The organism is Larkinella sp. VNQ87 (assembly GCF_049445795.1).
Classification (GTDB): Bacteria; Bacteroidota; Bacteroidia; order Cytophagales; family Spirosomataceae; genus Larkinella.
Genome location: NZ_JBMSDT010000014.1, coordinates 1 through 57671, shown reverse-complemented (window position 1 = coordinate 57671; position 57671 = coordinate 1). Strand labels below are relative to the sequence as shown.

Annotated in this window: 50 protein-coding genes and 1 riboswitch (1 of these 51 running past the window's edge); of the genes, 20 read left to right on the top strand and 30 right to left on the bottom strand. The window is 54.4% G+C overall.

The genetic code is table 11. From position 1 onward, the window contains the following. From ACO2Q8_RS22775 to bla, 3 genes are all read right to left on the bottom strand, one after another. On the bottom strand, positions 1–348 hold the 5' portion of the coding sequence (locus ACO2Q8_RS22775) for a type 1 glutamine amidotransferase domain-containing protein (protein ID WP_423347174.1). It extends 222 nt beyond the left edge of the window; the window shows 348 of its 570 coding nt (coding positions 1–348); it begins with the start codon at positions 346–348; the stop codon falls past the left edge of the window. 104 nt (positions 349–452) lie between these two features. Further along, the gene (locus ACO2Q8_RS22770) at positions 453–1130 is read right to left on the bottom strand and encodes an FkbM family methyltransferase (protein WP_423347173.1); all 678 of its coding nucleotides are present in this window, start codon (positions 1128–1130) and stop codon (positions 453–455) included. Positions 1131–1273: 143 nt separating this feature from the next. Continuing rightward, positions 1274–2353 (bottom strand): class A beta-lactamase, encoded by a 1080-nt coding sequence (bla, locus tag ACO2Q8_RS22765; protein ID WP_423347172.1) that lies wholly within the window; start codon positions 2351–2353, stop codon positions 1274–1276. Between the two features lie 249 nt (positions 2354–2602). On the opposite strand from bla, the gene ACO2Q8_RS22760 reads away from it, so the two are divergent. The 7 genes from ACO2Q8_RS22760 to ACO2Q8_RS22730 all read left to right on the top strand — a co-directional run bounded on the left by ACO2Q8_RS22760 (position 2603) and on the right by ACO2Q8_RS22730 (position 11642). Then, on the top strand, positions 2603–5725 hold the full coding sequence (locus ACO2Q8_RS22760) for a SusC/RagA family TonB-linked outer membrane protein (protein ID WP_423347171.1): 3123 nt from the start codon (positions 2603–2605) through the stop codon (positions 5723–5725). Between the two features lie 25 nt (positions 5726–5750). Continuing rightward, positions 5751–7172, top strand: coding sequence for a SusD/RagB family nutrient-binding outer membrane lipoprotein (locus ACO2Q8_RS22755; protein WP_423347170.1), 1422 nt, complete (start codon positions 5751–5753; stop codon positions 7170–7172). A 160-nt stretch (positions 7173–7332) separates the two neighbouring features. Then, positions 7333–8577, top strand: coding sequence for a beta-ketoacyl-ACP synthase II (fabF, locus tag ACO2Q8_RS22750; RefSeq protein WP_423347169.1), 1245 nt, complete (start codon positions 7333–7335; stop codon positions 8575–8577). Positions 8578–8608: 31 nt separating this feature from the next. After that, a riboswitch (TPP riboswitch) is annotated at positions 8609–8710 on the top strand. A 47-nt stretch (positions 8711–8757) separates the two neighbouring features. Beyond that, positions 8758–9564, top strand: coding sequence for a hydroxyethylthiazole kinase (gene thiM / locus ACO2Q8_RS22745; protein WP_423347168.1), 807 nt, complete (start codon positions 8758–8760; stop codon positions 9562–9564). Next, positions 9561–10181, top strand: coding sequence for a thiamine phosphate synthase (gene thiE, locus ACO2Q8_RS22740; RefSeq protein WP_423347167.1), 621 nt, complete (start codon positions 9561–9563; stop codon positions 10179–10181). The genes thiM and thiE overlap by 4 nt, the downstream gene beginning before the upstream one ends. Continuing rightward, entirely contained in the window at positions 10178–10984 is an 807-nt protein-coding gene (gene thiD, locus ACO2Q8_RS22735) for a bifunctional hydroxymethylpyrimidine kinase/phosphomethylpyrimidine kinase (protein WP_423347166.1), read from the top strand. The genes thiE and thiD overlap by 4 nt, the downstream gene beginning before the upstream one ends. Positions 10985–10991: 7 nt before the next feature. Beyond that, positions 10992–11642: a TenA family protein gene (locus ACO2Q8_RS22730; RefSeq protein WP_423347165.1), complete on the top strand. Its 651-nt coding sequence runs from the start codon at positions 10992–10994 to the stop codon at positions 11640–11642. 33 nt (positions 11643–11675) lie between these two features. Here ACO2Q8_RS22730 and ACO2Q8_RS22725 read toward each other — a convergent pair whose 3' ends face one another. The 4 genes from ACO2Q8_RS22725 to ACO2Q8_RS22710 form a co-directional block, all read right to left on the bottom strand. Next, the gene (locus ACO2Q8_RS22725; protein ID WP_423347164.1) at positions 11676–12341 is read right to left on the bottom strand and encodes an arginine-tRNA-protein transferase; all 666 of its coding nucleotides are present in this window, start codon (positions 12339–12341) and stop codon (positions 11676–11678) included. Between the two features lie 33 nt (positions 12342–12374). Then, complete coding sequence (locus ACO2Q8_RS22720; protein WP_423347163.1) at positions 12375–13613, bottom strand: sugar MFS transporter; 1239 nt, start codon at positions 13611–13613, stop codon at positions 12375–12377. A gap of 145 nt (positions 13614–13758) precedes the next feature. Further along, complete coding sequence (locus ACO2Q8_RS22715; protein WP_423347162.1) at positions 13759–14901, bottom strand: S1C family serine protease; 1143 nt, start codon at positions 14899–14901, stop codon at positions 13759–13761. Between the two features lie 5 nt (positions 14902–14906). Further along, entirely contained in the window at positions 14907–15482 is a 576-nt protein-coding gene (locus tag ACO2Q8_RS22710) for an RNA polymerase sigma factor (RefSeq protein WP_423347161.1), read from the bottom strand. Between the two features lie 139 nt (positions 15483–15621). On the opposite strand from ACO2Q8_RS22710, the gene ACO2Q8_RS22705 reads away from it, so the two are divergent. From ACO2Q8_RS22705 to ACO2Q8_RS22665, 9 genes are all read left to right on the top strand, one after another. After that, the gene (locus ACO2Q8_RS22705; protein WP_423347160.1) at positions 15622–15810 is read left to right on the top strand and encodes a hypothetical protein; all 189 of its coding nucleotides are present in this window, start codon (positions 15622–15624) and stop codon (positions 15808–15810) included. A gap of 199 nt (positions 15811–16009) precedes the next feature. Further along, entirely contained in the window at positions 16010–16870 is an 861-nt protein-coding gene (locus ACO2Q8_RS22700) for a heme/hemin ABC transporter substrate-binding protein (RefSeq protein ID WP_423347159.1), read from the top strand. A gap of 16 nt (positions 16871–16886) precedes the next feature. Then, on the top strand, positions 16887–17987 hold the full coding sequence (locus tag ACO2Q8_RS22695) for a FecCD family ABC transporter permease (RefSeq protein WP_423347158.1): 1101 nt from the start codon (positions 16887–16889) through the stop codon (positions 17985–17987). A gap of 122 nt (positions 17988–18109) precedes the next feature. Next, the gene (locus ACO2Q8_RS22690; protein ID WP_423347157.1) at positions 18110–18949 is read left to right on the top strand and encodes a heme ABC transporter ATP-binding protein; all 840 of its coding nucleotides are present in this window, start codon (positions 18110–18112) and stop codon (positions 18947–18949) included. An 11-nt stretch (positions 18950–18960) separates the two neighbouring features. Next, positions 18961–19995, top strand: coding sequence for a hemin-degrading factor (locus tag ACO2Q8_RS22685; RefSeq protein ID WP_423347156.1), 1035 nt, complete (start codon positions 18961–18963; stop codon positions 19993–19995). A 35-nt stretch (positions 19996–20030) separates the two neighbouring features. Further along, entirely contained in the window at positions 20031–20258 is a 228-nt protein-coding gene (locus ACO2Q8_RS22680) for a hypothetical protein (RefSeq protein WP_423347155.1), read from the top strand. A 41-nt stretch (positions 20259–20299) separates the two neighbouring features. Beyond that, positions 20300–20902: an HmuY family protein gene (locus tag ACO2Q8_RS22675; protein ID WP_423347154.1), complete on the top strand. Its 603-nt coding sequence runs from the start codon at positions 20300–20302 to the stop codon at positions 20900–20902. Between the two features lie 55 nt (positions 20903–20957). After that, positions 20958–21311: a DUF6686 family protein gene (locus ACO2Q8_RS22670; protein ID WP_423347153.1), complete on the top strand. Its 354-nt coding sequence runs from the start codon at positions 20958–20960 to the stop codon at positions 21309–21311. A 206-nt stretch (positions 21312–21517) separates the two neighbouring features. Then, on the top strand, positions 21518–22669 hold the full coding sequence (locus ACO2Q8_RS22665; RefSeq protein WP_423347152.1) for a hypothetical protein: 1152 nt from the start codon (positions 21518–21520) through the stop codon (positions 22667–22669). A gap of 90 nt (positions 22670–22759) precedes the next feature. Here the strand turns inward: ACO2Q8_RS22665 and ACO2Q8_RS22660 are convergent, their stop codons facing one another. From ACO2Q8_RS22660 to ACO2Q8_RS22595, 14 genes are all read right to left on the bottom strand, one after another. Next, positions 22760–24154 carry an HmuY family protein gene (locus tag ACO2Q8_RS22660; protein WP_423347151.1) on the bottom strand — a complete coding sequence of 465 codons (1395 nt, stop codon included), beginning with the start codon at positions 24152–24154 and terminating at the stop codon, positions 22760–22762. Positions 24155–24186: 32 nt separating this feature from the next. Further along, the gene (locus ACO2Q8_RS22655; RefSeq protein ID WP_423347150.1) at positions 24187–26457 is read right to left on the bottom strand and encodes a TonB-dependent receptor; all 2271 of its coding nucleotides are present in this window, start codon (positions 26455–26457) and stop codon (positions 24187–24189) included. 241 nt (positions 26458–26698) lie between these two features. Then, entirely contained in the window at positions 26699–27907 is a 1209-nt protein-coding gene (locus ACO2Q8_RS22650) for a hypothetical protein (RefSeq protein WP_423347149.1), read from the bottom strand. Positions 27908–27994: 87 nt separating this feature from the next. Next, the gene (locus tag ACO2Q8_RS22645) at positions 27995–29287 is read right to left on the bottom strand and encodes a sensor histidine kinase (RefSeq protein WP_423347148.1); all 1293 of its coding nucleotides are present in this window, start codon (positions 29285–29287) and stop codon (positions 27995–27997) included. A gap of 138 nt (positions 29288–29425) precedes the next feature. Continuing rightward, complete coding sequence (locus ACO2Q8_RS22640) at positions 29426–30802, bottom strand: sigma-54-dependent transcriptional regulator (protein WP_423347147.1); 1377 nt, start codon at positions 30800–30802, stop codon at positions 29426–29428. A gap of 116 nt (positions 30803–30918) precedes the next feature. Continuing rightward, positions 30919–32073, bottom strand: a complete 1155-nt coding sequence (locus ACO2Q8_RS22635; RefSeq protein WP_423347146.1) for an ABC transporter permease — start codon at positions 32071–32073, stop codon at positions 30919–30921. A gap of 98 nt (positions 32074–32171) precedes the next feature. Beyond that, positions 32172–33419, bottom strand: a complete 1248-nt coding sequence (locus tag ACO2Q8_RS22630; protein ID WP_423347145.1) for an ABC transporter permease — start codon at positions 33417–33419, stop codon at positions 32172–32174. A gap of 103 nt (positions 33420–33522) precedes the next feature. After that, positions 33523–34185 carry an ABC transporter ATP-binding protein gene (locus ACO2Q8_RS22625; RefSeq protein ID WP_423347144.1) on the bottom strand — a complete coding sequence of 221 codons (663 nt, stop codon included), beginning with the start codon at positions 34183–34185 and terminating at the stop codon, positions 33523–33525. Between the two features lie 103 nt (positions 34186–34288). After that, positions 34289–35722: a TolC family protein gene (locus tag ACO2Q8_RS22620; RefSeq protein ID WP_423347143.1), complete on the bottom strand. Its 1434-nt coding sequence runs from the start codon at positions 35720–35722 to the stop codon at positions 34289–34291. A gap of 51 nt (positions 35723–35773) precedes the next feature. Then, a complete protein-coding gene (locus tag ACO2Q8_RS22615; RefSeq protein ID WP_423347142.1) occupies positions 35774–37033 on the bottom strand; it encodes an efflux RND transporter periplasmic adaptor subunit in 1260 nt (419 codons plus the stop codon). Between the two features lie 203 nt (positions 37034–37236). Next, positions 37237–38754, bottom strand: coding sequence for a hypothetical protein (locus tag ACO2Q8_RS22610; RefSeq protein WP_423347141.1), 1518 nt, complete (start codon positions 38752–38754; stop codon positions 37237–37239). A 223-nt stretch (positions 38755–38977) separates the two neighbouring features. Beyond that, positions 38978–40978: a S9 family peptidase gene (locus ACO2Q8_RS22605; RefSeq protein ID WP_423347140.1), complete on the bottom strand. Its 2001-nt coding sequence runs from the start codon at positions 40976–40978 to the stop codon at positions 38978–38980. A gap of 113 nt (positions 40979–41091) precedes the next feature. Continuing rightward, positions 41092–41922, bottom strand: coding sequence for a CvfB family protein (locus tag ACO2Q8_RS22600; RefSeq protein WP_423347139.1), 831 nt, complete (start codon positions 41920–41922; stop codon positions 41092–41094). Between the two features lie 20 nt (positions 41923–41942). After that, positions 41943–43721 (bottom strand): DUF885 domain-containing protein, encoded by a 1779-nt coding sequence (locus ACO2Q8_RS22595; RefSeq protein WP_423347138.1) that lies wholly within the window; start codon positions 43719–43721, stop codon positions 41943–41945. Positions 43722–43904: 183 nt separating this feature from the next. On the opposite strand from ACO2Q8_RS22595, the gene ACO2Q8_RS22590 reads away from it, so the two are divergent. The 4 genes from ACO2Q8_RS22590 to ACO2Q8_RS22575 all read left to right on the top strand — a co-directional run bounded on the left by ACO2Q8_RS22590 (position 43905) and on the right by ACO2Q8_RS22575 (position 48318). Continuing rightward, positions 43905–45104 (top strand): hypothetical protein, encoded by a 1200-nt coding sequence (locus tag ACO2Q8_RS22590; protein ID WP_423347137.1) that lies wholly within the window; start codon positions 43905–43907, stop codon positions 45102–45104. A 57-nt stretch (positions 45105–45161) separates the two neighbouring features. Then, complete coding sequence (locus tag ACO2Q8_RS22585; protein WP_423347136.1) at positions 45162–46841, top strand: hypothetical protein; 1680 nt, start codon at positions 45162–45164, stop codon at positions 46839–46841. A 133-nt stretch (positions 46842–46974) separates the two neighbouring features. After that, positions 46975–47382: a c-type cytochrome gene (locus tag ACO2Q8_RS22580; protein WP_423347135.1), complete on the top strand. Its 408-nt coding sequence runs from the start codon at positions 46975–46977 to the stop codon at positions 47380–47382. A gap of 99 nt (positions 47383–47481) precedes the next feature. After that, positions 47482–48318 carry a sugar phosphate isomerase/epimerase family protein gene (locus ACO2Q8_RS22575; RefSeq protein ID WP_423347134.1) on the top strand — a complete coding sequence of 279 codons (837 nt, stop codon included), beginning with the start codon at positions 47482–47484 and terminating at the stop codon, positions 48316–48318. 37 nt (positions 48319–48355) lie between these two features. On the opposite strand, the gene ACO2Q8_RS22570 is transcribed toward ACO2Q8_RS22575, so the two are convergent. From ACO2Q8_RS22570 to ACO2Q8_RS22530, 9 genes are all read right to left on the bottom strand, one after another. Next, positions 48356–48763: a DUF983 domain-containing protein gene (locus tag ACO2Q8_RS22570; RefSeq protein ID WP_423347133.1), complete on the bottom strand. Its 408-nt coding sequence runs from the start codon at positions 48761–48763 to the stop codon at positions 48356–48358. Between the two features lie 211 nt (positions 48764–48974). Continuing rightward, on the bottom strand, positions 48975–49832 hold the full coding sequence (locus ACO2Q8_RS22565) for a helix-turn-helix domain-containing protein (protein WP_423347132.1): 858 nt from the start codon (positions 49830–49832) through the stop codon (positions 48975–48977). A 117-nt stretch (positions 49833–49949) separates the two neighbouring features. Next, complete coding sequence (locus ACO2Q8_RS22560; protein ID WP_423347131.1) at positions 49950–51074, bottom strand: NlpC/P60 family protein; 1125 nt, start codon at positions 51072–51074, stop codon at positions 49950–49952. Positions 51075–51162: 88 nt separating this feature from the next. Then, positions 51163–51624, bottom strand: a complete 462-nt coding sequence (locus ACO2Q8_RS22555) for a hypothetical protein (protein WP_423347130.1) — start codon at positions 51622–51624, stop codon at positions 51163–51165. A gap of 142 nt (positions 51625–51766) precedes the next feature. Further along, positions 51767–52789, bottom strand: a complete 1023-nt coding sequence (locus ACO2Q8_RS22550) for a hypothetical protein (protein ID WP_423347129.1) — start codon at positions 52787–52789, stop codon at positions 51767–51769. Positions 52790–52817: 28 nt separating this feature from the next. Continuing rightward, on the bottom strand, positions 52818–54110 hold the full coding sequence (locus ACO2Q8_RS22545; RefSeq protein ID WP_423347128.1) for a serine hydrolase: 1293 nt from the start codon (positions 54108–54110) through the stop codon (positions 52818–52820). Further along, entirely contained in the window at positions 54085–55158 is a 1074-nt protein-coding gene (locus ACO2Q8_RS22540; protein ID WP_423347127.1) for an aminotransferase class I/II-fold pyridoxal phosphate-dependent enzyme, read from the bottom strand. Before ACO2Q8_RS22540 ends, ACO2Q8_RS22545 begins: the two co-directional genes overlap by 26 nt. After that, positions 55155–56195, bottom strand: coding sequence for a dipeptide epimerase (locus ACO2Q8_RS22535; RefSeq protein WP_423347316.1), 1041 nt, complete (start codon positions 56193–56195; stop codon positions 55155–55157). The genes ACO2Q8_RS22540 and ACO2Q8_RS22535 overlap by 4 nt, the downstream gene beginning before the upstream one ends. Before the next feature lie 322 nt (positions 56196–56517). Beyond that, the coding region (locus ACO2Q8_RS22530; RefSeq protein ID WP_423347126.1) for a DUF922 domain-containing protein at positions 56518–57671 on the bottom strand (1154 nt) is incomplete at its 5' end.

Below are 57671 nucleotides of genomic sequence, written 5' to 3'. Positions count from 1 at the left end.
GGCGTGACAAATCGCGGCTACCGGTTTGTGGTCTTCAAAGAAATGCCGGACAAACTCGACGGCCTTGGGCTCCATCCGCAGCTTGTCGGGGTTCAGAACGCCCCCGGGCAGCAGCAGGGCATCGTAGTCTTCCGGTTTAGCCTCATCCAGCGGCCGGTCGACTGGGAACGACTGGCCCCAGTCTTTCCTGTCCCAGCCTTTCACCTCACCGCTGTTGGGCGCAATCAAATGCGTTTCGGCTCCGGCTTCCTGCAGGGCTTTGCGGGGCTCGGTCATTTCCACCTGTTCAAATCCGTCGGTCAGCAGAATCGCCACTTTCTTTCCACTCAGTTTTTGCTGATTTTCCATGATTTCATTGAGAATTGGTTACGGAATAGTAACCGTGAAAACCGGAGAAGGTTTGCCGAAACCGATAGGACGTTTTTTGAAGATCAATTTTGTTGGCGGATGATTTATTTAAATAGCCTTTTTATCTCAAGCTTTTTTCTTCTAAAATTTATCATAACTTCTCTGAGTAGTAGGTTTATTTTCTCAAACAGATCTATCTTAAATAAGTTGTTTTTTATATAAATACTATCGCTCTTGTCTTTGTACCAGATTGTATAATTGTTTGCCTGTATCCAGCCTTCTATTTCTTTCATAAATGGATTTATATACAACTTTCCATGTGTCTCAATGGATAAAACTTTGGGCCTACTGATCATGTGCTTTAAAACGTACCATTCGCTACCTTCTATGTCGATACTTAACAGGTCAATAGTGCCGTCATCTATATCAGAAAACTTGCAGCATTCGACTTCAAAAAAAGAATTTTGCTCTTTTTTAAAATTGTCATTGATGATTGCCGGACTAGCTTTGAGGTCTGTAACAAAAGTGGAGGAGGCCGCTCTCGATAGCTTTAATTTGCCATGATAATCCCAGGTAGCGACTGGATAAATCGTAACGTTATACCCCTTGAAGTATCCCTTGATTTTCGGGATAATATCCAAATCTGCTTCAACTAGTGAAGCCCGGACACCTTCTTTTATGAAGTCTACGATGTTCGACGTTTCAGGTAAGTAAACACCTACTTCACACACGTGGTTAAACGTGCATAATTTACTTTTAAGCCTCTTGTAAAGTTCTTTCATGGTTAAAGACCTGCCTTTTTAAAATAAATTGAGGAAGAGAGGAGGAAGTGATTTATCCAAAGGCAGGTATTTCAAAAGCGGTTTTCGGTTAGATAACCCCGGGTGCAACCCGGGGCAACGGCTGGCATCCGGGCCACTCGGGCTTACCGGCCCGAGGTCGCCATCACCGGTGGCTGGAACAAAAAGTAGTCGTAAACCGCCCGACTCAAGTGCGCAATGGTCTGCTCCCGTTCGGCCAGCGGCTGGCTTGACGAGGTAATAAAAACCGTAATGGCAATGTGCCCCGCGTTGTCCGGCAAGGTAATGATGCCCACATCGTCAGTGGCGCTGGAGTTGAGCGAGCCGGTCTTGTGTGCCACGACGGTTTCCGGAGGTAAAAAGCCTTTGATCCGGGCCAGGCCACCCCGGCAGCGTTCCATGACGGCCAGCAGCAGATCGCGGCTTTCCGGTTTGAGGGCTTTTGCCTGGTAAATCTGGGTCAGCAGAGTGGTCATCGCTTCCGGGGTCGAGGTGTCGCGCGGGTCCTGTTCGAGTTTCAACGCGGCTGCCCGGCGCGACTCCGGCGTAGTGGCTTCTTCCAGTTTGGCATAAAAACCGGTTGTCCATTGATCTTCGGCGGGGAGCGTAACGCCCTGCAAATCGGCAATGAGCTGGATGATGGTGCGGTCGACCGACATGCCCTCAATGCCCAGCGCCTTCAACCGTTGTCGCACCGGTTCGGGGCCACCGACCAGCCGCAGCAGCAGATCCGTTGCCGAGTTGTCGCTGATGACCATCATCAGTTCCAGCAGGTTTTCGACCGAGAGCGAAACGCCGGGTTTGGCAAACAGGGTTTCCAGGGTGCCGCTGCCCGGATGCAGGTCCGACGGTTTCAGGTCGACCATCGTTCGCAGCGAGAGTTCGCCTTTTTCAATCTTAGAAAATAGCTCCACCGCAATGGCGACCTTGACCGTACTGGCCATTGGAAACCGCTCCTGCGGGTTCAGGCTGATCTGTTTACCCGACTCCAGGTGGACGGCGCACAAACCGACTTTGCCTTTGGCGAGCTTGGCGATGCGCTCCAGTTCCCGATTCAGTCGCTGGTCGACGACATTCGGAGCCGACTGCACCGCGACGGATTCGGGTTTGTTTTTTTTCGATTGACCAAAACCGGGTGTACCGATCAGGAGCGTCAGGCAGAGCAGCGAAGCCGCTGGATGGATGAAGTGGAAAAGGTTTTTCATAAAATCATTAAAGGAGAAGGCTACCCTATTGATAATGGGGTTGTGGTAGCTCCGTTCAAAAATCGAGTCTTTTCTCCCGCCCAGACGGCGGTTGTTCTTTTTTTATGATTAAAAAAATTCATTTGTGGCGACGAAAGAGGCAGAATATCCTTTGTTGACTAGCAAAAATTGCAAAATTTTAGATAAATGCTAAACTTGCTATGAGAATCTTTTCATTCATTTTCAAACCTAACCAATCGTGTACAAGCTATGAAGGAATTAGTACGATTTTACTTCGGAGTGGCCTTGTTTTTCTGTTCGTCCTTGGTCATGGCACAGCAGATTGAAGTCAGTGGCCGGGTTACTTCCGAAGGCGACAATGGAGCTTTGCCGGGCGTGAACGTTTCGGTAAAAGGAACCACAAACGGTACGCTGACCGACCCCGACGGTCGGTACGTCATCCGGGTCAATGGCAGCAATGCTGTCATGGTTTTTAGTTATATCGGTTTTGAAACCCAGGAGATACGGGTTGAAAACCGGCGAAGCATCAACGTTGTGCTGCGGCAGGATACCAAAATGCTGAATGAGGTAGTGGTGACCTCACTGGGCATTAGTCGGGAAAAGAAATCGCTGGGGTACGCGGCTCAGAACGTTAATTCGGAGGAACTGGTGCAAAACCGGCAGCCTAACCTGGTCAATGCTTTGCAGGGAAAAGTAGCCGGGGTGACCATCACGAGCACGGGTGGAGCGCCGGGCCAGGGTGCCCGGATTCTGATCCGGGGTATCAACTCCATCGACGTAACCCGCGACAACCAGCCGCTTTTTGTGGTCGATGGCGTGCTGTTTGATAACAGCACCTCGACCGGAACCACCAATTCGGGGGCCGAACTGCGGGGCATGTCGAACCGGGCGGCCGACATTAACCCGGATGACATTGAAACCATCAACATCCTGAAAGGCGGAGCGGCTACGGCTCTGTACGGGTTGCGCGGGGCCAACGGCGTGGTGGTCATTACAACCAAATCAGGCAAAACCGGCGCGTTGCGGGCCAGTTTCAACAGCACATTTGGGGTCGAAAATGTCAATAAATTCCCGGAAATTCAGGACAAATACACCATCGGATACTCGGGTGTTTATAATCCGCAGGACTTCTTTCCGTCGTGGGGCCCCACCGTCGAAGAAGCCATCAAGATTGACCCGACACATCCGAAAAAACTGTACAATCACTTCAAGGATGCGTACCAGACCGGTAAACAGTACCAGAACAACTTGTCATTTTCGGGTGGAAACGAGAAAATTACGTTTCTGTCATCCATCGGCCACCTGCGGCACGAGGGCGTCATTCCGTTTACGAACTTTAACAAACTGTCGGTTCGGCTGAATACGAACGTGAAATTCAGCGACAAGTTTACGACCAATGCCAACCTGAACTTCATCAATTCGGGCGGGGATCGCTACAATGCCGACCGCTACAACGAGAGCCTGAGTTACTGGTCGCCCCGGTACGATGTGCGCGACTACCTGCATCCGGACGGAACGTACAAAACCTATGGTAACGGCAACCCGATTTACGGAGCCATGACCAACAAACTGCGTGATAATGTAAACCGGCTGGTCGGCGGGTTGAATTTTGTGTATTCTCCCCTGAAATGGCTGACATTTAACTACCGCGCGGGGCTGGATACCTACTCGGACGACCGCAAACGCACGGCCCCCGGCCCGATGGGAATCGCCAACGAACGGCTGTACGAAGACAACGGACGCGGTTTTATCTACCAGTACCACACGAATTTCCGGGCCATTACCTCGACGTTTACGGCCAGTGCCAACACCAAATTTGGAGAGAGCCTGAATGCGACCCTGCGCCTGGGCCACGATCTGTACGATCGCCGTAGCCGCGGTTTTGGCGCGGAAGGTAACGAACTGACCGTGTACAACTACTTCGACCTGCGGAATGCCAAAACCATTACAACGACGCAGTCGGCGGAAGACTATCGGCTGATGGGGATTTTTGGCGAACTGACGATGGATTACAAAGACTTCCTGTTTCTGACGCTGACGGGAAGAAACGATATCACGTCCTCATTGCAGGCTCCCAACAACTCGTTCTTTTACCCGTCGGTAAGCCTGGGGTACGTCTTCTCGCAGCAGATGCAATTACCTTCGGCCATTACGATGGGAAAACTCCGGGCTTCGTACGCCCGCATTGGGAAAGATGCCGCACCGTATTCGACCGTGACGGGCTACTCGCCTTACACCAGCCTGCCGACCGGGACGACGGGCTTTACGCGCGGGGCGCTGCTGGGCGACCCGAATCTGCGTCCGGAATTTACGGACACCTTCGAGGGCGGTCTGGAGATGAGCTTCCTGAATAACCGGCTGGGTGTGGACTTTACCTATTATAACTCAGTCAGCAAGGATCAGATCATTCAGGTAGATGTAACGTCGTCGACCGGTTACGTCAAAGCGGCTATCAATTCCGGCTCGATGCGAAACCGGGGAATCGAGTTGATTCTGAGGGGAACGCCCATCCGCTCCGGCAAACTGAGCTGGGATGTAAACCTGAACTTCTCGGCCAACCGGAACAAAATCCTGAGCCTGCGCGAAGGGTTGACCGAAATCAACTATGCGACGCAGTTTGGTTATTCGAGTTCATCGGCTACGATGCGGCTGGTGCCGGGGTATGCCTACGGGAACCTGTACGGCCGAAGCTACAAGCGGTATTATGCCAACCCGGCCGACGAAGATCCGATGGTGCTCGATCGCGACCGGCCTATCGTGATCGGTGCCAACGGTTTTCCGGTGATCAATACGGCTCAGAAGATTCTGGGTAATTCACAACCCGACTGGATCGGAGGTTTGAACAACACGCTGCGGTACGGGAATCTGTCGTTGTCGGCTCTGTTCGATGCCCGGGTCGGTCAGGAGCGGTACAACCAGTTAGATAACTTCTTCTCGGCCTTCGGGATTGCCAAATACACCGAAGACCGCAACGATACGAAGGTGTTTGAAGGCGTGCTGGCGGACGGAACGCCAAATACCAAAGCCGTGTGGCTGGGTCAGGGTGTTGGACCGGATGGCGTGAATTACACGAACGGTTTTTACCGGAACGTTCACCGGGGCGTGACCGAAAACTTCATCGAAGATGCTTCGTGGGTGCGGTTGCGGTCGGTAAGCCTGGCGTACAACCTGCCTGCTTCCCTGCTGAAAAACACGTTCATCAAAAACGTGCGGGTGAGTGCCACGGGTAACAACCTGGCCCTCTGGACCAAGTATTCCGGCTATGACCCCGAAACGAGTTCGACCAACAGCGGTAGCAACGTCGATGGGTTTACCGGGTTTACGTATCCGGCCGTGCGGAGCTTCCTGTTTACGCTGAACGTTGATTTTTAAGTAACCTTTTTATTCGTAGCGCCTTATGAAATTGATCCATAAACTGATTATTCCGGTATTCACGCTGCTGCTCGTCGGCCTGGGCGGATGCAAGGATTATTTTGACCTGAACGAAAACCCGAACCTGATCGGGAACCCACCGCTGCCGTCGTTGCTGACGACGACGACTCAGAAAACCGCGCTGAACTCGCAGCGGGTTGCTAACTTTACGTCTTACTTCGTGCAGTATCTGGCTAGTCCGGGCGCGGGTGGTTCGACGGACACGTACCAGAATACCGACTATACCGCAACCTGGGACGCGGTGTATTACGGGATGGCCGATTTGTACGACCTGAAGAAAAAAGCCCAGGAGCAGGGCGCTTCCGAATACGTCGGGGTCGCCAACGTGATGCTATCGTACCACCTCAACCTGATCGCTGATGCGTTCGGCGCGGCACCCTATTCCGATGCGTTTACGGGTACCACGCTGACGCCGAAATACGATTCGGAAGAGACGTTATACAACACCGCGCTGACGCTGCTCAACGAGGGCATTGCCGAACTGGCCAAAACTGATTCCAAAGCGAAAATCCTGGATGCCGCCAGCAGCGATTTGATTCATAAGGGGAGCGTAGCCGCCTGGATCAAAACCGCCTACGCCCTGAAAGCCCGGATGCTCAACAAGGTTTCGAAGCAGAGCACCTACAAACCGGCCGATGTGCTGGATGCGGTATCGAAATCGTATACCTCGAACGCCGATGACGCCCAGATGTCGACCTTCCTGCTCCGAAATCCGTGGGCAGCGGTGGCCCGCAACAACGCGGCTTTGGTGCTCGATGGCTGGCTTTCTGATCAATTTGTGAATCACCTGAACGGGACGACCTACGGCCTAGTAGACCCCCGGATCGAAAAGATTACAGATAAAACCGTCAATAACGATTACAAGGGAACCCGCAACGGGCAAGGTAACGTAGGGGGCAACAACACCGTGAAAGACGAAAGCTACATATCACTGAATTCTCCGCTGACCGGTGATGCCTCCCCCTTGCTGATCGTAACCAATGCCGAAATGCGGTTTGTGGAAGCCGAAGCAGCTTTCCGCTCAGGCAACCGGGAACGGGCTTATACGGCGTATCTGGCCGGGATCCGGGCCAACATGGACAAGTACGGGGTGGCCGCAGCCGCCCGCGATGCCTATCTGGCCAATCCGGCGGTGGCAGTCGGCTCGGCGGCCCTGACGCTCGATCTGATTTTCAAGGAGAAATACGTCGCCACGTACCTGAATCCGGAAGCCTGGAATGATGCCCGTCGGTACAATTACCAATACAAAGGATTCCGGTTACCGCTGAATGCCGCACTGCCGACCTTCATCCGCCGGGCTGCGTACCCGAACGGCGAGACGACCAAAAACGGCGCGAACGTTCCGGCCGAAGTGCCGCTGTCTACGCCCCTTTGGTGGGATAAATAGTATCCACGGACCGCCGGGCGGCCCCGTTTAGTCCGTGTGAGTTAGTATCAACTTCCGGACATATTAGCTCACACGGACTAAACGGGGCCGCCCGGCGGTCCGTGGGTACTTTTTTGGACAGAAGTCGTTTTCTTTGCGGTCGCAAATTGAACCATCTGTCATGCTCCACCGTGTTGTTGTTACCGGCCTGGGCGCGTTTACGCCCCTCGGTCCCGATATTCCTACCTTCTGGCAAAATGTGGTCGAAGGGCGATCTCATGTCGCCCCGATCACCCGATTCGACGCTTCGCTGTACCGAACCCGGTTTGCCGCCGAAATTGCCGGGTTTGACCCGGCGCAGTACCTCTCCCGCGCCGATATCAAGCGCACCGATCGCTTTACGCAATACGCCCTGATTGCCGCCGAACAGGCCATCCACGATGCCGGTTTTGACCTGACAACGATGGACCCGTTTGACGTGGGTGTCATCTGGGCGTCGGGCCAGGGTGGAACCGAAACGCTCGAAGAACAGACCACCGAGTTTGCGCAGGGCGACGGCCATCCCCGGTTTAGTCCGTTTCTGGTGCCCAAAGTGCTGGTGAACCTGGCGTCGGGCATGATCTCGATTCGGCACGGGTTTATGGGCATTAACTACACGCCGGTTTCAGCCTGCGCGAGTTCCAATTCGGCGCTCATGGATGCGTTCAATTACATTCGGCTCGGGAAAGCGAAAATCATCGTCAGCGGTGGCTGCGACGCGGCCATCACGCCCTCGTCGTTCGGCGGGTACTGCGCCATGAAAGCCATGTCGACCCGCAACGACGATCCGGCCACGGCTTCCCGGCCGTTCGATGTCGAACGCGACGGTTTTGTGATGGGCGAGGGGGCCGGGGCCCTCATTCTGGAAGAATACGAACACGCCAAAGCGCGCGGAGCGACGATCTACGGCGAAATGGTCGGTGCGGCCATGACCGGCGACGCCTACCACATTACGGCCACACACCCCGAAGGCATCGGCGCGACCCGGGCCATGCAACTGGCCTTGGCCGAAGCCCGGCTGAACATCGAAGAACTTGATTATCTGAATGCCCACGCCACCTCGACGCCGGTGGGCGACTTGTCGGAAATGAAGGCGGTAGCCCAACTGACCGGTCATCGGAAAACCGGCTTGCACATCAGCGCGACCAAATCCATCACGGGGCATTTGATGGGCGGGGCCGGAGCGATTGAAGCAATCATCGGGATTCTGGCGATGCGCGACAACGTAATTCCGCCGACGATCAACACCACCGAGCGGGACCCGGCTATTCCGGAAAGCCTGAGCATTGTGTTCGGAGACGCGTTGCAAAAACCGGTGAATACCGTCATGAGCAACACCTTCGGATTCGGCGGGCATAATGGTATTGTGGTTTTTCGGAAAATCTAGCGGTCGTTTGGCAAAACCGCTTACCTTTGCGGCACAACTTTAGGGGTGTCAGTCCAAAACCGGGCTGACTGAGAGGATACCCTCATCACCTGATGCAGTTCGTACTGCCGTAGGGAAAAGTTACCGCAAGGCTACTCGCCCTCCTCTAAAGTTGCTGTTTATTAACCTGTTAACAGCAACATGATTCCAACACCACACGCCGTCTGGGCCGATATTGAACGCATTCGGGCGCAGGCTCCACTTATCCACAACATCACCAATTTCGTGGTCATGAACAACACGGCCAACGCGCTGCTGGCCCTGGGTGCTTCGCCCGCGATGGTTCATGCCCCGGAGGAAGTCGAAGACTTCGTGTCCATTTCCAGCGCCCTGGTGGTCAACATCGGAACGCTGGATGCCACCTTCGTCGCCGGGATGAAGCTCGCCATGCGCCGGGCGAAAGACCTGGGCAAACCGATTGTGTTTGACCCGGTGGGCGTGGGTGCCACGGCGTTCCGAAACCGGGTGAGCCGGGAACTGCTGACGCTGGCGGCTCCGAATATCATCCGGGGCAATGCCTCCGAAATCATGGCCTTGGCGGGGCTGGATGCCCAAACGAAGGGCGTCGATAGCCTGTTCGGCTCGGAGGCCGCCGTCGAAGCCGCCCGCCGACTGAGCCGGGCGTGGGGTTCTGTAGTCGTCGTCAGCGGAGCCACCGATTACATTATCCGGCACGACCAAACCGCAACCATTGCCAACGGCCATCCGTTGATGACGAAAGTGACCGGCATGGGATGCACCGCTACGGCGTTGACCGGCGCGTTTGCCGCCACCAACCCGGATTATTTTCAGGCAGCTACGCATGCGATGGCGGTTATGGGCATTGCCGGAGAAAGGGCCGTCGGAAAACAGGCGGCACCCGGTAGTTTGCAGCTTAACTTCCTGGATGCCCTCTACCACCTGACCGAAGCAGACATCACCGAACGGCTAAACTCAGCAGGAGCATGAGCAATCTGTATCTGGTGACCGACAGCGAAATTTGTGCACAGGCCGGGCATACGGTTTCGCAGGTCGTTGAGGAAGCCTGCCGGGCCGGGGTGCGGTGGGTGCAGTTGCGGGAGAAAACCGTAACGACCCACGCCTTTATCGAACTTGGCTTTGAAGTTCGGCAAATTACGCAGGCTTATGGGGCCAAACTGATCGTCAACGACCGGGTCGATGTGGCCCTGGCGGTTGATGCCGACGGTGTTCACGTCGGGCAGGACGATATGCCGCCCGCGTTGGTTCGGCAACTGATCGGGCCGGGAAAGGTCATCGGGCTATCGATAAACAGTTTGCTCGAACTACAACTTGCCCGCGAGGTCGAGGTGGATTACCTGGGCGTCGCGACCATCTTTCCGACCGGCACCAAACAAGATACATCCAGCTTATTGGGACTGAGCGGTTTGCGGGAAATTTGCCAGCAGACGAAGCTCCCGACGTTTGCCATCGGAGGGATCAACGCCAGCAACATTCGGGATGTCATCCGGGCCGGAGCCACCGGAGCCGCCGTCGTCTCGGCCATCTGTGGGCATCCGAACCCGTACGAAGCCAGCAAGGAACTGATTCAACTAGCGATAACATGAAAACCTACGCACGGGCGTTGACCATCGCCGGTTCCGACAGCGGGGGCGGGGCCGGAATTCAGGCCGATTTAAAAACGTTTGCGGCCCTGGGCTGTTACGGCATGTCGGTTTTGACGGCCCTGACGGCTCAGAATACGCAGGCCGTTACCGGTATTTTCCCGGTTTCACCCGCCTTTATTGCCGAACAACTCAAGGCGGTTTTGAGCGATATTGGCGTCGATGCCGTGAAAATCGGGATGTTGCATTCACCGGACGTGATTCAGCAAGTCGCCAAAACGGTCACCGAGTTTGGCGTCACGAATATTGTCCTCGATCCGGTAATGGTTGCTAAAAGCGGGGATAAATTGTTGCAGGACGAAGCCATCGAGGCCCTCAAATCCTGTCTGTTACCAATTGCGTCGGTCATTACACCGAACCTGCCCGAAACCGGTGCGCTGCTGGGCCGACCGGTTGAAACCCCGGCCGACATGGAGCAAGCCGCCCGCGAACTGAGCCGGTTTTGCCCGGGCGCGATTCTGGTCAAAGGTGGTCATTTGGCAACGGAAGAAAGCGCCGACCTGCTGCGGCTTCCGACGGGCGAACACCATTGGTTCTCAACAAAACGCATTACAACGGAAAACTCCCACGGCACGGGCTGCACCCTGTCGTCGGCCATTGCAGCCGGTTTAGCAAAAGGCTTGCCGGTGGTCGAAGCGGTTTCGGCGGCCAAAAACTACCTGACGCTGGCGCTTCAGGCCGGGGCGGTTTATCGACTGGGGCAGGGGCACGGCCCGGTTCACCATTTTTTCAATGTTTGGCAGTAGTAATACCATGACCTTCACCGAAACACTCTGGCAGGACATTCGACCGATTTATCAGGCAATTTTGGAACACGGTTTTGTGGAAGAATTGACGGACGGGAGCCTGGCGACGCCTACGTTTCAGTACTACATCCAGCAGGATGCACTCTACCTGGCCGATTTCAGCCGGGCACTGAGTCAACTGGCGGCCCGGTCGGTGGATCCGGATGACATGCTGCAATTCACCGACTTTGCCCGGAACGCTATTCTGGTGGAGCGGGCCTTGCATGAGACCTATTTTTCGCTGTACAAGATTGCGCCCGAAACGGCGAAAATGCCCGCCTGTTTTGCCTACACGAATTACCTGCTGGCGACGACTTCGCTGCAACCGCTCGCGGTGGGGGCCGCTGTTGTGCTGCCCTGTTTCTGGATTTACCGGGAGGTTGGGAAGGTAATCTACCAGCGGGCCGTTCCGGAAAACCCGTACCGGGCCTGGATCGACACCTACGCGGGCGATGCCTTTGATCAGTCCGTCACGGCGATGTTGAACCTGACCAACCGGTTGGCCGCCCAGGCCAGCCCGACCGAACAGGCCGCCATGCGCGAAGCGTTCCGCGTATCGAGCCGGCTGGAGTGGTACTTCTGGAACGACGCCTACACCCAAAACCGCTGGCTGGTGTAAAGAGAAAGCGAAAGAGTCATTTAACCGATTGACTCAAGATTCATCCAGAATGGCTGCGGCCAGGGCGTTGACAGTTTCCCAGGAAAACGGCAACCATTGACCGCTGTTGTCGTCGTAGACTTCCGTGGCGGCTTCGCAGGGAAACAGCTTGTAATCAAATTTGGGGTAATTACTGACCAGATAACCGGGGTAGTAATAGTGCTTTTGATGAAGCCGGGCGTAGTTGATTTTCTGGAGCATCAGGTACTTGCCGAGGCTATGCTTGCGGTAGTCGGGATGGTAAAAGTTCATGATACCGGCCAGTGTGTGTAAACCATTGTCGAAAATACCGACGGCAATCAACCGGTCGCCGTCCCGGACTTCAACGGCGTACGTATCGAAAACGGTGTAAGTGAGGCCATTGAACAGCCAGTTTTCGACGGATTCGGGGGCTTCGAAATCAACGGAACTTTTGTAGATGGCATACAACGCTTCCGCTTCTTCCGTAAGCTGAAACGGTTTTACGGTTACCGAAAAGGCCTCGTTGCGCCGTAACAATGCGCGTTGCTTGCTGCCATAGTCAACGGCTGGCAGCACCACCCGCAGCCAGTGAACGGGGTAAATCCGGTCATCGTACACCAGGTAGCGGCACGTAAACAGATTCTGATGCATCCGAAAATACCCCAGGCTCAGGTACAAATCCAACTGACTTCCTCTCATCGTCGGTGAGTACGTTGTGACGCTTCGCGGACGTTATTGCGGTTTTGAAAACCGGGCCCCGAACAGAAAGATAACGGCATAACAAATAATGGGCAGGTAATAGGCTTTAGCTACGTCATAGTCGGCCACGGCACCCATTGCAAACGGGAAAAAAGCACCCCCGCAGACGCTCATTGAAATAAACGACGAAGCCTGCTGCGTATGGCGCCCCAGATTTTTTAGCCCCAGACTGAAAATCGTCGGGAACATGATGCTAAAAAAGAAATTGAGCATGAGCAAGGCGATGAACGACGGCCAGCCCCAGCTTTGGGCCACGATGAGGCACATCACGATGTTGCTGGCGGCAAAGATAGCCAGCAGGCTACTCGGTGAGATAAACCGCATCAGAAACGTTCCGACAAACCGCCCGGCCAGCATCAGGGCCATAAAAATGACCATGTAATTTCCGGCGGTGGCATCGGAAAATCCCATTTTCTCGTGTCCGTAATTGATAAAAAATGCCCAGGTACCGCCTTGAGCGGCCACGTTGAAAAATTGCGCGATGACTGCCCAGACGAAATGCCGGTGCTGGAAAAGACCTTTACCCGGTTCGCTATCGATGTTGGCCGCATCCGGGTCGGATGAGCTGTGCGGGTCGGTCAGGGCCGGAACTTTAACCAGCGAGAACAAAACCGCAATGCCGGCAATGACGCTGCCGATGGCGATGTACAGCATCTTAACCGAGGTCAGGTCCGTGCTGCCTTCGGTATTGTTTCGGAGCAAAAAGTACGATCCGATGGCGGGGCCCATGATGGCACCGAGGGCATTGAAGGCCTGGGCAAAGTTGATGCGCTGGTCACTGGTGCGCTGGTCGCCGAGCGAAGCCACGAACGGGTGGGCAACGGTTTCGAGTGTCGACAGGCCGCAGCCCAGAATAAACAGCGCCAGTCCAAAATAGGTAAAGGATGCCGCATTAGCTGCGGGTACGAACAGGAAGGCTCCGGTGGCAAAGAGTCCTAAACCGAGCAGAACGCCGTTTTTATAGCCAAACCGCTTCATGAACAAACCGGCCGGAATCCCCATCACGAAATAAGCCCCGAAAATGGCGAATTGCACGAAAGCCGACTGCGTTTTGGTCAGGCTTAAAACATGCTGAAAATGTTTGTTCAGGACATCGCCCATTGTGATGGCAATCCCCCAGAACATAAAGAGAGAAGTAACGAATACCAGCGTAATGAGGTATTTGGATTCAGTGAAAGCCGCTGGCTTTCGGGTACTTACGGTCGATTGCATGGGTAAAGGATTGGTTAATCAATTCATCACGGTTAGCCACGGGCTAAATTGTTCTGACAAGGTAACGCTTAATTTTAATTTGATAAAGTCCCATGAAAAAAGCCAGCCTTTTCGGGGCTGGCTTCGGATGAACCGGGGAACGCTTCTATTTTTCGTGTTTGAACACTTTTACCATGTAGACGCTTTCCTGAATTTTTTTGATCTGCTCTTTCCGGGAGAGTTTGGCAAGGCCGTTCTTGCGGCTCATCCGGATCGAGTTGTTCTTAAGCGAATCCGTCGGGATCGCCGAAATGGCCCGGAACAGGTAGTCGGTTTTGATGGCGAAGGTCGCGCCCTCCGTCGAGGTTTGTTTCCCGCTGATGATCCCGATGACGTTGCCTTTCTCGTCGAGCAGCGGCCCGCCCGAGTTTCCGGGGTTGACGCTGATGGCGACCTGGTAAGCGGTCGAATCGCCCCGGTAGCCGGTTTTCGAACTCAGGTAGCCTTCGCCGTAGACAATCTCTTCGCGCGGGAAGCCCAGCGTAAAGACGCGTTCGCCGAGGTCCGACGGACCGGCTTCGAAGCCGTAGGGCAAGGCGATTTTTACCCGAAAGGCACTGTCGTCGCGCACCTGCAAAATGGCTAGATCGTATTTCTGGTCGGTGTACACGACTTTGGCTTTGTAAATATCGCCCTTCGTGCTCTGGATATAAACCGAGTCGGCATCCTGCACGATGTGGGTATTGGTAACCAGAAACCCATCCGGCGACAGCAAAAATCCGGAACCGGCTACCTGTCCGGGGTTGATCTGCAAGGCGCGTTCGCGGGCGTTCAGATCCTGCAAAATGGCATTTTGTGAGCGTCGGATGGCCTGCAAATCCCGGCGCATCATGCTGTATTGTTCCTGCTGTTTATGGCTCGACTGGTATTGCCGGATCAGCATCAGCGTGCCGAAGGTCGTGATCAGCGCCACCGAAGCGGCCACGGCCAGAATAGGCCGGTACGTTTGCCAGAACTGCCGGATGGGGCCGGTTTTGCGGTGCAACGGCCGGACGCCGGATTCTTGCGTGGCGGCTTCCTGCATGGCATCCATGTCCAGACGAGCATGAATCTGATTCAGCCGCTTGCGGAAATCGGTACGCTGACCGTATTGTTGCATCGCCTGCGCCAACTGCTGCTGTTCGCGGGCGCGCTGGGCCAGGACCGGGTCTGACCGACGAAGGGATTCAAATTCAACCCGCTCGGCTTCCGTCAGCTCGTTGCGCAGCCATTTGTCAATCCAATCGGTGAATTTCTGGTGGTCGATCATGGTACTTACTCTTCTTTATAGACAGAAAAGAACAACCGTTTCAGCCGCATCAGGCATTTGTATTTCTGCGTTTTGGCATTATCGGCGTTCGTATACCCAAACTTTTCGGTAATGTCCTGCATCGACAGGTGGCGGATGTAAAAATCCTCCAGCAATGTCCGGCAGGGTTCTCCCAGGCGGTCGAGCGAATCGGCCATCAGGTCGAACTGGCGGTCGCGGGCTTCGTGTCCGGCCAGATCCTCGTCGACATTGGCAATGTCTTCGGTATCCAGCAAGGTCACTCCGCTACGGCTTCGGGCGGATAGATGCTTAAGCCAGAGCCGCCGACTGACTGAATAGAGATACGTTTTTAACTGGCAATGCAGTTCCAGAGAACCCGTCGTTACTTTTTCGTACAGGACGATCAGCGTTTCCTGGTAAATATCTTTGGCATCGTCGTTGGTGCCGTTGTTATTCAAAATCAGGTGGAGCACCATTGGAAAATACCGTCGGTATAATTCCTCCAAGAGTGTATCCGAACCGTCGGCTAAGCCCGCAAGCAATTGGTCGTCAGATAAATGCGAACGGCTCGATTCTGTCATTGTCTCCTTGCTACTTAATACGATTCCGGGTCAAATGTAACCCAAAAATAATTTTTAATTTTTTCGAAAAAAGATGGGTTACCTAACGGGCTTTCCGGTATTAAGGGTGAAATCAATTAAACATAAACTGACTACTCTCATGAAACGTATTGTTAAATCTGTATTGTTCGTTGCAACGATGGTTTCTTTGGCGGCTGCCTGCCAATCGAAAAAAGCTGAAGATGCAACGTCAACGACTGACTCAACGGCAATGTCTTCAGATTCATCTACGATGATGTCTGACACGACGATGGCATCAGACAGCATGTCTGCTGACTCTGCTCAGTAAGCATCTCTTCGTATAACGAGCGAAAGCCGGCCAGCAATGGCTGGCTTTTGTCTTTTTTACCATTTTGAGAGACTTGCCATTCAAATTTAGTAGGTCTGTTTATTCGTATTTATCTAGACTAAAAAAAAATAATCTTAAGTACCCTTTGTTTATTTAGAAATAGTCTAATTAATTTGTACTTAGATTTTCATCAAGTACTATGAAACGATTTGGCCTGATTCTATTTATCTGTCTGGGTGGTCTCACCGGTTTTGCCCATGGTTCCTCAAAGCCGGAACGGATTGTTGCTCTGAATGGCACGTTGACAGAAATTCTCTGCGAATTGGGGCTGCAGAATCAAATCGTCGGCGTCGATGTAACGAGTACGTACCCAACGGCCATAGCCAGCGTGCCGAAGGTTGGCCACAACCGGAACATCGGAGCTGAAGCGGTTTTGGCGCTGCGCCCCACGGTTATTCTGGCGGTTCGGCAAAACGGTAGCCTGGACCTCAAACCGGAAGTGCTGCAGCAATTCAAAAGCGCCGGGGTCAAGACCTTGATTTTCGATCAGGAGACCAGCGTGGCGGGTACCAAAAAGCTGATTGGCGAGATAGCGCATGCCTTCGGGGCCTCTGCTAAAGCTACTGCGCTTGTCCGTAAACTGGACGCCGACCTGTCCAAAGTCCGGAAACCGGCTAAAGCGTCGAAAGTATTGTTCATCTACGCCCGGGGAACGGGCACCATGATGGTGTCGGGCCGCAATACACCGATTGAAAAAATTGTCCAGTTAGCGGGCGCTCAGAATGCCTTCAACGATTTTGAAAACTTTAAACCGCTGACGCCGGAAGCCCTGGTCGCCGGTAATCCGGATGTGATTCTACTCTTTACGACCGGTCTGGAAAGCCTGGGCGGCATAGACGGACTCCTGAAGGTGCAGGGCGTAGCCCAGACAAACGCCGGACGCAACCGCCGGGTGATTGAAATGGACGGCCAGTTGCTGACCGGTTTTGGCCCCCGGCTGGGGCTGGCCGTTCAGGAACTGAGCCGCAAACTGAATCCGGAAGTAAGTCTCAAAAACTAACTATTATTGATCAACAATGATACCGGCCAACGTCCAGCAACCGCCCATCTCCGTGCGTCCTCCGCACCCGGTCCGGACGGAATCCTACCGTTCGCGGGCCTGGTGGCTTAACAGTCTGCTGGTCGTGCTGTTGCTGGCTGTAATGGTCTGGTCGGTGGGCATCGGGGCGGTTTCGATTCCGGTTCCGGATGTGCTGGCGATTTTATTCGGGCAACTGGGCTGGGAAACCGGCGTCGTGGAACCCCAGCAGGAGACGGTTCTGACCATTATTCGCTTGCCACGGGTGTTGCTGGGCGTACTCGTCGGGGCGGTGTTGGGCATTTCGGGGGCCGCCATTCAAGGGTTGTTTCGGAACCCGCTGGCCGATCCGGGTTTGATTGGTATTTCATCCGGCGCGTCGGTGGTGGCAGTGTTGATGATTGTGCTGCAACTGAAGGTGTTTCAGGAATTATCCTCGCTTTCGGGCCTATATGCCTTATCGTTAGCGGCTTTTGCCGGTGCTGTCGGAACAACCTTGCTGGTGTATTCGCTGGCCCGCCGACACGGTCAAACGGTGGTTTCAACGATGTTGCTGGTCGGAATTGCCATCAACGTGCTGTGTGAAGCCTTGCGCGGACTGATGATGTACCTGGCCGATGAAGCCCAGCTTCGGGCCATTTCATACTGGAGTCTGGGAAGCCTGGGCGGGGCAAGTTGGGACGTGTTGCAGGTTGCTACGCCGTTTCTGCTGGTGCCCATTCTGCTGATGCCGCGCTTGAGCAAATCCATGAACGCCTTTGCGCTGGGCGAAAGCCAGGCCGGGCATCTGGGCGTCGATGTGTCAGCATTAAAACGGAACGTCATCATTCTGGCAACGATGGGTGTGGGGGTGGCAGTGGCTGTTTCGGGGGTGATCGGTTTTATCGGGTTGGTCATTCCGCACCTGATTCGACTAATAGCCGGGGCTAACCACCGGACGGTGTTGCCCGCTTCGGCCCTGCTGGGTGCTATCGTCCTGACCTTGTCCGACCTCGTGGCCCGCACCATCGTCGCCCCGGCTGAACTCCCGCTGGGCATCATTACAGGCATGATCGGCGCACCGACTTTCCTGTTCCTGCTGTTGCGGAGAGTAAGGTAGTACCCACGGAATTTAGTCCGTGTGAGCTTCCATGCTCGAGTAGTTGGTATTAACCCAACGGTATACTGGCTCACACGGACTAAAGTCCGTGGGTACTGCCTTAGACCTCAAACGATAAAAAAATGCTTGAAGCACAACATATTACGTATCAGGTCGGTCGAAAAAGGCTGCTGGATGATGTTTCGCTGAGCGTCAGGCCGGGCGAGCTGGTGGCCGTCGTCGGCGCGAACGGTGCCGGAAAATCGACGCTGCTGAAAACGCTGAGCCGTGATTTGGTGCCGACACAAGGGACGGTTTTGCTCGATCAGAAACCGGTTGGGCGGTTTCCGGCCCCGGAGCTGGCCCGTCGCCGGGCTGTCCTGGCGCAGCAGAATCCGTTGGCTTTCGACTTCAGCGTGTACGAACTGGTGATGATGGGCCGGTATCCGCATTTTGAAGGGCATCCGCGTCCGGACGATCTGGCGGTTGTCGACTACGCTTTGGAGCGCACCGGAATTAGCCACCTGGCCGGACGGGCGGTGCCGACCTTATCGGGCGGGGAACAGCAGCGGGTTCATCTGGCTAAAATCCTGGCGCAATTGATGAGCTACGAGGAAATGGCGCATCCCCAGCTACGTATTCGAATCCCAAAATACTGGCTGCTCGACGAACCCACGACGGGGTTAGACCTGTACTACCAGCATAGCCTGCTCGATGTAGCCAGTGAACTGACCCGGCGGGGCTACGGTGTGTTGGCAATCCTGCACGACCTGAACCTGGTGATGCAATACGCCGATACCGTGCTGTTGCTGAAAGAGGGTCGGACGCTGGCGTTTGGAAAACCGACGGATGTGCTGACAGCGGATTCCATTTTCGACGCTTTTCAATTAACCGTTCAACTCATTCACCAGCCGGAACTCGATTGCCCCCTGATCGTCTACACCCGGCCGACGATTCCTGTTCCCTTAACCACTCCTCTTTAGCTCCCCAAACCATGACAACAACGATGCTTGATTTGAAAAAACAGTACGCGGCCTTTAAAACCGAAAATCCGAAAGTACGCATCCGCGATGCCGCTCAGCAACTCGGTGTCAGCGAGGCCGAACTGGTGGCCACGGGCGTGGGCGAAACCGCTGTGCAACTGGCGGGCGATTTCCGCGAACTGCTGAAAGACATGCCGACGCTGGGCTACGTGATGGCCCTGACCCGGAACGACAGTGTGGTGCATGAGCGCAAGGGCGAGTACAAGGATGTTTCATTCAACGGACACGTGGGCCTGGTGCTGGGCGAGGATATCGACCTGCGGCTGTTTCTGGCTAACTGGAAATTTGGCTTTGCCGTGCATGAAAACGACCGAAGAAGTCTGCAGTTTTTTGCCCCGGATGGCGAAGCGGTTCACAAAATCTACCTGACGGACAAAAGCAATGAGACTGCCTACCATGCGCTCGTTGGTAAGTACCGGGCCGAACAGCAGGATGGTGTGCTGGACATCGAACCCAAACTGGAAGCTGACGCGCCAACACCCGATGCCGACATCGACGTGGCAGCTTTTCAGCAAGCCTGGCTTGATTTGAAGGATACGCACGAGTTTTTCGGAATGCTTCGGAAACACAAGGTAGCGCGGTTGCAGGCCATGCGACTGGCCCCGGAAGGCTACGCTCTGCCGATCACGATGGAAGCCGTCAAAAAAGTTTTCGCCGAAGTATCGAAAATCGGATTGCCGATCATGATTTTCGTTGGAAACCGGGGATGTATTCAGATTCATACGGGCGAGGTGCGGAAACTGGTGCCGATGGGACCGTGGTTCAACGTGCTTGATCCGCAGTTTAATCTCCACCTGCGCGAAGACCATGTGGCTTCCGCCTGGGTAGTGAAAAAACCGACCACCGATGGCGTCGTCACGAGCCTGGAACTGTTCGATGCCAGCGGTAACCAGATCGCCCTAATTTTTGGGAAGCGCAAACCCGGTATTCCGGAAAAAACCGAATGGCGTGAGGTAGTTGCTTCCACCTTGCCAGCGACCGTATAACACCCTGGCACTGACAGGGCCTACTATTCCCTACCATGCATGTTTTGGTTTTCCGAACGAACATCAACACGGCGCAACGGCTCCACAAAGCCGCTTGCCGGTTGTGCAAGCTGCGCGGAATCTGCCGGTGGAGTGTCGATATGGAAGACCGGGATTGTGTGCTGCGGATCGAAGCGCCGGAGGGCGGATCGGCGCAGCAGTACGAACAAACCATTATTCGAATGCTGACCAAAGCCGGTTTGCAATGCGATGTGTTGAATTGACACAAATTGGAATACACCCCTAGTTATTAACCACCGTGAAAATGACTTTTTTAACCCTTTTAGGACTAGGAATCGGCTTAGGGCTGATTGGAAACCAGCCCCTCCGGGCGCAGGCTTCACCGGTTCAGCAGGTCGAGGATTTACCTGCCGATCCGGCCAGCAACGACCCACAGTCGGGCCGACCACTGGGAGCCACCAATCGATTTACGCTGTTCAGCCTGAAAGAGGGTAAACAGGTACCGAACCTCGATTCGGCCAGTGGGAAATGGGATTTGGGCTTTCGGGCCACCACCCTGATCATCAACGGGGGCGCGGACCGGTCGGGGAAGGGGGGAGCCTACATTTACAACGGAACCTTTGAAAGTCTGGACGCCGTACCCGACAATGCGACGTTTGCCGTGGATGAAAGCCCCGGCAAGCTGGCGATTCCGACCGGTTCGGGCAATGGTTGGTATACCTACGGCGGGGGTGTTATCAGACCCACCGAAAACAAGGTGATCGTCATCCGGACCGCCGATGGAAAGTACGCCAAAGTCGAGATTTTGAGTTATTACAAAGGTGGTCCCGACGGCCCGGGCAGCGAAAGCCGGTATTACACCTTTCGGTATGTGTATCAGCCGGATGGGAGTAAAAAGCTGAAGTGACTACGTTGATCATAGATTCGCTCAAAAACCTACTATCCACACCGTTTCCGACATCATGGACCGCAACGCTTGTTTTATTACGCTGGCTCAGGCCGATTACGGCGAAATTCATCTTTGCCGGGGGTGCCACGCCAACCTCAGTTTCCGGTTTAACAACATTTTTCAGGTCATGATGCCGGAGGAATTTCGGCGGTTGGTCCGGCATGTCGAGTCGGTCGATGCCGATGGCTTCTTCGGGTTGCCGCAGACGGCTTCCTGCGGGGAGAACCGGCGGATTTACCTCGGAACTACCATCGAGCCTTTGTATTTCTGTTTTACCCGGCCGGAATTGGACGACCTCCGGCGTCTTTTACAGGAAGCATACGAACGGCTGAAAACCCTCGAAAAAGCCTGGACCGAACTGAACTGACAACGACAATACAGTAAAAGCTATAGTGAGTAGGATAGAAAAAGCAGGGTCTTTGACGCTGCTTTTTTTTTATCCAACAATACATCAGACTTTTGTTCGTACTTTATGAGGTCAGGAGAAGGTAGACGGGGGTAAACAGACGAAGAAAACCGCCCAGGTCAGTGCCACCTGTCAATTCGCTCCTTTGTGTCATCGATTCAAAAAATATGCATAAACTGTATCCAATCTGGCGATCCACGATCCTGCTTGCCACGGGGTTGGCGTTGGCGATCGCTTCGTGTAAAACCGAAAGTGAGGAGGACCTGAAACCGTCGATGGCCATTCCGCTGGTCTACGATAGCGTGGGCTTTGTGTACAACAGTGAACCACTGCAACCGCTGTTGCGCCAATTTACAGCTTTGATTCAGGAGGCTGAACGGGGCACTCAACGGGGTGTTTACGTATCCGAAGAGTCGCTGAATGCGGCATTTTCGCAGGGAAGTTTCAGCTTGCAATCGGTTACCAGCCCGTATTACACCAGCCGATTACAGGCCTGGAACAACGGTTTTTTTGCCGAACTTTCGAAAGCCAGCGGTAATTCGTTTCACCCGTTCGACCGAAGCTGGGAGGGGGGCGTCTACGCGGGTCATCTGTTTGATGAGTACGGCCTGGAAATACAACAGATGATCGAGAAAGGCATGTATGCGGCCACTTTGTATAACTACGCCCTGTCGCTGACCAATACGGAAATGCGACCCGCCACAGCCGATCAGTTGCTGTTTCTGTACGGAGCGAACCCGGTTTTTATCAACAGCGACAACACCGCCGTCTACGCCAATGCCGACCGGTTGATGGCGGCCAATGCCGCCCGGCGCGACGACGCGACCGGAACCGGCCTTTACAGCCAGACCCGGCAGGCGTTTATCACCCTGAAAACCGCCCTCGATTTGGGCGAAGATTACAATGCCTACCGGGATGAAGCGTTGGCGACGATCAAACTGAATTGGGAAAAAACCAGCGCAGCGACTGTGATTCACAACAGTCACGAAGTCGGACTGCGGTTAACATCCGGGCGTTCCGACGACCAGACGCGGGCCGAGGTGATGCACCTGGTTAGCGAAGCGGCTGGCCTGCTGCACGGGTGGCGAACCATCGATGCCCAAAACAAGCGCATCACCGATTCGCAGATCGATGAGGTGCTGACGCTGCTCAACGCACCCTACGACCGCTCGGCGGCCGTGTACCGGTTTGTGACTAACACCGCCGAAGAACTACCCAAACTTGCGGAAGCCGTCGCCAAACTCCAGGGCATCTACGGGTTTACCAACGACGAAGTCGAAAGTTTCCGCCGAAACTACGTCGCCGATCAGGGAAGGTGAACGTACCCACGGACTAAAGTCCGTGTTTATTCTAACAATTCAAGTTGCTAGGCTTAAAAACACGGACTAAAGTCCGTGGGTACGTTAAAACTACGCTTTCTTCACCAGTTTGTACTCGATATTCGGGTAGCCCCGGACACCGCCGTCGGAAGAGGTGTAGTTGATGAACTTCAGCTTGTACACATTGCCCGCTGCGTCTTTGATGACGTAAAACCGGTCGGTTTTAACCCCCGCTGGTGCACCGGAAGGACCCGCCGACGTTCGCCAGTTACTGCCGATCACGTTGCGGTCTTTTTTGAAGGTGGTTGTGGTAATATTGCTCTCGGCGTAGGCATCGTACGAAACCGTGCTCGTCAGCACTTCGGCGGCTTCAACGCCCCCCAGGTGGTTGATGAACACAAAGTCGGCGTAGGTGTACGGAACCGAGGAGGTCGCGCTCAGGGCGGCTTTATAAGTGGCCAGCGTCCATTCCATGTCCCAGTTTGCTTTTGGCGGTTCAACCTCGACGGCTCCTTTGTCAAACGAAGCGTAGCTGAAATTGCGGCTCGCATCTTTGGCAACATCCAGCGTTTTAAAGGTCGTTTCGGCAATCTGGGCGTATTGCAGCGTGTAGCCGGTGCCTTTTCGCAACACCCGGATTTTGTACCAGGGCTTGGTTGTAGCACCCACGTTGCCCGGATTGACGATGTAGACTTTGTTGTCGGCATCGGTGGCTGAAATGGCTTTGATGACGGTTTTGGTCAGGTCGCCCTCCACATCGTCGACGTTCTCGAAACTGCCCGTTCCCTGGCTCAGCAGCAAGACGCTACGCAAACCGGCGGTGTCGGCGGCTGTCACCTGCGTCAGGTCGGTCTTGGTCAGTTCTTGGGCCGTCGCTCCGGTGGTGCCGTTGATGATCACCCGAAAATCCGTACCGCCGTAGAAGCCCAGATCCCAACTAGCGCGGGCAACCGACGTCTGCACGTTGTTGCTGAAATCGACAAACACCGAGTTGACCGCGTTGGCACCGCCTTCGCCCCCGTTCAGTTTCAGGGATGAACCGGCTGAGACAATGGACGAAAACTTGAGTGTCAGGGCGGTTTTTTCACCCAGCAACACCGGACTCGTGGCTGATTTAAGCGTAAACTTGAGCGTCTCCGAACCATTCAGAAACAGGTTAGCCGCCTTCGTGACTTTGAACGAGCCGGTATTGCTGCCCGCCGGAATTGAAACCGTCAGGCTGTTGTTGTTGGCCGCCGGGGTGGTTGTAAACTGGGTGCCGTAGACAATGCCGGTAGCCGCCAGGTCGATGGTAACGGTGGTAGCGGTTTCGGCTGCGCGGCTTAAGGTTACTTTGATCTCGGTTTCGGCTTTGTCGGATTCAAATCCCTGCTCTGTGGTTTCAAACTGGGCGAGGTTGTCGGGCAGCGGGGGATCGTCTTCGTTACAGGCGTTCAAAACCGTGGCAAAAACCAGCATCAATAAAAAGAAGCGTACTTGATTCATGGGTGTATGGTTTGATTAGAAAAGAGGAAGATTTACTGTTTACTCCAATGGAAATTCAGCCCCAGGAAATAGGAGCGTCCGTAGCTGAGCGGAACCGCCCCGCCTGTGCTGTGCGAACCGCCCACATCGCCGGAGGTGTTGGTGAGCCGTGTCACATCGAAGAGGTTTTTAACCCCGGTATTCAGGGTAATGTATTTCGTGATGGATTGGGTGATTGTGACGTCGGCCCAGTGGTAAGCTGCGATTTCGGCCAGCCGGACTGTCGTGGTGCCGTCGGTTTCGGCCGTGGCCTCGTAGGTCGGTCGTCTGCCGGTGTACTTGTAAAAAAAGCTCACCTTCGTATCGAGCGGTCGCAGGTGGTAGGTCAGGTTGGTGTTGATTTCGGGCGACCACACAAACTCCGGTAAATCGCTTCCGTTTTCTACCAGGCTGTTGTAGCGACCAATGTGTGACAAACCGAGTGTAAACTGGAGGTTTTTGGTGTACAGCGTGTTGTTCAGCGTGCCGCCCGTGGTTTTGAAACGGTCGATGTTGACAGTCATCATCACGCCCGGATTGGCCGGATCGTAACCGTAATCGATCAGGTTGTGGAAGTCGTTGTAAAAACCGGTCAGCGTCGAACTCAGCCGCAGCGTGGTGGTCGAAACCGCCCGCCAGGTGATCGTCCCGTTGAAGCTGTTGGAGTACTCGGCTTTCAGGTTCGGATTGCCTTTGATCGAGTGACTGGCATCGAAAAAATTGAAATACAGTTCGCGCAGGGCCGGGGAGCGAAACCCCCGTGCGTAGGAAAACCGGAGGTCGGTGGTGGAGTGAACGGCGATCTTAGCGTTCAGCGACGGAATCACCGGCGGAGCGTCGTAAACCGAGTTTTTGATGAATCGCAAACCGGGTCGCAGCGTAATGGACGAGGTCGGTTTTAACTCGGACGAAACAAAAAAGGCGTAATCGTTGATCGTCGGTGATCCCAGAATGCGCGCCCCCGAAGCGCCGTCCAGGTTAATGTCGACGCCCGGCTGAAACGAAATCGCCTGCGACAGCTTGTATTGGGCCGTCGCCCGAAACAGTTTGGTATCGAATAACGACACATCCTGCTCCCCCGCGCCGAGCGACAGGGTCCGCCGACCGGTGTTCAGGTCAATGTTGGAGGTCTGTGTCTTCCGGCTGTAATCGGTGTACGACAAAATGGCGTTGAGGTGCCATTGCTCACTGATCCGCCAGTCGCTCTGGAGTTGGTGCGTAAACCGGTTCGTCAGAAATTTCTGATCGCGGGCCTGGTTGGTGTTCACGTTGGCCGCGCCGAGCGCGTGGATGGTTTCGTTCAATGCATCGAGCCGGTACCAGAGGTTGAACGCGTCGGTCCGGTAGCCCAGCTTCGCGTGCCCGAGCCATTGTTCTTTCGGATGCCAGTCTTTGGCGCGGGTGGTCGAGAGGCCCTGCCAGCCGCCGAAGTCGTTGTGAGTGCCGCCCACCGACGCGTTCCAGCCATTCCGTTGCCAGCTTACGCCCAGGTTCTGGTTATGCACGCCTTTGCCGTTCAGGGCTTGATATTCCGAATTGGCGGTTTCTTCCTGAATCCGGGCCGTGACCGACAGCCGTTCGCTGCCCGGTTTTTTGGTGATGATGTTGATGATGCCCGCTAGTGCATCGGTACCGTACGAAACCGACATCGGGCCTTCCACAATCTCGACGCGCTCGATGGTGTTGATGTCGATCTGATTCAGACTCTCGCGGGTATCGCCCCGGTCGACCATCGGCACGCCGTCGAGCAGAATCTTCACGTTGCGGCCCGACATGCCCATCAGTTGAATATCCGAGGTACCGAGTGTCAGGTCGTTGGAAAACCGGATGCCGAGTTCGTTGTTCAGCACGCCCGTCAGGTTCGTAGCGCCCCGCAGTTGAATCCGTTCGCGGTCGATGGTGCGAATCTGATACACCGACTGCCGCAGCGATTGCGGTTCATACTGTCCGGTTACGACTACATCGTCCAGTTGCCGGACCGTTTCTTTCAGCGTAACCGGCTCCAGAACAACGGTTTCTCCGGCTTTGACGTGAATGGGCAACGTTCTGGTTTCCAGTCCCATCCGTTGCATCGCCAGTGTGTAGCGACCTTCAGGCACCTCGAACGAAAAGGCTCCATCGGCTCCGGCTGCGGTGCTAAACCGGCTGGTTTTCAGGACAATGGTTGCGCCTGTGGCCGGTTTGCCGTCCGCCATTAAAACCGTTCCTCGAATCGTCCCGGTTATTTGCGCCCGGCTGAGTATAGACAGTAAATTAAAACCAAGCAAGAGGAAGATGTATTTCATTGCATGCAAATAGGGAATAACTCTGCAATTAATATTTAGACTTAGTATAAATTAATGCAAAGGTAAAAATTGATTTGAGTGTTGCTACAGTTTCGGCAATTTTTTGAAAAATTATGATCTAAAAAGAAACCCGGACGAGTCAGCTTGTCCGGGTTCGTAACCACGGACTTTAGTCCGTGTGAGTTTATAATAACTTCAGGATTTAGAGAACTCACACGGACTAAAGTCCGTGGGTACGAAGCTATTCGTCGCCAGCCTGGTCCTGGGGGGCACCGACGACGGCGATTTTGTAGGGCTTGCCCGAGACGGCGATGGCTGGTTTGGCCGTGAAGTTGCTCCGGAGCACCGGAACGATCTGGTTTTTGACGGGATCGGTCACGTACACAAACCGTTTGGAAATGCTCAGATCCGGTTTTACTTTGGCATCGGTGGCAATAGCATCGACTACTTTTAGATCGCTCAACGCAGTCCCGGTTGCGCTAAAACCTTTCAGCGTGCCATCGGTTAGCAAGGCAAACACGTCGCCGTCGTTCGAGACTTTGAACGTATGCAACTGGTCGGTTTTCAGCACGGTATTGAAGGTATTCGTCGTGAGATCAATCCGATACACGCCCAGTTTGGCCGCAAAGGCGTAGAAGTTTTTCGATCCTTTGTCGTAAACTACCGAGCTCAACCAGCCTGTTCCGAAATCCGCCGGGTACTTGATGAGCCGCTGGGTGCCGTCCTGATTGACCACTAAAATCCCGTCGGTGGTGCCAAAAAGGGCGGTTTGTCCGTCGCCCATGTCGCCGTGAATGCCCGTGACGGCAATAGTCGCTTCTTTCAAAACCGTGCCGTTTTCATCGACAATCCGGACACCCTGGGGAAGCGAACCCGCCACCGAGGGATCTTTTTTCGTAACCGCAAACGTGCCGTTGGCAAAGGCCACCACCGCGCCGTGGTGCGGAACGTCCACTTTAACGACCTTCGCTTTGGCTCCGGCGGTATGTAGCTGGTCCTCCGAGGTCAGCGAAAGCGAGCCGTCTCCATCGTTGAAAACCACAATGCGGTTTCCCTGAAAATACGTGTGCGTCGGTTTCGGGGCGTCGAGGGTGAGGGCGGCCCACTTCGGGGTCCCTTTCACATCGGCATGGTCGCCGTGGTCAACAATCCCGCTGTCGAAAAATTGGACCAGGTTGTTGGTTCCGTTGACAACGGCTGCAAACCGGCCGCTCGCGGTTGGGTAGACGAGGTTGCCCGAAAACCGGGCCTCAAATTTCTCGCTGGTTTGTTTGGCCAGATTCAGCAGCGTGATGGCACCGGTTTCGGCATCGGTAAGCAGCAGGCGGGTAAAAGCTGCTTCGCTGTCGGTCGGTTTGACGGCGTCATCGTCGTCTTTCTGGCAGGCTACCAGCCCGGTTGTCAGCAAGCCAATGACCCAAAGTCTGGATAGGAGTGTAGTTGTTTTCATAGGATCTATAAATGCAATAATGTTGCAAATATAAATTCCTTATTTTTTTAAATGCAACAATGTTGCATAATTATCTTTAAATGTGTCTTAGCGTTCGAAGGTGATGACAAACTCGGTCCAGCCGTCGGGTCCGGTTTTGAGCGAGAACGGAAAACCGTGGTTAAGCAGAATGTCGCGGGTCAGCGTCAGGCCGATGCCCTGACCGTCGGGTTTGGTACTGAAAAACGGATTGAAGAGGTTCGCTTCCAGTTGCGGATCGATGGCTTTGCCGTTGTCGCGGACGGTCAGTTTACCGGTTTCGAGCACCACCTCGGCCATTTGCCCGGCTGAGCAGGCTTCGATGGCGTTTTTGATGATGTTGACCAGCACCTGTTCCAACTGGACCACATCGACCGACACCCGGATCGCATCCGATTGGAAAACAGACTGAAACCGAACTCCTTTCGCATCGGCCTGGGGCTGCATCAACCGCACGACGTTGCGGATCACTTCGGTCAGGTCGGCGGGCCTTTTCTGTGGGGGCGGCAACCGAACCACATCCGCAAACCGGCGCATGAACAGGTTCAGCCGATCATTGCGTTCGATGGCGACCTGAAGCGCGTGGCTGACATCCTCCTGCTCGGGCGCATCCATGTACGTTTTAGTAACATTCAGGATGGAGTTGATGGCACCGATGGAGTTGTTCACTTCGTGCGCCATCATCCGGATGACTTTGCTGTAGGCCTTTTTTTCGGATTCCAGAATTTCGCTGGTCAGTTCTTCGATCAGCAGAAAATCACGCCGGAACCCCCGGTCCATGAAATGAGAGCGCTGAATGCGGTAGGTTTCGACTCCGGCGCCTTTTAAGGTTCGAGTGTTAAACTCGGCATCATTCACAAGTTGCTTGAATAGTGGATGGTCGATTTCGGATAAAAACCGCCCCGTGAGTTGCTCCGCCGGATGTTGCAGCAAATCCACGGCTTTGGGGTTGACGGAGGAAATTCGCTGGTCGAAGTCGAAGATCAGCGTGGCAATCGGGGAGGCTTCGATGAGTTTTTCCAGAAAAAACTGCTGTTCCATTTGCTTGGTGCGCTCCAGCCGAAGCTGGTCGATCATGAGGTTGTACACGTCGATCAGCCCATCGACTTCGCGGTTGCCGGTCGGCACAAATTTGATCGTGAAGTCCTTATCTTTGATGGCTTCAATCCCGGCCGAAATAAACTGGGAAGGCTGCCCGAAGGCCCGGTAAATCTGCACGGCCACTGCCCCGGAAATCAGGACGAGCACTTCCGAAACAATGAACAGCAGCTTGTTTTCCTGGAGCCATTTGAAAATCAGAAAGAGCAAAGCCGCGTGGACGGCGACGATGTAGAGCAGGTATCGGGTGCGCAGGGGGAGCATAGTCTTGAACTGTCTGAACTTGGATTACACGGATTAAGGGATTAACTAGGATATAATTTGACAATCAACCAGCGAACAACGTGACTGCGGCAGCCTCCTAGTTAATCTTTTAATCCGCGTAATCCAAGTTCAGACAATTTAGGACGGCTCATACGGTATTCCGTATTTTTCCAGCCGCCGGTAGAGCGCAAACCGGGTGATGCCCAGGGCGCGGGCCACTTTCGAAACGTTGTTCTGGTAGAGATTCATGGCCCGTCGGATCATCTGGTGTTCGAGTTCGTCGAGGGTGATAGAACCGATTTCGGGCAGGTGGCCGGAGGGTGCTGGTCGGGGGCCGGGGGCCACCTGTTTCTGGAAGTCGGAGGTATCCAGCGTGTCTTTCGTCGAAAGCAGCACCGTTCGTTCGACCAGATTTTTCAATTGGCGGATGTTACCCGGCAGTGCCAGATTCCGAACCCACTTCAGGGCTGTTGGCGATACGGTCAGGTTAGGCCGGTCGTAGATGGTTTTCAGGTTGTTGACAAAGTAATTAACCAAGGACGGAATGTCGTCCGGGCGTTCGCGCAGGGCGGGCAACCTGACGGTGATCAGGTTAATCCGGTAAAATAAATCTTCCCGAAACAGGCCCTTGGCAACCATGTCTTCCAGGTTGCGATTGGTGGCGCAGATGACCCGCACGTCGACGGTTTTGCTCCGGCTGCTGCCCAGCGGTTCGAAGGTGCGGTCCTGCAACACCCGTAGCAGTTTAACCTGGCTTGACAAATCGAGATCGCCGATTTCGTCCAGAAAAATGCTGCCTTTGTTGGCGAGTTCAAACCGCCCGATCCGGTCGGATTTGGCGTCGGTAAAAGCGCCCCGCAAGTGGCCGAAGAGTTCGCTTTCGAACAGCGTCGATGAAATACCGCCCAGATTGACCTTCACAAACGGTTTGCCCCGGCGTCGGCTGTTCTGGTGGATGGCTTCGGCAATCAGTTCCTTGCCCGTGCCGCTTTCACCCGTGATCAAAACCGGTGCGTCCGTCGGAGCGACCCGGCCGATGGTTTCCAGCATGTCGAGCAGTTGCGGGTCTTCGCCCACGATGTGTTCAAAATGGTATTGCTGGTCAAGCCTCCGGCGGTTTTGTGATTGAGGTTCCGCCGGTTTTTGCTGATTCAGGTTCAGAACCGTGCGGACCGACTGGAGCAGGTAGTCATTCTGCCAGGGCTTGGTAATGAAGTCTTTGGCCCCGGCTTTCATGCCCTGCACGGCCAGGTCGATGGTCCCCCAACCCGTAATCAGAATCACCGGAACGGTCGGTTTGCGGGTTCGGATTTGGGTGAGCAATTTCAGCCCTTCTTCGCCCGAGGTTTCGATGGAAAAGTTCATGTCGAGCAGAATCAGTTCCGGCGTTTCCGTGTCGAGCGTGGCCAGGGCCTGAGCGGGGGTGTCGGCCGTCTGCACGGCAAAACCGTCCCTCCGCAGCAGGAGCGAGAGGGAGGTTTGAACCGCAATATCGTCGTCGATGATCAGAAGCATGGGGCGGGGAAGATAGTAAAAGTTGTTACACAGAGTTGATCAGAGGACATCAGAGTAATCAAAGAAATCTCTGTGTACCTCTTCTCTGATCAACTCTGTGTAACAACCAAAAAACGTTATTCCTCATGCAACGCCACCGCCGGTTGGATGTTTGCGGCCTGGCGACTCGGGAAGAGCGCGCAGAGCGTGACGATGCCGTAGATGATCAACACCGACACGGCGATGGCCACCAGGTAAATACCGGCTTCCAGGTCGAAGACGTTCATCAACGGAAACTGGGCCGCGAACAGCAAGCCGATCAATAGGGCAAACGTAGCCAGCACCCAGATTTCGCCGATAAACTGCCCGGAAATGCCGTTGCCGGTAGCCCCCAGTGCCCGGCGCAGGCCAATTTCACCCCGGCGTTTGGCAATGCTCAGGTTCAGGACGCCGAATAAACCCAGGGCCACGTTGATCAGCAGGAAGCTGCACACGATCAGGAAGATGATCACCGGCACCAGCGTCAGGTTTTGCTGGTTCCGGCGCGAATCGGTCAGGTGGTCGACTTCGACGCTCCAGCCGGACACCATCGTCGTGATGTCTTTGACCAGTTTGGCTTCAAATAAAGCATCGGTACCCGGTTTGACCCGAATCAACAACAAATCGTACCACGGGCTTTTGGCGTCCAGCAGTTCAAACAGGGCTGGTTTGTTCGCCATAAATTCTCCTTTCGACTTAAACGTATTGATCACACCGGTTACTTTGAACCGATCGTTGAGAATTTTTCCCAACGGATTTTCGGTTCCGAAAAGTTCTTCCTTTAGCTTTTGATTGATGATCACCGGCGTGTATTTTCCGACACTATCGGCGCTGCGGTACCAACGCCCTTGCACAACGGAAAGGCCCAATGTTTCGGCGAAATGCTCGTCCGTGGCGAAGTTATCGGCCATAACGTTCTTTTTGTTATACTCGATTCCGTTATTCATCGTGCTTTGGGAAAACGGAAAATTGTTGCTCATGCGGGACGCCGATTCGACTTCGGGATACGCTTTGACGCGCTGTAAAACCCGTTCAATTTTTTCGGCCAGTGCGGTCGTATCCTGGTTACTGTTTAAACTGATGGCCCAGGCGTTCTGGTATTCAAATCCCAGCGGTTCGCGGAAATTCCGGACGTTGTAGACGATCAACGAAGTCAGTCCGAACAGGACGAGGAACGAAGCCCAGATCTCCACCAGCACCAGCGCGTGGGTCTTTTTCTTGTTCCAGATGAGTTTGAAGAGGTGACGGATCATGGCAGTTTTGAATGAGTGAATGATAGAATGAGTGAATAAAAAAGGTGAGTGATGCGACACCGACTTATTCACTCATTCTATCATTCACTCATTCAGAATTATGCTTTCAACGCTTCAGCAATGGTGAGTTTGGACATGCGGAGGGCGGGGGCGACGCCGGACAGCAGCCCGAAAACCAGGCAGACCAGGGTGCTGACCGCGAAAACCGTCAGGTTGATGGTCAGGTCGGCGTAGGCAATCCAGCCGCTTTGGTTGATCAGTTGAATGATAATCAGCGTCAGAATCAGGGCGATGGCGCCACCGAGGAACGTGATGAAAATGTTTTCGACGATAAACTGCCACATCAGTGTTCTGACCGGCGCTCCGAACGCTTTCCGGATGCCGATTTCCGACGCCCGTTCCATGATCCGGCTGACGTTGACGTTCACCAGGTTGATGGCCGGAAGACCCATCAGCATGAGCATGATGAAGGCAATGACGCCGAAGAAGATCGTTTTCAGGCTCTTGTTGCCGTCCAGGAAGGTGCCAACAAAGTTATCCAGGTACGGTTCGCTTTTTACTTCCAGAACCGCATACTTAAACCCGTCCTGAACGCCCGGCAACGGAATCCGGCGGATACGGTCCTGGAATTCGTCCTGAACCACTTTTAAATCAGACGCTTTTTTCGCTAGCAAAATGGCCACATAACCGCCCCGCATGCCGGGACGCTGGTAATTACTTTTGGGAGCCGTGTAGGGATAATACACATCAGCATACGTAAAGGGCCGCGTCACCGGGCTGCCTTTGACGACGCCAATCACCCGGTAATGGAGGTTTTCAATCTCCACATCTTTGCCGATAACCGACTCCGTTACCTGGCCGAAATAGTGTTTTTTGAAGTCGTCGGTGATCACAACGACCTGGTCGCTGTTGGCAATGTTCTGTTCGTTGTACGGTTTTCCTTCCAGAAACTCAAACTCCGTCACCCGCCAGAAATCGGCATCGGTGAATTTGGTGTTCAGTTTGATTTTCTGCGAACCCACGTAGGCATTGGAACTGTTGACGAAGGTGCAGATCGTTACCCGTTCGACGGTTTTGAGCGATTTGGCGTATTCGGTCAAAAACCGGAAACTCATCGGCCCCGAATTCCGGGACGTCCGGGCAGAGTCCTGCTGAACCATCTGCATGATGTACAGCGAACGGTCGCGCCGGGTTTCGGGGTAGTGTGTTCCGAACAAATGGTCCAGAAACGAGGTCAGCACCATCAGTACCGTCAGGGTCAGGCTGATGCCAAAGAGCGTAATGAAGGTGTAAAACGGATGCCGAAGCAGCACCTTCCAGGCGATTTTTAGGTAGTTCGTTAGCATTTTATTGAGTGAATGAGCGAATGAGCGATTGAGTGAATCGTTGAGCTACCAGAATCGTGATTGTTGATCTATTCACTCAATCACTCATTCGCTCATTCACAATTTATAAAACCTGGGTGCCGTCGAAAAGCCGGATCAACCGGTGGGTGCGTTTGGCCATGTTTTCGTCGTGGGTGACCATTACGATGGTGGCGCCTTCGTTGTTCAGACTTTGCAGGATGTTCATGATTTCGTTGCCCATCGCGCTGTCGAGGTTGCCGGTCGGTTCGTCAGCCAGGATGATTTCCGGATTGCCGACGATGGCGCGGGCAATGGCGACGCGTTGCTTTTGTCCGCCCGACAGTTGCTTCGGGAAATGCTTGATGCGGTTGCTCAGCCCGACTTTTTCGAGCGCTTCTTTGGCATACGCCTGACGCGGTTTGCCGTTGGTCGAACGGTAAAGCAGCGGAATTTCGACGTTATCGACTACCGACAGGTCGTTGATCAGGTGGAAGCTCTGAAAAATAAAACCGATCTTCTGGTTGCGCAGGTGGGCCAGTTCCTTGTCGCGGTACGAAGCAACGGGCTGCCCGTCCAGTTCGACGGTGCCGTTCGACGGCTGGTCGAGCAGGCCCATGATGTTCAGGAGTGTCGATTTGCCGCAACCCGACGGTCCCATGATGGACACAAATTCCCCCTTGCGAATGGTGAGGTTGATGTTGTTCAGCGCCAGCGTCTCGATGCTGCTGGTGCGGTAGACTTTTTCGATGTTGGTAAGGTTGATCATAGCCGTTTTTGCGTTGGGGAAGAGCATGGGGCAGAGGGCATGGGGCATAGAGTGGTTGACACGCTCTTTGTACTGCGGAGCACCCTTTGCCCTTACCCCTCTGCTAGTTTATCTTTTCGTTTCGTTCAAAATCGTACAGGGTCAGTTGTCGGATGGTGTAAAACGCCGTCCAGTAATCGCGCAGGGCTAGAATGGCATCGCGCCGGGCGCGGTCTTTTTCCTGCAGGGCAATGCCAAGGTCCGTGACGCTCAGGTCGCTCAGGATGAAGCGGTTTTGAGCAATCTCGTACCGCTGCTGCGCAATGCCGTCGGCTTCGGCGGTCAGCTTGACCTGTTGCTGAAGCATCTGGAGGAGCGTTGCCTGCGTATAAATCGCCTGCTCGAAGGTCAGCTTGTCCTGCTCGACCGACTGCGCCGTCAACTGCTGGTTGGCTTTGGCGGTTTCGGTCCGGGCCTGGGCGCGCCCCCAGGTCATGATGGGCAGCACAAACTGGAGCTCCACAAACTCCCGGTCCTGCGGTCGGATGTACACGTCGCCGAGCCGCGAACCCCGGTTGGAAAGGCCAAATGCCGCGTTCAGGGTGGCATTCAAGCCGTTGTCTTTTCGAGCTTTGTCGACATCGCGCTGGGCTTCCAGCGTTCTGCGTCGGAACGCGATAGCGGCCGGGCGGTTTTCGAAGGCTTCTTTCAACGCTTTCGACACGTCGATCGTCACATCCCGGATTTGGGTCGGAACGGCTAGTTCCAGCGCCTGCTCGTTGCGGTAGCCCATGTAGGTCCGCAGCCGCAACGAGGCCACCTCGGCGTTTTGCCGGGCCGACGCATAGTCTTTCTGCGCCGTCAGCACGCTCAGTTGCAGTTGCAGCAGGTCGTTCTGCGAAATCTTGCCTAATTCCAGCTTGTGCCGGGCAATTTTGTACAGTGTATCGTTGTTGCTCAGGTTTTTTTCGGCAATCTGCAAGTTCACCTGGGCCACGAGTAGGTCGAAGTAAAAACCGGTGGCATCGACAGCCACCTGCTCCATCGACTCGATGAACTGCTGGTTGCTTTCGTCGTACTTCAGCGGTTCGATCTTGCGGTCCCACTTCATGGCGTTGAACTGAAACAGCGGTTGCCGGATGCCGATGGAAAACGGAATCCCGTTGTAAAGCCGGTTATTGCGTTCAAAGTCATCAAACCGCTGCAACTGCTTCTGCACAAAAACCGCCCCGCCGGTCAGCGCGATGTTCTGACTCAACGCCAGATTGACGACAGAATTGTTATTCGAAATCGGCTGAAAACTGATCGTGCCGTCGGGTTGTGTAACCGGCGTAAACGACCGTTCGAAGCTCGGAATGTAGCCGTCGAGGCTCAGTTGCGGTTTAAAACCGGCCAGAAACGTGCGGTATTGCCAATAGTTGGTTTGCTTCTGGGTAGCCGCCTGCTTGGCCGCAATGGACTGGGCCTTTGCCATCTGCACTACGTCCTCTAACGTGAGCGGTTGAGCTATGGCAAGCTTCGTGATTCCCAGGAAAATGAGGGCGTAAAAGAACCGCATGGATTCAGGTGTTTCTGATAGGAACACGACCCGGCCGTGTTCCCATCCAGTTCATTTTGTATCGTTGTTGATCGTAATTTCCTGCAAGTGTTCGTATTCGCTCAGGTCGGTGATGATCACCTTTTCGCCGGGCTGGATGCCGCTCCGAATCTCGATGAAATCGAAGTTGGACAAACCGGTTTGCACTTCCCGGCGTTGGGCGACCCCCTTTTCATTCAGCACGTAGACATATTGGAGCTTCTTGCCCTTAAACGCCGGTCCGTTGGCAACCCGCACGGCTTTGGCGGTTTGGCTGGTGACAATAAACACTTCCACTTTCATGTTCGGCCGCAGCGATGCGTGCCGGTTGTCATCCAGTTGGACCACAAACTGCACGACCCCGTTTTTGACCGCCGGTTTTACCTGGGTGATCGTCCCCCGCAGGTTCGTTTCGTTCACTTTTATGATGACCGGCAACCCGGTTTTCACCTGATCGGCGTAGATGTCTGAGCAAGACCCTTCAATTCGAAAACTCCCCAAATCGGCCAGTTTTGCTAGCATTTCGCCTTCGTTGACTGCCGAGCCGATGTTTTCGTTCACCCAGGTCAGCACGCCCGGCCGGTCGGTCAGGATGTTGGCCTGTTTCAGTTTGTGGTCGAGTTCTTTTAGGTTCTTTTCTTCGATTTGAGCCTGTAGCGTCGTTTCTTTCAGGCTGGCGCTCATCGACTGGCGGTTGTACGTCAGGTCGTTTTCGAGCTTTTTCTTTTCCAGTTCGGCAATGCGGAGGTTGTTTTCGGCGCGCGTTACGTCTTCCTGCGTCCGTCCACCGACCTTCTGCAAGCGCCGGGTGTCTTCCAGCTCGGCTTTCAGGCGGTTGATGTTCAGGGACTTGATCTGGTCGTCGGCTTCGGCATCGAAGAGATTTTTGTTCAGCTTCATCCGCAGTTGCTCGATGCTGTTGCGTTTGAGTGCTAACTGGTCCTGCATTTTCTCGAAGTCGATGATGGTTAGAGATTTGTCGAGGTCCAGAATGGCCTGGCCGGGTCGTACCTGGGTGCCGGGCGTGAGCAGCACCCGCCGGATGCTGGCCCGGATGGGGCTGGTGATGATCTGCTCGTAAGCCGGAATGACCTCGCCGGTGGCGTTGAAGGAGTTCTCGACCGGCCCAACCTCCGCCGTCGCTGTCCGAATCCGGCTGGCATCGACGGAGGTTTTCAAGAGATTCCGGAAGAAGAAGATCGCAGCACCTACTACCGCAACTGTCACGAGCGCGACGGTGTAGGTTTTGGTCCGGCTTCGTCGGATGAGTTCGGGGGCTAGTTCTCGGTCCATTAGCGTTGTTTACGTTGCTAAAGGGATTTCAAACGCTGTGCCAGTAATTAATTAATTGATTAGCAGTGTATTAACTTGGAAGGTGATAGAGGAAAGTGTGCGGTTTCGCACGGATTGTGCGGGAGCGAACAGGCCGGGAGATTAGGTGACGTAAAAAGGGGAGCCAAAGCTCCCCTCCGTTTTGAACCATTGTTTCTGCTTTATTATGGATTGGGAATATGGGAACAACCACCCATCAGGGCAATCTTAGCATCCATCCGGCCCCATAGATTCTGATTCTCCAGTTGCGCCACCGTGTAGTTTAACGAAAACTGTTCGTATACCTGGCCTTTTGCGTGGCTTTTACCCGCTTTTATATCTTCACAATACTTTCGTAAAAGATAATTAGGCAGGTAAGCCAGAATCAGTTCCCGATTTCGTCGACCAACGTTTTTGGATTCAACCTCCTGCGAAACCCCGGGGCCAAACCATTGCATATACCGGTCTTGATTGATCAATAATTCACCGGCACCGATAGCGGGATCTTTTATTCTCGAATCATATGGAGCGTCTGCGTGATCCAGATAATAGTTGTCAGACATAAACCAGACTTGGGCATGTTGATAACCGAATACCATTTTCACCGGAATATTAACCGTTCGGAGCAGCATCCGGAGAAAACCGGCTGTTCCGTGACACCCGGCCGTCCAATGCCTCACGCCAAATAAGGGTTGTTCCGGGTTGAACGTGCCAGACAAAATCCGCATCATTGGCGGAGCACCCCGGTATTGCCAGTGAGCTTCCATATTATCGCCACTACTCCGGCCCAAATAATGACTTAGGTTAAACCGGCACCAGTCGATCGCCCGGCTTATCGTGTTCAGCCGATTGGTACTGATCATGTCATGGTCTTTCATAAACTGATAGCTTTTTAAGGGAGGACCCTGGGTAACAAAGCCATGATAGCCATTGCTGATCATATAACCCAGCGGGGATTCATTCCAGTAAAACATTTCCCGGCTGTTAAAAAGCTGAGCGAGTTGTTGTTCTGAATAATTCCTGACCGACCAGTTGACCCGGTTGCCGAGTTCAAGGGCCAGAGAGTGGGCAACGCTGGCCCGGAAATAAGCCCACGCATGCGTAACGGATAAGACAGTAATGGCACTCTCGCCTATCGCGAGCTGATTTTCAGGAACATCCGGTACGTAAATTGAGCTACCTTGCCAGGCTTTCTGGAAGGCGACCCAAAGCTGAGTTTGTTCCAGGGCAGTCCAGGAAGGCCAGGAGCATATCTCGTTGGCGTCCTGCCAGACGATGCTGTTGGCAACGGCGGGATTGGCCTGCAGCCAAGCGAATAAATCCGGCACGGTTGCCGTGATTTGACCGCCAACATCGGCCCATTTTGTGATCAATTGGCGGTTAAGTTCAAAATCGCCTGGTAGTTCCAACCGCAGCAGTTCGTTGATTGCCTTGGCGTCCCGCAGGCTAATACCTGCCACTGATTCGGACTCGGCCCGGTCATAGTGAAAGACAATGTTGTAGGCTCCGGTGGTATTCTTCGAAATCGTGTAGTGGGTTAACCGTGCTTTTTTGCCGATCATCAAATTTGTTGCTGTTGGCTGCGGATCAGTTCCAACCCGTGCTGCCCGAGAACTGGTCCATTCTGGTTGGGGAGAAAGAAGTGCCTTATCGCAAGCCATAAGCACTCCAATCAGGCCCAACATCAAAACAATGCGTTTCATACTCTGGTGATTGTATTTGTTGTCATGAAAGGATTACTGACAGCAAAACTATCTCTACCAGTTGCACAGAAACTGTGTTGAAACAAGGAACTGACAAAAGCAGGAAAAAGGACGATGAAAACATCCTTAAAATGGGTGAATGAGGGAACGGTTAAAATCCTTCTCCAAGAATGGCTGAGAAGGAATCGGAAAAGAGGTTGAACGTACCCACACTGTTAAAATATTATTTCTTCTCTGCCAATTGCACGGTTTTGACATCCACGGTGATCTCTTTCAGGCGGTTGGCGACGGCGTCGGGCATGGACTCCTGGTAGCGGCCACCGAGGTGTTTGGCCAGAAATTTCTCGGCCATCGCCAGCATCGCCATGTTGTTGACGGGCCGCGCAAAACCGTGGCCTTCGTCGGGGGCGCAGAGGTACTCGACCGGAAAACCGCGATCGCGGAGAGCCACCACAATCTGGTCAGACTCGGCTTTGTTCACGCGCGGGTCGTTGGCCCCCTGCACCACCAGCAACGGTGCTTTGATTTTATCGGCCGAAAACAACGGCGACTGTTTCATCAACTGGGCTTTGCCTTCGGGCGTGTTCGGATCTCCCATCCGTTCATAGAACGTTTTACGAACCGACTCCCAGTACGGCGGAATCGAGTTGAGGAGGGTGATGATGTTGGAAGGAGCCACAATGGCGACTCCGGCCGCGTACACATCCGGCGTGAAGGCCAACCCCGCCAGCGTAGCATACCCGCCGTACGAACCGCCCATAATGCCGACGCGCTTTGGATCAGCAATTCCCTGATCGACCAGGTGCTTGACGCCCCAGGTGATATCATCCTGCATTTTTTCGCCCCACTGCTTGTTTCCAGCGTTCAGAAACTGCTTGCCGTAGCCCGTCGAAGACCGGAAATTCATCGACAAAACCGCATAGCCCCGGTTGGCCAGAAACTGGTGGTAAGCGTTATACCCCCAGAAATCGCGCGCCCACGGCCCGCCGTGCGGCACCACCACCAGCGGCAGATTACGAGGATCGCGTCCTTTCGGTAACGTCAGAAAAGCCGGTATTTCGAGGCCGTCGGACGATTTGTACCGTATCGCTTCCATACGCGCTAGGTCGTTGATGGGCAGTTTCGGACGCGGACGATACTGAAACGTCAGCTCCTTGGTTTTGCGGTCGAACAGGAACGTAGCACCGGGGTCAGTATCGCTCGTAGCCGACAGCAGCCAGTATTGCTCGTCGTCCGTGGACGAACCGAACTGAATATCCATGCCCGGTAATTCCCGCAGAATGAATTGAAAGTCCTTTTCAAACGCCTTGTCTTTCCAGTACCGGCGGAGTCTTTCGTCATTGTAAGTCGTAAAAATGGGTTCCCGCGTGACTTCCGAAATCGCCAAACCCCCGAAGTCGACTTTTTTCTGCGGATCGGCCTCCACCGACTGTTCTTTCATCGTGACCGGATTGAACAGCATCAGTTTCATCAGGTCCAGTTTGTCTTTGTTGGTAACGAGGTAAAACCGCTGGTTATCTTTGTGAAAAGCAACGGGGTAGCTGGTTTCGTAGATCGTGGTGGAATAGATTTTCGTCAGCCCGGATTCATCAACCCGCAGGATTTCCGTGCTGCCGTCGGGGGCCGTGCTGGTAGCCAGCCGCAGTTTGTCGTCCCAGTCGAAGACCCAGCCGGTGATGCGGTCGGTATTCTTACGGACGAGCGTTTTTTCGCCCGTTGTCAGGTTCAGTTTGTACAGGTCGTGCCAGGCTTTATCGCGGTCGTTGAGCCCGACATACAGCGTGTTCGGGTCGCTTTTCGGAACGCGGTAAATCACCGCCCGCACGCCGTTTTGGTCGGTCAGGTTGCGGGCTTTGTGTACGTCATTGCCGTTGCCTTCCGCCGGATTGACGGCGTAAATGTGGAAGTTTTCGTTCCCGCCTTTGTCCTGCACGTACAACACGTATTTGCCATCCCGCGACCAGAAGTAACTACCGATAGGCCGCGTCGTGTCGGCGGTGATCGGTTTGGCGGCCGTAAACGGCTCCTCGCGTTTTTTGACCCATATGTTACGCGTACCCTTGTGCGGTTTAATGAATGACATATAGGCCCCATCGGGCGAAAGCTGCGCGCCGGTAATTTCGGGGTCGCCAAAGATCAACTGCCGGTCGATCAGCGCCGGAACCTGGGCCCTGACGGTCGAAACCAGCCAAATGGTGAGGAATAAAAAAGACACCTTCTTCATGCTGAACAGGGAGATGGATAAGGATGAATGGTAAGGTACTAAAAAAACACGGACGAACGGAGAAATCACAAGCCGCAGCCGAAGTGGAATCAAGCGGTTTTTAGTAAAAAGAATCAAACCCGGTAAATCCCGTCTTCCTTAATCACGATTTTCCGGTCTTTGAACAACGCGCCAACGGCTTTTTTAAACGTCTTCTTGCTCATTTCGAGCAGCCGGTAAATCTCGTCGGGGTCGCTTTTGTCGTGAAGCGGCAGAAAACCGCGCTGTTGATCCAGGGCCGCCAGAATTCGTTCCGTGTTGGCTTCGACGTTTTCGTAACCCGGTTTCTGCAAACTGACATCCACCCGGTTATCCTCGCGGACCTGCTTGATGTAACCCGTCAGCCGGTCGCCGGGATAAACGTGCTGGAAAATCTCGTTGGCGTAGACCAGCCCTTTATACCGGTTATTGATAATCACGTTGATACCGAGTTCGGTTGACTCGTAAGCCAACAGCGGCACTTCCTGTCCTTCGTCCAGATTCGGGCGGCCCGTGTCCAGAAACCGATTCAGGCGGCTCGACGCCACCAGCCGGTCGGTTTCGTGGTCGAGGTACAGAAAAACCGTATACCAGCGTCCCACCTCCATCGGCCGGAGCTGCTCCCGGTACGGCACGAGCAAATCTTTTTCCAGGCCCCAGTCCAGAAAAGCGCCCACCCGCGTGACCGACACCACCTGCAAACGGGCGAATTCGTTGCGCTTGATTTTCGGCGTCAGGGTGGTGGCAATCACCCGGTCTTCGGAGTCGGTGTAGAGGAACACGTCGATGTCGTCACCGATGGCTAGTGTTCGGGGAACGTACTTGTTGGGCAGCAGCACGTCGTTGCCTTCGTCGTCGCCCAGAAAAACCCCGACGCTGGTTTCCCGCAGCGCCCGGAGCGTATTAAATTTTCCAAGGTGTAGCATTCGATCTGATTTTGGAGCCGTTACTTACTTTGCCGCGCGGCCCAGGCATCCATTTTGCGTTCGAGCACATCAAGGGGCATACAGCCGTCTTTCAGGAATTCGTCGTGAAAAGCCGCCAGACTGAATTTGTCGCCCAGTTGCTGCTCGTATTTAGCCCGCAGTTCCCGGATTTTCAGGGCACCGATTTTATACGACAGCGCCTGCGCCGGAATCGCCATGTACCGTTCAATTTCGGCCACCGCGCCGTCTTCGGCAATCGGTTCGTTGTCCATCATGTACTGAATCGCCTGTTCGCGGGTCATCTGTTTGGTATGTAGGCCCACGTCAACCACTAGCCGGATCGCCCGGTGAATCTCGTCGTTCAGCGCGCCCATGTATTGATACGGGTCGGTGTACAGGCCCAGTTCGCGGCCCAGCGACTCGCAGTACAGCGCCCAGCCTTCGCCGTAGGCGCCGTACCAGGCAAACCGCCGGAATTTGGGGAGATCGGTGTTCTCCTGCTGTAACGAAATCTGGTAGTGGTGGCCCGGAATGGCCTCGTGCAGAAACAGCGACTCCATGCCCGAGGTCACGTTGAATTTCGTGGCATCCGGAATCGGAACGTAGAAAATACCGGGGCGCGTGCCGTCGGCCGAACCCGGATTGTATTCGGCGCTGGCCGATGCTTCCCGGAACTTTTCGGTCTGCCGGATTTCGAATTTCGACTTCGGCGTCTGGGTAAACATCGTTTTCAGGTTCGGCTCAATCTTAGCCAGAATGGCGTTGAAAGCCGCCAGAACCTCTTTCGGCTGTTTGTACGGATACAGCTTCGGGTCGGTTTTGAGATGGGTAAAGAATTCTGCGAGCGTGCCTTTGAAGCCCACCTGCGCTTTCACTTTCTCCATCTCCGACCGAATCCGGGCCACTTCCTTCAGGCCGGTTTGGTAGATTTCTTCCGGGGTTTTGTCGGTCGTTGTCCAGGTTCGCACCAGAAAACCGTACAACTCCTTGCCCTTCGGTACCACGTCAATGCCCGAACTCGTCCGGGCTTTGGGCAGGTACTCGTTTTTCAGAAAATCGCCCAGTTTTTGATACGTCGGTACGATTTCTTCGCGGATGGCTTTTTGATAAGCCGCCGTCAGCCGGTTTTTATCGGCTTCGCTGAAATCTTTCGGCAGGTTGTTGATGGGCCCGTAAAACAGGCTTTTCGTCGGATCGGTCACGACCAGGTCGGTCATCTGCGGAATCATCTTAACGACCAGGCTTTTCGGCCAGATCATCCCGTTGGCCATGCCCTTCCGGAAGTTCGCCACCGCCGTGTCGCCCCAAACCCGGAAGGCCGACACCCGTTTCAGCCAGTCGTCGTAATCCTTGACGGTTTTGAACGGCTGCGCTCCGGCTCCGCTGCCTAATTGCCCGAACGTCAGCGTCAAGCCCTCAAACTGCGAAAACGGTACCTGTTCGAGGTGGTAGTTGAATTGTTCGAGTTGCAGTTCCAGTTCGCGCTTCAGAATGTCGTACGAAATCCGGTCCTGCTCCGACAGTTTTTCGCGATCAAAACCGGTCAGTTTTTCGAGCGTGTTGGTGTAGAACTGTTTCGTCTGGTCGAGAAATTCCTGGGAAATACTGTTGGGCAACTGGTCGTTGTACCGGTTGTCGCCCTGCATGGTCGCTTCCAGCGGGAACAGCTTCAGGCGTTCTTCGTAATAGTCATCGACGGTTTTGGCAAAATCAGTCGACGGGTTCTTTTCGTCGTTTGTCGTGGAGTTACAGGCCATAACGGTCGCCAGGAATAGGGCGGCTAGTAGAATCTTGTTCATCGGCAAATCGGATTCGGTAGCGAAAGGTAGCAAGAAACCGGGAGTAGAGAAAGGACTGGAATGGCCCTTTTTCGGGAAGTGCGGTACTGAATGAGACTTAATTCCGGTACGCCATAGGGGAAACTAGGGAGAAACGGGTCTTTTGTATACATTTACTGAACTACACGTAATCGACAAGCCGTTATGCAAGTTACATTATCGCCTGCGCTCACGCGGACGGACGGTATTCCAACCTACATCTACGCGGTGGTGCTCTCCTCGCTCTGCATCGTATGGGGACTCCTCTGGGACATTATGTGGCACATGAGTATCGGCCGTGACGGGCTGTTTGCTCCTCCGCATCTGCTCATGTACGTGGGGGCTGTCGTCGCCGGATTGTTTTCGGGCTTCAAGATTTTGCAGCTTACCTTCGACCGCCGTAATCCTGAACGGGATTCCTCCGTGCGGTTTTGGGGTGTTTTTCACGGATCGCTGGGGGCTATGTACTGCGTCTGGGGGGCGCTGACAATGTTGACCTCGGCCCCGTTCGACGACTGGTGGCACAACACCTACGGCCTGGATGTCCAGATTCTGACTCCTCCACACACGGTTTTGCTGGTCGGCATGATGACGGTGCAGTTTGGGGCGATGATTGGAGTACTGGCCCTGCAAAACCGGTATTCCAATCCGTCGGTGGACCTGTATGACAACAACCCCCAACAGGCCCAGCGACTCAAAATCATGTTCACGATTGCCGCCGGGCTGTTGCTAAGCATTCTCTATACGATGCTGGCCGAAAAAATGGGGCCGTGGGCCTCGCATCATTCGTCGGCCTACATTGCCATGGGCATTGCGTTCCCGTTCTTTCTGCTGGCCGTGGGCCGGGCGTCGTCGTTGCGGTATCCGATTACCCTGACAGCCGCCGTTTACATGCTGACGATGCTAATTCCGAGCTGGATTCTGCCGCTTTTTCCGGCAACGCCCCGGCTGGGGCCAGTCCTGAATCCGATCACGCATTACCAGGCCTTTTTGTTTCCGCTGGCGCTGGTGATTCCCGGTTTTGTGCTCGACAAACTGCTGCACCGGTTTGGCAACGGTCGACTGAACGACTGGCTGCTGGCGGCCCTCACCGGCACGGCGTTCGTTCTGGTGATCGCAGGGGTCCAATGGTATTTCGGCGAATTTCTGCACACCTCGCCGTATGCCCGAAACTGGTTTTTCTTCTCAGATTCCATGTCGTATGACGACGATCCGACTTGGCCTTACCACCACCAGTTTCATCCATACTGGCTCGAATCAATGCCTGATTTTCTGAAAGGCATCGGCATCGCCATCGGGTGCGCCATCCTGTCGGCGCGGGTCGGGCTGCTCTGGGGCAACTGGATGAAACGGGTGCAACGGTAGGGAGTTAAGAATTAAGAGTTAAGAATTAAGAGTTAAAAGGCGGGAGCCGCTGGGGTCATGAAGACGTCTTTTGTACGGGCATTTTTTTATTCACTCATTCTCTCATTCACACATTCGATCATTGCCTGGGCGCATGTCGGGAGTCCGGGGGTTTTGGTGCAGAAACAGGCTGGGAAATACCAGGTTCTGGTGAGTGTGGTGCCGCCGGATGTCGTACCCGGAACGGCCAAGGTGACGGTTTTTGTCGAGAGTGGACGGGCAACGATGCTGGAAGCCCGGCCGATCTATTTCTTTGCCGGGGACGAAGGCGCTCCGATTCATGATGAACTTAAACCCCTGGGTGACAACCGTTTCGAGGGGGTGGTCTGGATGATGGAATCTGGTTCGTCGAGCATCGAACTGGTGATCAACGGCCCCGACGGCAAGGCAACGCTGGTGGCTCCGGTGGTGTCGGTCCCGACGGTGATGCGGCCCATGCCCGCCGGAACCGGTCTTGGGCTGGCTGCACTGGGTTTGTTGCTGGTTATTTTGCTCATCACCACCATCGGGGCCAGTCTGGCCGACGGAACCCTGAAACCGGGCCAGACCGAGCCGAAATCGTTTCGCCGGAAGCGACTGGTTGGTATGGGCGTGGCCGTGGTGCTGCTGGGGCTGGGCCTGACTGGCTGGCGGAGCTGGTGGAACGGCTGGGCCAACGAATACCGCACTGAACAGCTTTACGCTCCGCTGCCGATCACCACCACCGTCGATACAAAACCGGATCAGACTCCGGTGATGACCATTCGAATCGACACCGCGCAATTTGCGCAGGGCAATGGCAAACGCCGTCGGCTGGCTTTTCTGGTGCCCGATCACGGCAAGCTGATGCACGTTTTTCTGGCTCGCACCCCCGGTCTGGATGCCTTTGCGCACCTGCACCCTGACCGGGCAGACATTACCCGGTTTCAAACCGACCTGCCCGACCTTCCGGCGGGCCAGTACATGCTGTATGCCGATATTGTGTACCGAAACGGGTTCACTGAAACACTGACCGACACGGTTTCGATTCCCGCCCCCCGAACCAAACCCGTTGCGGTGAACAGCCCGGCCCCGGTGTCCGACGAAGATAATAGCTGGCTGGTGACCCAACCGATGGGCGTGAAAGCCAATGCCGTTGGTATTCCGCACCTCGACGACGATATGGTGCTCTGCGGGATTCCGGGGGCCAGTTCAACGCTGAGCGACGGTTCGACGATGCTCTGGACGGATAAGCCCGCGTCGGTCCTCGAAACCGGAAAACCGTACCTGCTAAAATTTGCCGTGGCCGATGCGCAGGGCAAACCCGCTCCACTCGAACCGTACCTCGGCATGGGTGGACACGCGGCCATTGTCCGCTCCGACGGCACCGTGTTTATTCACCTTCATCCGGTGGGTACTTACTCGATGGCGGCCGAAAGTTTTCTGGTCGACCGGATTGCCGACACCACCCGCAGTTTTCAGTACCCCGACCCCGTCGTGTTCCGCGACAGCATCGACCGCTACGTGGCCGCGTTGAAAACCCTGCCTGAAGCCGAGAAAAACCGGCGGCTGATAGCCGGGATGCCTGCCATGTCGCACACCATGAAGGTCAACAACATGGTCGAGTTTCCGTATGCGTTTCCGCGCCCCGGGCACTACCGGATCTGGGTGCAGGTCAAACGCAATGGCCGGGTGCTGACGGGCGTTTTTGATACGCAGGTGAAGGAAAATTTGATGTAAAAGAAAGAAGCGAAAGGAGGGCCGGAAGCCGGAAGATGAAAAAGACGCTTTGATCGGTTTTTCACTTCTGCCTTCCGGCTTTCCTCTTTTTTTCGGCCTTCCCGCTTATCTTTACAAAAATCAACTTTGCATTATGAGAATTGCGTTCGCAGCAGGTCTTTGTTTTTTGACGTTAACCGGTATTGCCCAAACTAAAAAACCAGCACCCAAAGCGGCCCCCAGTCCGGGCCAGCAAATCTATGAACAGTATTGCCTGACCTGCCACCAGGCCGATGGCACGGGCGTTCCAAACCTGAATCCACCCCTGAAGCAGAGTGAATGGGTAACCGGCGACAAAACCCGGCTGATTAATGTGATTCTAAAGGGGTTACAAGAGCCCATCGAGATCAATGGCGAAACGTACGACAATGTGATGCCCGCCCATGATTTTCTGTCCGACAAAGAGATTTCGGACGTGCTGACGTTTATCCGGAGCAATTTTGGAAATAAGGCTGAAGGTGTTTCGCCGGAGGAGGTGAAGAAAGTGAGAGGGGGAAAATAAACTTGAACCGCTCGGGCGGCCCCGTGGGATTACACGGATTAAATGATTAACTAGGAAGAGAAATTACAATCCTCGCTTTTGATGAAGTACTCCTGGTCCATGAAAACGCTTCTATTTTCTCTGCTGCTCGCTGTCGGCCTGGCCGCTTCGGGCTTGGCGCAGCCCAAGTCGCCGGTTGGCCTCCAGTTGTATAGTTTTCGCGAACAGTTTTCGAAGGATGTCGAGGGAACGCTGGCGAAAGTCAAGGCGATGGGCTTTCGGGAAGTTGAACTGGCCGGAACGTATGGTTTGGCCCCGGCCGAGTTCAAAAAACGGCTCGACAAATACGGCCTGAAACCCATCGGCACCGGTGCTTCCTACGAAGATTTGGCCGCCAACGTGCCGAAAGTGCTGGAAGAGGCCAAAGCCCTCGGCGTCAAATACGTCATGTGTGCCTGGATTCCGCACAACGGCGACCGGTTTACCATCGAGGACGCCAAACGGGCTACCGACGTGTTCAACACTGCCGGGAAGCTGCTCCGCGACCACGGCATTTCATTTTGTTACCACATTCACGGGTACGAATTCCAGCCCTACCAGAACGGCACCTTCTTCGACTACCTGGTGGAGTTTCTGGAGCCGCAGTACTGCAACTTTGAAATGGATGTGTTCTGGGTCAAACACCCCGGTCAGGACCCGGTGGCGCTGCTGAAAAAATATCCGAAACGCTTTCCGCTGATGCACCTGAAAGACCGCAAACCCGGCACGCCCGGCAACGACACCGGCCACGTCGACGTGGAGTCAAACGTGGCCATTGGCAAAGGCGATCTGGGCATTGCCGAGATCATGAAACAGGCCAAAAAATCGGGTGTCAAACATTACTTCATCGAAGACGAATCCTCGCGCTCGATGGAGCAAATGCCCGAAAGCGTCGCTTACTTACAAAGTCTTAAGTAAGGTTATCTGACCGGAAAACCGGTTTTCGGAACGGCGTTCAGGCCGGAACATTCTCTTGTTCCCGGCTTGAACGCCATTTTGTTGCGGGGTCGTAGGCGACGAAAAAGGTGAGCCAGGCCCGGCGGGCCAGCCGGAAAAAATAGGGCGTCAAGGCAATCAGCGTGGGCGTCAGACCAATCAGGTACGTGTTCAGGTCAATCTTCAGCCAGCTTACGAACACCAGAAATGTGATGAGCGTGTACGCGGTGTAAAAGGCGTAGCTCAGGTACATCGATCCCCAGTAAAAACCGGGTTCGGGTACAAAGTCCTGCCCGCAGTGCGAGCAGTTTTTGTGCATTTCGTCGAACCGGCGGTTGTAGGCGCTGGAGGTGACGAAAAAGTCGCCCTGGTGACAACGCGGGCATTTGTTGAAGACGACGCTATAGAGACGATTATCGGTGAACATGGCCTTTGGGGTTTAAAGTACCCACGGACTTTAGTCCGTGTTTTTGTGCTGGCTTTTCGATTGAGTTGACTAAAACACGGACTAAAGTCCGTGGGTACGTTAAGAACACTGCAAAGCTAGGGGAGCGCAGACGGTTTTAAAAAGACAAACCCGGAACGGTATGGTACAAATCAACGATCAGCCGAAATTGAGCGGAGCCAACTCTTAATTCTTAACTCATCATTCTGAATTCAGCAGGCGTTTGCCGGGTATGTTTCCGGAAAAACCGGACAAAATACGAAGGGTCTTCGAAGCCGAGCTGAAACCCTATTTCCTTCACCGACTTTGCCGTGTGTGTCAAAAGTCGCTGCGCTTCAATGATTTGCCGTTCGTGCAAAAGCTGGCTGGCGGTTTTGCCCAGGACTTTCTTGCAAATCGCATTGAGGTAATTGGGTGTCAGGCTCATTTGTTTGGCGTACTGACTCACCTCCCGGACCGTCAGAAATTGGTGTTCCAGCAATTCTTCGTATTGCCGAAGTCGGCCATACAGGTTGGGGTCGGTCGTCATCCGCTGTTCCGTATAAAGTCGGCTGGCTGTTTCCAGAATCAGGTGCAGGTAGGACAAAAACACCTCCGGGTGGTTAGGCTGGCGGCCATCGTATTCCTGCCAGGCGTACCGAAATAAATCCCGGAACAAATCCGGACTGCCCTCGACATCCAACAGCGGCTGATGCTGGTGGGAGTGAAAAAACGGGTACTGAAACAGCCGGTGGCTAAACCGGCTCCGGAAGAAGTTGGCTTCAAAAAACAGGTTGAAGCCTTCGGCATCGTCGGACAGTTTCCAGCTATGGACCTGCCCGGGGGTCAGAAAATAGAGTTGATTTGGAGCAATCGAATAGGTTTTGAAATCAATCGTGTGCGTGCCGCTTCCCTGGATCAACCACATCACGAGGTAAAACGTGTGCGAATGCGGTTTGTCGATGCCTTTGAATTCCTGCACCAGTTTCTCCAGCCGGGTCATGTAGAAAAGCGCGTTGGGCTCATGGCGCGGAAACGACTGAAGTTTGTAAACCGGAACGGAAGAGGACATGAGGTAAATTATGAGTTATGAATTATGAGTTATGAATTAGTATCTGTTATAGGGAGTGACGACGGAAGAATGCGTCAGCTCATCCATAACTCATAATTCATAACTCATAATTCTTTTTTACTGCCCCGGATTGGCGACTCGCTTCACGCGCAAAAACCGGTTGAGTTCGTAGGCGTCGAAGTTCGGGGCGTTGGGATCAACGCTGGTGATGCGGATTTGACCGGATGCGTGGATAAACTCGTTGTTACCAATCCACATGCCGACGTGAACAACGCGCTCCGGTTTGTCGGCCGTGGCCGGTTCACCGAAGAACAGCAAGTCGCCGGGCCGCAGCCGGGCAAAGTTTTTCCCCGCCGTGTCGATCAGGTCGCCGACGTGTACCTGCTGCGACGCATCGCGGGGGAGTTGCTGGCCGTTGAGCAGGTACACGGTTTTCGTGAATCCGCTGCAATCCATGCCTTTGACCGACGTGCCACCCCACAGATACGGAATCCCCATCAGGCTTTTGGCCGTGCTGACCAGGGCTTCCTCGGTGGGTCGGGCGGCAGCCTGCCAGTCGGCCAGCCGCTGAGCTTCGTATTTAGGTATGTAGCCCGTCCGTCCGTCGGGGTAGCGGACCTGAAAATACCGTCGTTGTTCGCTAACCAGGACGAGTTGATTGCCCGCAACAATGTCAGAAACAGTTTGTGCTCGTTTATTCGGCTCGCTGTACACGAATCCGAAGGGCCGGGTATAGATGATTTTTTCGGCAGAATTCCATTGCTCGAAATCCGCCTTTGTCATCAGTTGTAATGCCCCGGAATCCGTCCAGGCAATGTACTGATCGGGGGTTTGCACCTGGTACCAGCCCCGGTCTTTGTCCCAGACATTGAGCGGCATACCCAACAGCGCCTGGGTTGACAATTCGGCGGAGTTGCGGGCGTTGGAGCGGAGGTTGGCCACCGACACATTGACAATCGCGAACGTTTTTTCGCCCAGAACCGGGGCGGGCAATAGCTGAATCTGATCCACAAAGGGCCGGTCGGCGGCTTTTAGCTGGTTCAGCAACGCCTGTTTCGCTTCGGGCAGGTTCGTAAAACCGGTCAGCGTTCCCGAAGAATCAGCTACAATGTTGAAAATGGCCACCCGTTTGTCAGGAGCGTACTGTTTCTGAACCGCTTCAACCAGTTGCTGAAGCGACTGTGCGAAACCGCTCACCGAACTCAGGATAATCAGGCTAAACCCGACAAAAAAACGTTTCATGATACCAGTCAGGAAGCAATCGAAAAAACAAAAATACAAAAAGCCAGAAACGAATCCGTGCCTGGCTTTGGGGAAGTTGATGAAGGGGTTATTTCTTTGCATTGAAGGCGAGTTTCAGTTCGTCGCCGGTGTCGGGGTCTTTGCCGCTGATGTTGAAAATGATAAAGCCGCCATCGGCATCGCCAATCCGGTCGCCACCGGCATACAATCCGTAGTTGGAACCTGACGGCTTCACTTCAATAGCAAGATCTTCCAGCAGATCAACGGTTCCTTCGCCTTCGATGAAAAGCGACAGGTCGAGGGTGGCTTTGCCGTCGGTTTTTTTCGTCACCTTCACGGTTCCGGAGGCCACGGTTTTTCCGCCTTCCACCAGCGGCAAGGTCGGTAATTCGACTTCATTGCCGCCCTGAATAAAGTGGAAGGAACTCAGTTTGTAGGTGCCAGCTACTTTATCCGCTGGCTCGGCCGGTTGGTCAGGTTTCGGATCGCCATCTTTCTTGCAGGCAACCACCGAGACAAGGACAAAGAGGAAGACGAGTAGTTTTTTCATCAGTAGAGTTGTTTTGTTCGCTGCAAACGTAATGTTGAACAAACCGGATCTCAATCGATGGTTACCTGAATCGTCATTTTGCCCGCTTGAACCGTTAGCAATGGTTCCTGAATCCGGTTTAAAGCAAAACCGACAAGTTGAATCAGCGACCCAGCAGGGCTTTCAACTGACCAAAATCCAGTGACTGCCGGATTTCCTGCATGGCCCGGCCTAAAACCAGGTTTTTCTCATCGCCTTTCAGCACCACGGTGAAGAATTGCGGAGACGAGCGCGGCAGTTTGCGGTTGAAATACGCCGGATTTGGTTTAATCGGCACGTTGGCAAACGGATCGTCGGGCGTCGTAAACAGGTGCGACAAAAAATCCTGCGGGTCCTGCTTGACAATGGCCGGTTTCGCCAGCTCGGCGGACGGTTCTTTAAGGTACGATTCGACTTTCGCCAGAGCCGCATCGAATCCCTGGGTCGCTTTTTGCAGACGCTGGTCCAGTTCCGCTTTGGGAGCTGTCCGGTAATTGCTTTTGATGGTTTCTATTTCAGTCTGCCGACCCGCCGTCAGTTTGGCTTTTTTCTTCTCCAGAAACTCTTTCCGACTGACGTACTGAAACGGAAGCCGACCGTCGTAGGTAATCAGCCAGGTGTGCTGTACGCCCCGGTTTCCAAATCCCAGGCTGGTTTCTTCCACCCAGTGCAGCACACTGTCCTGCTCAACCGGCAGCTTACGCATGGCGTGAAAACCCAGATCCCAGGGCGAACCATCTCGGAAAGTCTCAAAGATTTCGGGTCCAAACGTGATTTCGTTCGCCATGATGTACAGGCTGGTGTTGGTCTCGATGGCCCGAACCGCCCGGTTTTCCCGGCAGACATAAGGCATAGCCCGCAGCGCGTACCCGAAGGAGTTGGCGGGTCGATCGGCGCTCGTCATGTAAATCCCGTTGTAATCGGCATCGACGCCCATCGGTTTGTAGCGCTGCTGCATCCGGGTATGCAGCGCACCGACCAGCGTTTTTTCCCGGGCGAGGTCGGCGGCTGTGGTGCCCGAGGTCGAGCCCTGCATCCCGGGCGTCCATTTGCCGGGTATCGTGAGGATGGAGGAAAGGTCGCAGTTCTGGGCGCGGGCGGGGCCGGTCAGGACGACGAACAAGAGGCCAAAAGCCAGTACATTCATGGTGAGTCTGGTTAACGGGGAGAAGTGATTAAGGAGTGTCGTACGAAACCCGAAACCGGCTCAGATCCGGTACGTAAGGCCGCTTCCGTTTCACCTCATAATCAAAAATCACCCGGCCCAGATTCGCCATAAATGGAAAGCCGATTGTCTGGTAATCGTATTGGTTATCGTTAAAAATACCGTCTTCGTTGCAGTAAATTACGGCCGACAACAGGAACTCGACGCCTTTCTCGAAGTCGACAATGTAGGCGTTGTCGATCAGGTAGCCGTACGCATCACCGACTTTGTTGAAAATCCGGACCGAGGACGGAATCCGGCTTCTGGCGTCGCCGAAGACCAGAAACTTGCAGTAGCTATCGTAGTACGTTGAATCGTAGGTCGGAAATTTTGACTCGCGGGGTACTTGTGACAAATAGCGGTACAAAAACCGGTAGTCATCGGACGTCAGATCGAAGCGGTTTCGGGCAGGCACATCGTCGGGGAACAACACTGCCCGCAGCATGGCTTGCTGGTCGTCCAGTGAAAAGAAGTTTTTGTCCGTAAATTCGAACGGTTCGTTCATCCGCATTTGCCCCTTCAAGTATCCCGTGCCGCGAAAAATCGGCTTTTCGGGCCGGAACGATTTCTCGCAAACCTGAACGGGTTGCTGGTACAAAACCGTATCGTTCCGGACGAACCGAACGGCATTGGTCCGGCGGTTTTGGTCGGGCGTCAGCGGGATGGAGAGCCGGTGCACGATGCGGAGATTCCGGTACCCTTTTTCGCGCAACCGCTCATTTACATCGCACTGACCCAAAAACTCATACAGCTGGTTGAACGCATCGTTGTCGCTGACCATCAGGATCTTCCGGGCGTACTGCGCTACCGAAGGCAGGCCGTTCTCCGCCGTTGAATCGCGATAAGCGGCTGGCTGGTAGCCGGTTGAATCGGTCAGCATGGGCGTGTAAATCGACAAACCAGGCTGTTTTTTGCGAAGCTGGTTGATTTTTTCGAGCGACAGCAACACCGCCGGAAGTTTGACCGTACTGGCCGGATAGAAATAACGGTCTTTGTCGAGCCGGTATCGGTAGGTTTTGAACAACGGGCGGTTTTTTTCGTCGCGGTTGATCTGCGTATACAGAATCTGTACGTCGTATTTGGCCGGGTTTTTCAGCACGGGGCCGAATAATTCCGGGTTTTTCTTCAGCAGTTCGTCCAGAAATTTATCGGTTTGCTGCGCCCAGCCGCTGCCTGTGCCAACCAACGTCCAGCCGATCAGCAGGAGGCTGAACCGCAGGCGCCGGAGTCGTTCGTTGCTACGGAAGTGGTTTTGTGTTTCCATACAGGCAATCAGCCAGTCGTTCCATATCCTCCGGCTGGTGTAACGCGCTGATGACGATGCGCGTGTTGGGTTTGTCGGCCGGGGTCGGGTAGGCAAACGAATAAATCAGAATCCGGTTCGCCAGTAAATACGAATATAACGCATCCTGGGCAGTATAAAAGACCGGGTAGCCCGGAATGTGTTGAAAACCGCCCGAATGGCCGATCCTGCTTTCAAACCGGGCAATGTTGGTTTGTAACTGCGCAAACGCTGTCCGGTACAGCGGCAGCGCCTGGCCAAAGGCATGCAGGTAAGCCGGTGGAATGGGCGAACAGGCCCCAAAAAATGCCGTATGCCGGATGGCAGCCAGCGTGTCCGGGTCGGCCAGAATCACGCCCCCGGGCAGGCCCATCGCCTTCGCCAGTGAAGCCGTAATGATTAGCCGAACGTTGTCCCGACGCGGAACCAGCGAACCGATTCCGCTGCCCTCCGGACCAACCACACCCAAACCGTGTGAATCATCAATGAGCAGGGTAATCGGTTGATCATCAGGCAACTCGTTTACCCAATCGAACGAATACGCTACGGAACACAAGGCATCCAGCGAATTGAGCGCAATCACCACATGATCCGCAGCCGCAGCCGCAAGCAGTGCGGGGACTTGCCGGACCCAGTCGGTATACGAAATAGTCGGCAGGCGCGTGTTGGGGTTCTGCCAGATGGCGGGGTGAGCGCCGGGTCCGTAGATAAACCCGTAGCCCTGACCTTGCAGCCAGTTGACTACGGCTTGCCCGGCCAGCATGCCCGACGACAGCGTGAGAGCGGCTTCGGCCCGCGCGAATGCGGCCAGACGCGCTTCTGCTTCTTCGTAAATGCGCAGTTGCAGATTGCCGTTTCGCGACGATCCGAAAACCGTCCCGTATCGTGCCAGTCCGTCGGCCAGGTATTGCTGAAAAACCGGATTTTGGGCCATGCCGAGGTATGACGTGCCGCTAAAAAACAGGTATTCCTGGCCATCGAGCCGGATGGTTCGGCCGGGCAGGTGATCGATGGCATAATAAGTCGTCATGCTGCTGAAGGAACCGCTCCGGTTTCGGGTTTCAAAGCCGCTCCGGTGCCGTTTTCGGGGGCGTAGAGCACCCGGCCGAAGTCGAAGGTGACACCCGTTGCGGGATCGTTGGTAATGAGGAGCGTTCCGTCCATGTCGACGTAATCGAGCAGGGGCAACAACTGCCCGATGGCCGAAATCCCGACGCTGGTTTCGTTCATGCAGCCGACCATCACCTTCAGGCTCCGTTGCCGGGCGGTTTCGATCATCCGCCGGGCGGGGGTCAGTCCTCCGCATTTGGTCAGTTTGATGTTGATGCCGTGAAAATACCCGGCGCATCGTTCAACGTCGCTTTCCACAATGCAGCTTTCGTCGGCAATAACCGGCAGCACACTCTGTTCGAACACCCGTTTCATGCCGTCCCAATCGTCGGCTTTGAGCGGTTGTTCGATAAACTCCACACCGAGTTCTTTCAAAGCGCGCGCGTTCGCGAGGGTAGTTTCGGCGTTCCAGGCGCAGTTGGCATCCACGCGAAAAACCGCATCGGTGTGTCGCCGGAGTTCGCGGACAATGGCCAGGTCGTCGGCTGTGCCGAGTTTGATCTTGTACACGGGCCAGGGTAATTCCTGCATTTTCCGAACCATGTTTTCGACGGTATCGATGCCGATGGTGTAGTTGGTCAGCGGATTGCGGGTAGGGTCGAGGTTCCAGTATTGATACAGCGGTTTTCCGGCCCGCTTCGCCACCAGATCATGGGCGGCTTCGTCCAGCGCACACTGGGCAAACGGGTTGTCGATCAGGGCCGGGTGAGCCAACGCCCACAGTTCTTCGGCCGTAGTCCACGCGCCGGTTTCGATCAATTCCCGCAGGGCTTCCAGCGAAGCGGTCATGCGGTCAAGCGTAATGCCGTAGTATTTATTGGAAGTGGCTTCTCCAAAACCGCTCAGAGCGCCGTCCTGTAGTTCGACAATCAGCGTTGGCTGCACATCACGGGAGTCGTGAGCAATCGTAAACGTATGTTTAAGCCGGAGATCAAACCGGTGAAAACGCAGTGAAATAGGCATGGTGTAAATGTAGTCGCAAATCAGAAGATTTCGGATGTACGGTTTTCAGTATTCGGTGTTCGATATTCGATATTTGTTATTCATTATTAGCATTGTACGAAGGAAAAAACAATAGAATTTGAAATTTCAAATTTCAAATTTCAAATTTCAAATTTCAAATGTTGAAGTGGCTCGGCGCTTTTGAACCACTTTTACATTTAGCGTTTACCATTTTACATTTGAAATTCTATGTTTCAACCCTTCGGACAGTTTTAATAACGAATATCGAATTATGAACACTGAATATTGAACACCGAATACTGAAAACCGTAAACCGTTACTGCCGGTTGGAAATCATAATCGCGGTCATGTCCTCAGCGTTTTTAAGGTCTTCGGCGATTTTGCGGTTCCAGCGTTCCTGTTCGATTCGGTTGATGCCGTGCTGGGTTTCCTGGTCATATTGCTCCTGCCAGCGGTTCATGCTGCGGTAGGCCTCCAGGTATAGAAACTGGATGCGGCTGTTGTAGTCGTCGAGGTCCATTGCATCGTCGGACGCAATCCGTTGCTTGAACCGCTCGACGATCAGTTTGACAATGTCGAAATGCTTCTGTTCGTGCCGCAGGGCATACTCTTCCTTGTTGCCGGGTCGTACCCACGACAGACTTTTGATCATAAACGTCTTGAAGGTTAGCTCAACATGAAGATAACCGTTGACCCAGTTACTGTGTCCTTCGTAAGAAAACGTCGGAAAAATCGCGGCTGCGTTCCGGCTACCACCCCGGGGCTCGGCCTGAAAATCGTCCCAGGTCAGTGGCCGCATCGGGCTGTAAAAAACCGTATCGCCCGATGCCTGCTGAATCGTGTGATCGACAAAAATAAATTTCAGGCCCTTCACCAGCGCCGGGCTTTTGTCGCGATTGAGTTTCACCCAGTTGGAAAGGTACTGAGCGGCACTTTCGAGCGCTTTGCGGGCCACCAGTTCGAGCCGATCGGTCTGGCCAAACGAGCGCGTATAAATGGTTCGGGCCGTGTAGGTCGTCAACTGAATCGGTTTGCCATCGCGCATCACGTCGAAGGCCAGTTCCAGCCGACAGACGCCCTCGGCCTGGGTGTCGTTTTTCGCTTTTTCGGAGAAAACAAATTCCTGAATCCGGAACGTGATGGGCACCCGCGACGAATCCGGCCGAAAACCGGGCCGCAGCAGGTCCGCAAACACCTCGGCGATGGCGTCGTTGCTGCGCACGGGCAAACTACCGCGCGAACCGGCCAGAATCATGCCCAGTTGTGATTTTACGGCCCGTCGATCCTGTACGCCAACCAGCGAAAAAGTCGCCCCCCGCACTACAATGGGTTCTTTTCGAAACGCCACCCATACCGGTTCCTGTCCCGCCAGCGCAAGCTGCGGAAGGAGGAACAAGAGTATGAGGTGTTGCCGTTTCATTGTCGTACCCACGGACCGCCGGGCGGCCCCGTTCAGTCCGTGTTTTGGGA

Coding starts and splice junctions, on each gene's coding strand:
- ACO2Q8_RS22685 (WP_423347156.1), top strand. CDS start 18,961: ATGACAACAACGATGCTTGATTTGAAAAAACAGTACGCGGCCTTTAAA.
- ACO2Q8_RS22725 (WP_423347164.1), bottom strand. CDS start 12,341: ATGAGAGGAAGTCAGTTGGATTTGTACCTGAGCCTGGGGTATTTTCGG.
- ACO2Q8_RS22605 (WP_423347140.1), bottom strand. CDS start 40,978: ATGAAGAAGGTGTCTTTTTTATTCCTCACCATTTGGCTGGTTTCGACC.
- ACO2Q8_RS22770 (WP_423347173.1), bottom strand. CDS start 1,130: ATGAAAGAACTTTACAAGAGGCTTAAAAGTAAATTATGCACGTTTAAC.
- ACO2Q8_RS22635 (WP_423347146.1), bottom strand. CDS start 32,073: ATGATCCGTCACCTCTTCAAACTCATCTGGAACAAGAAAAAGACCCAC.
- ACO2Q8_RS22690 (WP_423347157.1), top strand. CDS start 18,110: ATGCTTGAAGCACAACATATTACGTATCAGGTCGGTCGAAAAAGGCTG.
- ACO2Q8_RS22550 (WP_423347129.1), bottom strand. CDS start 52,789: ATGAATGTACTGGCTTTTGGCCTCTTGTTCGTCGTCCTGACCGGCCCC.
- ACO2Q8_RS22570 (WP_423347133.1), bottom strand. CDS start 48,763: ATGTTCACCGATAATCGTCTCTATAGCGTCGTCTTCAACAAATGCCCG.
- ACO2Q8_RS22705 (WP_423347160.1), top strand. CDS start 15,622: ATGAAACGTATTGTTAAATCTGTATTGTTCGTTGCAACGATGGTTTCT.
- ACO2Q8_RS22610 (WP_423347141.1), bottom strand. CDS start 38,754: ATGAAACGCATTGTTTTGATGTTGGGCCTGATTGGAGTGCTTATGGCT.
- ACO2Q8_RS22555 (WP_423347130.1), bottom strand. CDS start 51,624: ATGAAAAAACTACTCGTCTTCCTCTTTGTCCTTGTCTCGGTGGTTGCC.
- ACO2Q8_RS22720 (WP_423347163.1), bottom strand. CDS start 13,613: ATGCAATCGACCGTAAGTACCCGAAAGCCAGCGGCTTTCACTGAATCC.
- ACO2Q8_RS22620 (WP_423347143.1), bottom strand. CDS start 35,722: ATGCGGTTCTTTTACGCCCTCATTTTCCTGGGAATCACGAAGCTTGCC.
- ACO2Q8_RS22585 (WP_423347136.1), top strand. CDS start 45,162: ATGAAGACGTCTTTTGTACGGGCATTTTTTTATTCACTCATTCTCTCA.
- ACO2Q8_RS22650 (WP_423347149.1), bottom strand. CDS start 27,907: ATGAAAACAACTACACTCCTATCCAGACTTTGGGTCATTGGCTTGCTG.
- ACO2Q8_RS22540 (WP_423347127.1), bottom strand. CDS start 55,158: ATGACGACTTATTATGCCATCGATCACCTGCCCGGCCGAACCATCCGG.
- ACO2Q8_RS22700 (WP_423347159.1), top strand. CDS start 16,010: ATGAAACGATTTGGCCTGATTCTATTTATCTGTCTGGGTGGTCTCACC.
- bla (WP_423347172.1), bottom strand. CDS start 2,353: ATGAAAAACCTTTTCCACTTCATCCATCCAGCGGCTTCGCTGCTCTGC.
- ACO2Q8_RS22630 (WP_423347145.1), bottom strand. CDS start 33,419: ATGCTAACGAACTACCTAAAAATCGCCTGGAAGGTGCTGCTTCGGCAT.
- ACO2Q8_RS22545 (WP_423347128.1), bottom strand. CDS start 54,110: ATGGAAACACAAAACCACTTCCGTAGCAACGAACGACTCCGGCGCCTG.
- ACO2Q8_RS22695 (WP_423347158.1), top strand. CDS start 16,887: ATGATACCGGCCAACGTCCAGCAACCGCCCATCTCCGTGCGTCCTCCG.
- ACO2Q8_RS22595 (WP_423347138.1), bottom strand. CDS start 43,721: ATGAACAAGATTCTACTAGCCGCCCTATTCCTGGCGACCGTTATGGCC.
- thiD (WP_423347166.1), top strand. CDS start 10,178: ATGAAAACCTACGCACGGGCGTTGACCATCGCCGGTTCCGACAGCGGG.
- ACO2Q8_RS22640 (WP_423347147.1), bottom strand. CDS start 30,802: ATGCTTCTGATCATCGACGACGATATTGCGGTTCAAACCTCCCTCTCG.
- ACO2Q8_RS22600 (WP_423347139.1), bottom strand. CDS start 41,922: ATGCTACACCTTGGAAAATTTAATACGCTCCGGGCGCTGCGGGAAACC.
- ACO2Q8_RS22645 (WP_423347148.1), bottom strand. CDS start 29,287: ATGCTCCCCCTGCGCACCCGATACCTGCTCTACATCGTCGCCGTCCAC.
- ACO2Q8_RS22760 (WP_423347171.1), top strand. CDS start 2,603: ATGAAGGAATTAGTACGATTTTACTTCGGAGTGGCCTTGTTTTTCTGT.
- ACO2Q8_RS22615 (WP_423347142.1), bottom strand. CDS start 37,033: ATGGACCGAGAACTAGCCCCCGAACTCATCCGACGAAGCCGGACCAAA.
- ACO2Q8_RS22680 (WP_423347155.1), top strand. CDS start 20,031: ATGCATGTTTTGGTTTTCCGAACGAACATCAACACGGCGCAACGGCTC.
- ACO2Q8_RS22660 (WP_423347151.1), bottom strand. CDS start 24,154: ATGAATCAAGTACGCTTCTTTTTATTGATGCTGGTTTTTGCCACGGTT.
- ACO2Q8_RS22730 (WP_423347165.1), top strand. CDS start 10,992: ATGACCTTCACCGAAACACTCTGGCAGGACATTCGACCGATTTATCAG.
- ACO2Q8_RS22665 (WP_423347152.1), top strand. CDS start 21,518: ATGCATAAACTGTATCCAATCTGGCGATCCACGATCCTGCTTGCCACG.
- thiM (WP_423347168.1), top strand. CDS start 8,758: ATGATTCCAACACCACACGCCGTCTGGGCCGATATTGAACGCATTCGG.
- ACO2Q8_RS22575 (WP_423347134.1), top strand. CDS start 47,482: ATGAAAACGCTTCTATTTTCTCTGCTGCTCGCTGTCGGCCTGGCCGCT.
- ACO2Q8_RS22675 (WP_423347154.1), top strand. CDS start 20,300: ATGACTTTTTTAACCCTTTTAGGACTAGGAATCGGCTTAGGGCTGATT.
- ACO2Q8_RS22715 (WP_423347162.1), bottom strand. CDS start 14,901: ATGATCGACCACCAGAAATTCACCGATTGGATTGACAAATGGCTGCGC.
- ACO2Q8_RS22755 (WP_423347170.1), top strand. CDS start 5,751: ATGAAATTGATCCATAAACTGATTATTCCGGTATTCACGCTGCTGCTC.
- ACO2Q8_RS22710 (WP_423347161.1), bottom strand. CDS start 15,482: ATGACAGAATCGAGCCGTTCGCATTTATCTGACGACCAATTGCTTGCG.
- ACO2Q8_RS22580 (WP_423347135.1), top strand. CDS start 46,975: ATGAGAATTGCGTTCGCAGCAGGTCTTTGTTTTTTGACGTTAACCGGT.
- ACO2Q8_RS22670 (WP_423347153.1), top strand. CDS start 20,958: ATGGACCGCAACGCTTGTTTTATTACGCTGGCTCAGGCCGATTACGGC.
- ACO2Q8_RS22590 (WP_423347137.1), top strand. CDS start 43,905: ATGCAAGTTACATTATCGCCTGCGCTCACGCGGACGGACGGTATTCCA.
- ACO2Q8_RS22560 (WP_423347131.1), bottom strand. CDS start 51,074: ATGAAACGTTTTTTTGTCGGGTTTAGCCTGATTATCCTGAGTTCGGTG.
- ACO2Q8_RS22565 (WP_423347132.1), bottom strand. CDS start 49,832: ATGTCCTCTTCCGTTCCGGTTTACAAACTTCAGTCGTTTCCGCGCCAT.
- ACO2Q8_RS22625 (WP_423347144.1), bottom strand. CDS start 34,185: ATGATCAACCTTACCAACATCGAAAAAGTCTACCGCACCAGCAGCATC.
- ACO2Q8_RS22655 (WP_423347150.1), bottom strand. CDS start 26,457: ATGAAATACATCTTCCTCTTGCTTGGTTTTAATTTACTGTCTATACTC.
- thiE (WP_423347167.1), top strand. CDS start 9,561: ATGAGCAATCTGTATCTGGTGACCGACAGCGAAATTTGTGCACAGGCC.
- fabF (WP_423347169.1), top strand. CDS start 7,333: ATGCTCCACCGTGTTGTTGTTACCGGCCTGGGCGCGTTTACGCCCCTC.